54 protein-coding genes and 1 tRNA gene are annotated in these 56,489 nt (G+C 64.5%); 23 read left to right on the top strand and 32 right to left on the bottom strand.

What is annotated here, in order from left to right:
• Positions 1-122 precede the first annotated feature (122 nt).
• Positions 123-707 carry a TetR/AcrR family transcriptional regulator gene (locus tag AC25Z0_RS00275; RefSeq protein WP_488131885.1) on the top strand — a complete coding sequence of 195 codons (585 nt, stop codon included), beginning with the start codon at positions 123-125 and terminating at the stop codon, positions 705-707.
• Here the strand turns inward: AC25Z0_RS00275 and AC25Z0_RS00270 are convergent.
• Entirely contained in the window at positions 689-2,011 is a 1,323-nt protein-coding gene (locus AC25Z0_RS00270) for an aminotransferase class V-fold PLP-dependent enzyme (protein WP_488131884.1), read from the bottom strand. The genes AC25Z0_RS00275 and AC25Z0_RS00270 overlap by 19 nt on opposite strands.
• Before the next feature lie 216 nt (positions 2,012-2,227).
• Complete coding sequence (locus AC25Z0_RS00265) at positions 2,228-3,061, bottom strand: aldo/keto reductase (RefSeq protein WP_488120851.1); 834 nt, start codon at positions 3,059-3,061, stop codon at positions 2,228-2,230.
• Between the two features lie 546 nt (positions 3,062-3,607).
• Here AC25Z0_RS00265 and hrpA point away from each other — a divergent pair.
• Complete coding sequence (gene hrpA, locus AC25Z0_RS00260) at positions 3,608-7,498, top strand: ATP-dependent RNA helicase HrpA (protein ID WP_488131883.1); 3,891 nt, start codon at positions 3,608-3,610, stop codon at positions 7,496-7,498.
• Positions 7,499-8,151: 653 nt separating this feature from the next.
• Here hrpA and AC25Z0_RS00255 read toward each other — a convergent pair.
• From AC25Z0_RS00255 to AC25Z0_RS00245, 3 genes are read right to left on the bottom strand one after another with little or no spacing between them, the layout of a single operon-like run.
• Complete coding sequence (locus AC25Z0_RS00255; protein WP_488120849.1) at positions 8,152-8,952, bottom strand: amino acid ABC transporter ATP-binding protein; 801 nt, start codon at positions 8,950-8,952, stop codon at positions 8,152-8,154.
• Entirely contained in the window at positions 8,949-9,974 is a 1,026-nt protein-coding gene (locus AC25Z0_RS00250) for an amino acid ABC transporter permease (protein ID WP_488131882.1), read from the bottom strand. Before AC25Z0_RS00250 ends, AC25Z0_RS00255 begins: the two co-directional genes overlap by 4 nt.
• Positions 9,974-10,870 (bottom strand): ABC transporter substrate-binding protein, encoded by an 897-nt coding sequence (locus AC25Z0_RS00245; RefSeq protein WP_488120847.1) that lies wholly within the window; start codon positions 10,868-10,870, stop codon positions 9,974-9,976. The genes AC25Z0_RS00250 and AC25Z0_RS00245 overlap by 1 nt, the downstream gene beginning before the upstream one ends.
• 208 nt (positions 10,871-11,078) lie before the next feature.
• Between AC25Z0_RS00245 and AC25Z0_RS00240 the strand changes: the two genes are divergently transcribed.
• Positions 11,079-11,795 carry an alpha/beta fold hydrolase gene (locus AC25Z0_RS00240; protein ID WP_488131881.1) on the top strand — a complete coding sequence of 239 codons (717 nt, stop codon included), beginning with the start codon at positions 11,079-11,081 and terminating at the stop codon, positions 11,793-11,795.
• 34 nt (positions 11,796-11,829) lie between these two features.
• Here AC25Z0_RS00240 and AC25Z0_RS00235 read toward each other — a convergent pair whose 3' ends face one another.
• Positions 11,830-12,687, bottom strand: coding sequence for a sulfurtransferase (locus AC25Z0_RS00235; RefSeq protein ID WP_488131880.1), 858 nt, complete (start codon positions 12,685-12,687; stop codon positions 11,830-11,832).
• A gap of 108 nt (positions 12,688-12,795) precedes the next feature.
• On the opposite strand from AC25Z0_RS00235, the gene AC25Z0_RS00230 reads away from it, so the two are divergent.
• The gene (locus tag AC25Z0_RS00230) at positions 12,796-14,004 is read left to right on the top strand and encodes an MFS transporter (protein ID WP_488120844.1); all 1,209 of its coding nucleotides are present in this window, start codon (positions 12,796-12,798) and stop codon (positions 14,002-14,004) included.
• A gap of 37 nt (positions 14,005-14,041) precedes the next feature.
• Positions 14,042-14,866 (top strand): aldo/keto reductase, encoded by an 825-nt coding sequence (locus AC25Z0_RS00225; protein WP_488131879.1) that lies wholly within the window; start codon positions 14,042-14,044, stop codon positions 14,864-14,866.
• A gap of 76 nt (positions 14,867-14,942) precedes the next feature.
• On the opposite strand, the gene AC25Z0_RS00220 is transcribed toward AC25Z0_RS00225, so the two are convergent.
• The 3 genes from AC25Z0_RS00220 to AC25Z0_RS00210 form a co-directional block, all read right to left on the bottom strand.
• Positions 14,943-15,950 (bottom strand): aldo/keto reductase, encoded by a 1,008-nt coding sequence (locus AC25Z0_RS00220; protein WP_488131878.1) that lies wholly within the window; start codon positions 15,948-15,950, stop codon positions 14,943-14,945.
• 78 nt (positions 15,951-16,028) lie between these two features.
• Positions 16,029-16,916: an alpha/beta fold hydrolase gene (locus tag AC25Z0_RS00215; protein WP_488131877.1), complete on the bottom strand. Its 888-nt coding sequence runs from the start codon at positions 16,914-16,916 to the stop codon at positions 16,029-16,031.
• A gap of 3 nt (positions 16,917-16,919) precedes the next feature.
• A complete protein-coding gene (locus AC25Z0_RS00210) occupies positions 16,920-17,150 on the bottom strand; it encodes a hypothetical protein (protein WP_488131876.1) in 231 nt (76 codons plus the stop codon).
• Between the two features lie 126 nt (positions 17,151-17,276).
• Between AC25Z0_RS00210 and AC25Z0_RS00205 the strand changes: the two genes are divergently transcribed.
• Positions 17,277-18,167, top strand: coding sequence for a DUF4349 domain-containing protein (locus tag AC25Z0_RS00205; RefSeq protein ID WP_488120839.1), 891 nt, complete (start codon positions 17,277-17,279; stop codon positions 18,165-18,167).
• 21 nt (positions 18,168-18,188) lie between these two features.
• A complete protein-coding gene (locus AC25Z0_RS00200) occupies positions 18,189-19,367 on the top strand; it encodes an acyl-CoA dehydrogenase family protein (RefSeq protein ID WP_488133093.1) in 1,179 nt (392 codons plus the stop codon).
• A 14-nt stretch (positions 19,368-19,381) separates the two neighbouring features.
• Here AC25Z0_RS00200 and AC25Z0_RS00195 read toward each other — a convergent pair whose 3' ends face one another.
• Entirely contained in the window at positions 19,382-19,621 is a 240-nt protein-coding gene (locus AC25Z0_RS00195) for a hypothetical protein (RefSeq protein WP_488120838.1), read from the bottom strand.
• Between the two features lie 418 nt (positions 19,622-20,039).
• Between AC25Z0_RS00195 and AC25Z0_RS00190 the strand changes: the two genes are divergently transcribed.
• Together AC25Z0_RS00190 and AC25Z0_RS00185 are read left to right on the top strand one after the other, a co-directional pair.
• Positions 20,040-20,960: an alanyl-tRNA editing protein gene (locus AC25Z0_RS00190; RefSeq protein WP_488131875.1), complete on the top strand. Its 921-nt coding sequence runs from the start codon at positions 20,040-20,042 to the stop codon at positions 20,958-20,960.
• A gap of 109 nt (positions 20,961-21,069) precedes the next feature.
• Positions 21,070-21,561, top strand: coding sequence for a DUF1269 domain-containing protein (locus AC25Z0_RS00185; RefSeq protein ID WP_488120836.1), 492 nt, complete (start codon positions 21,070-21,072; stop codon positions 21,559-21,561).
• A gap of 57 nt (positions 21,562-21,618) precedes the next feature.
• Here the strand turns inward: AC25Z0_RS00185 and AC25Z0_RS00180 are convergent, their stop codons facing one another.
• From AC25Z0_RS00180 to AC25Z0_RS00170, 3 genes are all read right to left on the bottom strand, one after another.
• Entirely contained in the window at positions 21,619-23,244 is a 1,626-nt protein-coding gene (locus AC25Z0_RS00180; RefSeq protein WP_488131874.1) for a pyridoxal phosphate-dependent decarboxylase family protein, read from the bottom strand.
• Positions 23,237-24,625 carry an MFS transporter gene (locus tag AC25Z0_RS00175; protein ID WP_488131873.1) on the bottom strand — a complete coding sequence of 463 codons (1,389 nt, stop codon included), beginning with the start codon at positions 24,623-24,625 and terminating at the stop codon, positions 23,237-23,239. The genes AC25Z0_RS00180 and AC25Z0_RS00175 overlap by 8 nt, the downstream gene beginning before the upstream one ends.
• A gap of 86 nt (positions 24,626-24,711) precedes the next feature.
• The gene (locus AC25Z0_RS00170; protein WP_488120833.1) at positions 24,712-25,167 is read right to left on the bottom strand and encodes a MarR family winged helix-turn-helix transcriptional regulator; all 456 of its coding nucleotides are present in this window, start codon (positions 25,165-25,167) and stop codon (positions 24,712-24,714) included.
• 185 nt (positions 25,168-25,352) lie between these two features.
• On the opposite strand from AC25Z0_RS00170, the gene AC25Z0_RS00165 reads away from it, so the two are divergent.
• From AC25Z0_RS00165 to AC25Z0_RS00155, 3 genes are all read left to right on the top strand, one after another.
• Positions 25,353-26,564 carry an MFS transporter gene (locus AC25Z0_RS00165; RefSeq protein WP_488131872.1) on the top strand — a complete coding sequence of 404 codons (1,212 nt, stop codon included), beginning with the start codon at positions 25,353-25,355 and terminating at the stop codon, positions 26,562-26,564.
• Positions 26,565-26,762: 198 nt separating this feature from the next.
• Entirely contained in the window at positions 26,763-27,125 is a 363-nt protein-coding gene (locus AC25Z0_RS00160) for an aldo/keto reductase (RefSeq protein ID WP_488120905.1), read from the top strand.
• 219 nt (positions 27,126-27,344) lie between these two features.
• Positions 27,345-27,977, top strand: a complete 633-nt coding sequence (locus AC25Z0_RS00155) for an Lrp/AsnC family transcriptional regulator (RefSeq protein WP_488120831.1) — start codon at positions 27,345-27,347, stop codon at positions 27,975-27,977.
• Between the two features lie 33 nt (positions 27,978-28,010).
• Here AC25Z0_RS00155 and crcB read toward each other — a convergent pair whose 3' ends face one another.
• From crcB to AC25Z0_RS00105, 10 genes are all read right to left on the bottom strand, one after another.
• Positions 28,011-28,388: a fluoride efflux transporter CrcB gene (gene crcB / locus AC25Z0_RS00150; RefSeq protein ID WP_488120830.1), complete on the bottom strand. Its 378-nt coding sequence runs from the start codon at positions 28,386-28,388 to the stop codon at positions 28,011-28,013.
• Positions 28,385-28,867, bottom strand: coding sequence for a fluoride efflux transporter FluC (locus AC25Z0_RS00145; RefSeq protein WP_488131871.1), 483 nt, complete (start codon positions 28,865-28,867; stop codon positions 28,385-28,387). The genes crcB and AC25Z0_RS00145 overlap by 4 nt, the downstream gene beginning before the upstream one ends.
• Entirely contained in the window at positions 28,867-29,385 is a 519-nt protein-coding gene (locus tag AC25Z0_RS00140) for a universal stress protein (protein WP_488120828.1), read from the bottom strand. The genes AC25Z0_RS00145 and AC25Z0_RS00140 overlap by 1 nt, the downstream gene beginning before the upstream one ends.
• Before the next feature lie 72 nt (positions 29,386-29,457).
• Entirely contained in the window at positions 29,458-31,170 is a 1,713-nt protein-coding gene (locus AC25Z0_RS00135) for an MDR family MFS transporter (RefSeq protein WP_488131870.1), read from the bottom strand.
• A gap of 29 nt (positions 31,171-31,199) precedes the next feature.
• Positions 31,200-31,337, bottom strand: a complete 138-nt coding sequence (locus tag AC25Z0_RS00130) for a hypothetical protein (RefSeq protein WP_488131869.1) — start codon at positions 31,335-31,337, stop codon at positions 31,200-31,202.
• Between the two features lie 259 nt (positions 31,338-31,596).
• A complete protein-coding gene (locus AC25Z0_RS00125) occupies positions 31,597-32,265 on the bottom strand; it encodes a TetR family transcriptional regulator (protein ID WP_488131868.1) in 669 nt (222 codons plus the stop codon).
• A 147-nt stretch (positions 32,266-32,412) separates the two neighbouring features.
• The gene (locus AC25Z0_RS00120; protein ID WP_488120824.1) at positions 32,413-32,832 is read right to left on the bottom strand and encodes an organic hydroperoxide resistance protein; all 420 of its coding nucleotides are present in this window, start codon (positions 32,830-32,832) and stop codon (positions 32,413-32,415) included.
• Positions 32,829-33,308, bottom strand: coding sequence for a MarR family winged helix-turn-helix transcriptional regulator (locus tag AC25Z0_RS00115; protein WP_488131867.1), 480 nt, complete (start codon positions 33,306-33,308; stop codon positions 32,829-32,831). Before AC25Z0_RS00115 ends, AC25Z0_RS00120 begins: the two co-directional genes overlap by 4 nt.
• A 77-nt stretch (positions 33,309-33,385) precedes the next feature.
• Positions 33,386-34,423: a DUF2804 domain-containing protein gene (locus tag AC25Z0_RS00110; RefSeq protein ID WP_488131866.1), complete on the bottom strand. Its 1,038-nt coding sequence runs from the start codon at positions 34,421-34,423 to the stop codon at positions 33,386-33,388.
• Positions 34,420-35,673, bottom strand: a complete 1,254-nt coding sequence (locus tag AC25Z0_RS00105) for an MFS transporter (protein ID WP_488131865.1) — start codon at positions 35,671-35,673, stop codon at positions 34,420-34,422. The genes AC25Z0_RS00110 and AC25Z0_RS00105 overlap by 4 nt, the downstream gene beginning before the upstream one ends.
• Before the next feature lie 201 nt (positions 35,674-35,874).
• On the opposite strand from AC25Z0_RS00105, the gene AC25Z0_RS00100 reads away from it, so the two are divergent.
• Together AC25Z0_RS00100 and AC25Z0_RS00095 are read left to right on the top strand one after the other, a co-directional pair.
• Positions 35,875-36,831 carry an NAD(P)/FAD-dependent oxidoreductase gene (locus AC25Z0_RS00100; protein ID WP_488131864.1) on the top strand — a complete coding sequence of 319 codons (957 nt, stop codon included), beginning with the start codon at positions 35,875-35,877 and terminating at the stop codon, positions 36,829-36,831.
• Between the two features lie 10 nt (positions 36,832-36,841).
• The gene (locus AC25Z0_RS00095) at positions 36,842-39,391 is read left to right on the top strand and encodes an excinuclease ABC subunit UvrA (RefSeq protein WP_488131863.1); all 2,550 of its coding nucleotides are present in this window, start codon (positions 36,842-36,844) and stop codon (positions 39,389-39,391) included.
• Between the two features lie 137 nt (positions 39,392-39,528).
• On the opposite strand, the gene AC25Z0_RS00090 is transcribed toward AC25Z0_RS00095, so the two are convergent.
• The 4 genes from AC25Z0_RS00090 to galU all read right to left on the bottom strand — a co-directional run bounded on the left by AC25Z0_RS00090 (position 39,529) and on the right by galU (position 42,663).
• Positions 39,529-39,604, bottom strand: a tRNA-Ala gene (locus tag AC25Z0_RS00090).
• 258 nt (positions 39,605-39,862) lie between these two features.
• Positions 39,863-40,855, bottom strand: coding sequence for a hypothetical protein (locus AC25Z0_RS00085; protein ID WP_488131862.1), 993 nt, complete (start codon positions 40,853-40,855; stop codon positions 39,863-39,865).
• An 82-nt stretch (positions 40,856-40,937) separates the two neighbouring features.
• Positions 40,938-41,597 (bottom strand): GNAT family N-acetyltransferase, encoded by a 660-nt coding sequence (locus AC25Z0_RS00080; RefSeq protein WP_488120817.1) that lies wholly within the window; start codon positions 41,595-41,597, stop codon positions 40,938-40,940.
• A 142-nt stretch (positions 41,598-41,739) separates the two neighbouring features.
• Complete coding sequence (gene galU, locus AC25Z0_RS00075; RefSeq protein WP_488131861.1) at positions 41,740-42,663, bottom strand: UTP--glucose-1-phosphate uridylyltransferase GalU; 924 nt, start codon at positions 42,661-42,663, stop codon at positions 41,740-41,742.
• Positions 42,664-42,714: 51 nt separating this feature from the next.
• Here galU and AC25Z0_RS00070 point away from each other — a divergent pair, with 51 nt between their 5' ends.
• The 4 genes from AC25Z0_RS00070 to AC25Z0_RS00055 all read left to right on the top strand — a co-directional run bounded on the left by AC25Z0_RS00070 (position 42,715) and on the right by AC25Z0_RS00055 (position 44,912).
• Positions 42,715-43,293 (top strand): 5-formyltetrahydrofolate cyclo-ligase, encoded by a 579-nt coding sequence (locus AC25Z0_RS00070; RefSeq protein ID WP_488131860.1) that lies wholly within the window; start codon positions 42,715-42,717, stop codon positions 43,291-43,293.
• A 46-nt stretch (positions 43,294-43,339) separates the two neighbouring features.
• On the top strand, positions 43,340-43,705 hold the full coding sequence (locus tag AC25Z0_RS00065) for an FmdB family zinc ribbon protein (RefSeq protein WP_488131859.1): 366 nt from the start codon (positions 43,340-43,342) through the stop codon (positions 43,703-43,705).
• A gap of 118 nt (positions 43,706-43,823) precedes the next feature.
• Complete coding sequence (gene mscL, locus AC25Z0_RS00060) at positions 43,824-44,249, top strand: large conductance mechanosensitive channel protein MscL (RefSeq protein WP_488131858.1); 426 nt, start codon at positions 43,824-43,826, stop codon at positions 44,247-44,249.
• 15 nt (positions 44,250-44,264) lie between these two features.
• A complete protein-coding gene (locus tag AC25Z0_RS00055; protein ID WP_488131857.1) occupies positions 44,265-44,912 on the top strand; it encodes a phosphoribosyltransferase in 648 nt (215 codons plus the stop codon).
• Positions 44,913-44,948: 36 nt separating this feature from the next.
• Here the strand turns inward: AC25Z0_RS00055 and AC25Z0_RS00050 are convergent, their stop codons facing one another.
• The 3 genes from AC25Z0_RS00050 to AC25Z0_RS00040 all read right to left on the bottom strand — a co-directional run bounded on the left by AC25Z0_RS00050 (position 44,949) and on the right by AC25Z0_RS00040 (position 50,054).
• Positions 44,949-45,161 carry a hypothetical protein gene (locus tag AC25Z0_RS00050; protein WP_488120811.1) on the bottom strand — a complete coding sequence of 71 codons (213 nt, stop codon included), beginning with the start codon at positions 45,159-45,161 and terminating at the stop codon, positions 44,949-44,951.
• Positions 45,162-45,228: 67 nt separating this feature from the next.
• On the bottom strand, positions 45,229-48,969 hold the full coding sequence (locus tag AC25Z0_RS00045; protein ID WP_488131856.1) for a DUF4011 domain-containing protein: 3,741 nt from the start codon (positions 48,967-48,969) through the stop codon (positions 45,229-45,231).
• Positions 48,970-49,037: 68 nt separating this feature from the next.
• Positions 49,038-50,054 carry a magnesium and cobalt transport protein CorA gene (locus tag AC25Z0_RS00040; RefSeq protein WP_488120809.1) on the bottom strand — a complete coding sequence of 339 codons (1,017 nt, stop codon included), beginning with the start codon at positions 50,052-50,054 and terminating at the stop codon, positions 49,038-49,040.
• 88 nt (positions 50,055-50,142) lie between these two features.
• Here AC25Z0_RS00040 and AC25Z0_RS00035 point away from each other — a divergent pair, with 88 nt between their 5' ends.
• Positions 50,143-51,105, top strand: a complete 963-nt coding sequence (locus tag AC25Z0_RS00035; RefSeq protein WP_488120808.1) for an endonuclease/exonuclease/phosphatase family protein — start codon at positions 50,143-50,145, stop codon at positions 51,103-51,105.
• 56 nt (positions 51,106-51,161) lie between these two features.
• Positions 51,162-51,617, top strand: coding sequence for a GNAT family acetyltransferase (locus AC25Z0_RS00030; RefSeq protein WP_488131855.1), 456 nt, complete (start codon positions 51,162-51,164; stop codon positions 51,615-51,617).
• 13 nt (positions 51,618-51,630) lie between these two features.
• Here AC25Z0_RS00030 and AC25Z0_RS00025 read toward each other — a convergent pair whose 3' ends face one another.
• Positions 51,631-52,302, bottom strand: a complete 672-nt coding sequence (locus AC25Z0_RS00025; RefSeq protein WP_488131854.1) for an SIMPL domain-containing protein — start codon at positions 52,300-52,302, stop codon at positions 51,631-51,633.
• Between the two features lie 117 nt (positions 52,303-52,419).
• Between AC25Z0_RS00025 and AC25Z0_RS00020 the strand changes: the two genes are divergently transcribed.
• Positions 52,420-52,896 (top strand): PGPGW domain-containing protein, encoded by a 477-nt coding sequence (locus tag AC25Z0_RS00020; RefSeq protein WP_488120805.1) that lies wholly within the window; start codon positions 52,420-52,422, stop codon positions 52,894-52,896.
• A gap of 4 nt (positions 52,897-52,900) precedes the next feature.
• Here AC25Z0_RS00020 and AC25Z0_RS00015 read toward each other — a convergent pair whose 3' ends face one another.
• Complete coding sequence (locus tag AC25Z0_RS00015) at positions 52,901-53,314, bottom strand: PPOX class F420-dependent oxidoreductase (RefSeq protein ID WP_488120804.1); 414 nt, start codon at positions 53,312-53,314, stop codon at positions 52,901-52,903.
• Between the two features lie 105 nt (positions 53,315-53,419).
• Here AC25Z0_RS00015 and AC25Z0_RS00010 point away from each other — a divergent pair, with 105 nt between their 5' ends.
• Positions 53,420-54,550, top strand: coding sequence for a hypothetical protein (locus tag AC25Z0_RS00010; RefSeq protein WP_488120803.1), 1,131 nt, complete (start codon positions 53,420-53,422; stop codon positions 54,548-54,550).
• 42 nt (positions 54,551-54,592) lie between these two features.
• Positions 54,593-56,287, top strand: coding sequence for a cellulase family glycosylhydrolase (locus AC25Z0_RS00005; RefSeq protein ID WP_488131853.1), 1,695 nt, complete (start codon positions 54,593-54,595; stop codon positions 56,285-56,287).
• Positions 56,288-56,489 lie beyond the last annotated feature (202 nt).

Below are 56,489 nucleotides of genomic sequence, written 5' to 3'. Positions count from 1 at the left end.
ACGCACGAGGTCTCCTTCGATAAATGGAACGGCCGTTCCAACTGTGAACGCTATCGTTAACTGGCACGGTAATTCCACTTAGTACATTCGTTCACGTATTCCATCTAGCCCAGGAGGCACCCATGGCCGCGACGGGAGCAACCGAGCTGCGCGTAGACGCCCGCGACAATCGCGATCGCATCGTTGCTGTGGCCAGCGACGCGTTCGCCGAGCTCGGCACGGGTATCTCAATGACCGAAGTGGCTAAACGCGCGGGCGTCGGCGTTGCCACGCTCTTTCGACGATTCCCCACCAAGGAAGCCCTGATCGATGCCGTCTTCTCCAGCAGCGTTGCATGGTGGAAGGGGCGCCTGGTCGATGCCAGTGCCGAGCCGCATGCATGGCGCGCGCTCCGCACGATCGTCGAAGAGGCGGCCGGCGAACAGGCCCGCCACCCGGCGTGCGCTGACATGGTCGTCACATCGTTCCTGCACGGCGACGGCTATGTCGCTGAGCGGCGAAGCATCGAGGCAGGATTTACGGAGCTCATCCGCCGGGCGAAGGCCGACAACCACGTGGTTGCCGATCTGCACTGGCGTGATTTCACACTCCTCATGGAGGCCAATGCGGGTGTCGTCATGGCTGCAGAGGGCGATGCCGCAGTTGCCTCGCGCCGCCTGACGGACCGGCTGCTGGATGCGTTCGAACGTCAGGCGCCGCAGCCGTAGTAGCCGACGCCCGCTCCGAGCACCGGCGCCCACTCCGGCCTGGGCCGGTCGTCCCCGCTCACGCCCCACTGCCCATCGATGAGCTCGTAGGTGGAGACCGGGCCATGTGCGAGATAGTCGGCCACGGCGTCGACGAGGGCTGCGACATCCGCTGCCGACGAACCGACTCCGACACTTGCGCGCAACGCCGGTTCTGTGATGCCGAGTCTCGTGAGCAGCGGATGCGCGCAGAATTTTCCGTCGCGCACGCCGATTCCGCGTTCGGCCGAGAGATACGTGGCCAGCAACCGGGAGTCGACGCCAGCCACAGTGAAGCTGACTACCCCGACGGGGGCCGTCGAATCGGGGAAGATCTGCAGCACGCGCACCCCGGGCAGAGCGGACAGGCCGTCGACCAGCTGCGCGCGCAATGCGGCTTCGTGCTCATGCCAGCGGGCATCGTCGAGCTCGGCCAGGGCGCGCAGGGAGCGGGCGAGCGTTGCAACGCCGAGCACGTTGGGCGAGCCGGCTTCGTGCCTGGCCGGTCCGGTGCGCCAGGTGGTCTCGTCGAGGGAGACGCGGCTGACCGCGCCGCCGCCGAGCAGGTATGGCGCGCCGGCGTCGAGCCAGTCGCCGCGACCCACCAGCACCCCAGCTCCGAACGGGGCGTAGGTCTTGTGCCCCGAGAACGCCAGGTAGTCGATGCCGTCGTACGCCAGGTCCACCCTGCGATGCGGCACGAGTTGCGCGCCGTCGACGGCCAGACGAGTGCCGTGGCGGTGGGCGATGGTGGCGAGCGCCTTGAGTGGCAGAGTCTCCCCCGTCACATTGCTGGCGCCGGTGACCGTGAGCAGCGCTGCGGGCCGTTCGGCGAGCGCGGCGGCAACCTTCTCCAGCGTCTCGGCGATAGTCGCACCCGCGGTGATCACCCGGCCATCGGTCTGTGTCCACGGCAACAGGTTGGCGTGGTGCTCAATGTCGAGCAGCACGGTCTCCCCCGGCACGATACTTGCGAGCAGGTTGAGGGAGTCCGTCGTGTTGCGGGTGAAGATCACCTGGTCGTTCGGCCGCGCCCCCACGAAGTCGCCAACGACGATGCGGGCGTTCTCATAGGCAGAGGTGGAGACCTGCGACGCGTACCCCGCGCCGCGATGAACACTCGCGTAGAGCGGCAACACCTCTGTCAGGTGCTCGGCGACAACCTCGAGCGCCGGCGTCGAGGCGGCGTAGTCCAGATTGATATAGCGCGTGCTGCTTCCGTCGATGAGCGGCACCGTGAGGTCTCCGCCGACAACCGGAAGCAATGGACAGTCAGTGATGGACATGCACCGACGCTAAGCCTGGGCAGCGGATGCCGCTATCGACGGCGACACACGACGTAAGAGTCGTCGCGGAACGTAACATCCGCCCGCCGCAGTTGCGACGAGCGGATGATGAGCACCGTTGGTCGAGGAGGCCGGTCACGGCCGTCTCGAGACCTCCCAGCGCAGGTTGATTTCGAGACGCTCGCTGGCGCTCGCTCCTCAATCAACGGTGCCGGGCTAGTTGACCTCGTTGGGGTGTGCGCTCACGCGGCCCGCACGCTCGAGGGCCGTGATGGCCGACATCTCTGAACCGCTCAGCTCGAAGTCGAAGACGTCGAAGTTCTCGACCATGCGCTCGCGACGGTTCGACTTCGGGAAGACGATGTTGCCGCTCTGCAGGTGCCAGCGGATGACCACCTGCGCCGGCGACTTGCCGTGCGCCTCAGCCGCGATGGCGACGACGTGCTCGTCAAACAGCGGGTACTTGCCCTGGCCGAGCGGTCCCCACGCCTCGATCTGGATGCCGTGGCGACGCGCGAACGTGGTGGTTTCGCGCTGCTGGTGCGCGGGATGCAACTCGATCTGGTCGACGGCGGGGACGACATCCGTTTCGGCCAGCAGGCGCTGCAGGTGCGGCTCAAGGAAGTTCGAGACGCCGATGGAGCGGGCGCGGCCGCTTTCCTTGATCTGTTCGAGTGCCTTCCAGCTCTCGATGTACTTGTCCTGCGCCGGTGCCGGCCAGTGGATGAGGTACAGGTCGACGTACTCCAGCCCGAGCTTCTCGAGGCTTTCGTCGAAGGCGTCGAACACCGACTCCGTGCCCTGGCGGTCATTCCACAGCTTGGTGGTGATGAACAGGTCTGAGCGGTCAATGCCCGACCGCGCGATCGAGTCGCCGACGCCGACCTCGTTGCCGTAGACCGCCGCAGTATCAATGTGCCGGTAGCCCACCTCAAGAGCATCGGTCACGATGCGCATCGTCTCGGTTGGGTCGACCTTGAAGACACCGAAACCAAGCTGCGGGATCGTGTGACCGTCGTTGAGCGTGAGGGTGGGAACAGAATTCGTCATGCGTCCACCCTATTCATAGTCACGATTTGTAGTCACGATTCATCGTCACTCGGGGAAGAAGTTCTGCCACGGATCATCCTGATAGCCCTTCCCTCTGCGCCCGCGCTTGGACGGTTTCCCCTGGCCCTTGAGCGCGACGGAACCGGCTACATACGGTCGGTCGGGAACATTCCAGCCGATCCGTTCGTCCCACTGATGTGTGTTCACCGCTGGCAAGAATGTCAACGATGCGACGACGGACCGGCTCGGCCATCACCTCAAACGGATGCATGTGAAATGGCTGCATGTGGCCACGGTATCCGCCCTCGATCGCGACGAATGAGTTCTCCACAACCTGAACGAGAACCAGGGGCACCCCCGATTTAGTCTTCTGAACTTCCGGCTCATATGAGCCGGAAGTTCAGAACGCTAAATCGGAACCCCTCCTGCCAAGCTAAGCGGGCAAGGCAGGGCCGGGCGGGGCGCTGTGGGCGAGTCAGGCGGCGGCACACGGCGCGCCCCAGCCGACATCTGTCGCTCACCAACACCGAATACGATGGAAAGCTCATGGAACCCGCACTGCTTCCCACGATCACCTTCCCCCCTGAGCTGCCGGTCAGCCAGATGCGCGAGGACATTGCGCGCGCCATCAGCGACAACCAGGTGGTCATCGTCGCCGGGTCGACCGGCTCTGGCAAGACCACCCAGCTGCCGAAGATCTGCCTCGAGCTCGGCCGCGAAAGCATCGGCCATACCCAGCCTCGCCGTCTTGCTGCTCGCACCATCGCCGAGCGCATCGCAGACGAACTCGGCCAGGAGGTCGGCCAGCTCGTCGGCTACCAGGTGCGCTTCACCGACAAGGTCGGATCGAACACTCGCATCAAGCTGATGACCGACGGCATCCTGCTCAACGAGATGCACCGCGACAAGCTGCTGCGCAAGTACGACACCATCATCATCGACGAGGCGCACGAGCGCAGCCTCAACATCGACTTCCTGCTCGGCTACCTCAAGCAACTGCTGCCGCAGCGCCCCGACCTGAAGCTCATCATCACGTCGGCCACCATCGACCCGCAGAGCTTCGCCGCGCACTTCGCGTCCGCCGACGGCACACCCGCTCCCATCGTCGAGGTATCTGGCCGCACTTATCCGGTTGAGATCCGGTACCGCCCGCTCGTCGCAGAGGCCATGACCGAAGCGGATGACGACACCGACGTCCTCGACAAGGCCGCGGCCGCCGTCGACCGCGACTACATCGAGGGCATCAGCGCTGCCCTCGACGAGCTGGAGCGCGAGTCCAACGGCGACGTGCTCGTCTTCCTCTCCGGCGAGAACGAGATCCGTGACGCAGCGGATGCCTTGCAGGGCAAGTTCGCGTCGTCGAACCGCGCCAGCCCCACCGAGGTGCTGCCGCTCTACGGGCGACTGTCGTCCGCCGACCAGCACAAGGTGTTCCAGCCCTCGACGATCGCCGGCGTCCGCCGCCGCATCGTGCTCGCGACGAACGTTGCAGAAACCAGCCTCACCGTGCCCGGCATCCGGTACGTGATCGATGCCGGCACCGCGCGCATCAGCAGGTACAGCGTGCGTTCCAAGGTGCAGCGACTGCCCATTGAAGCCATTTCACAGGCATCCGCTAACCAACGCAGCGGCCGCAGTGGCCGAACGAGCGACGGTATCGCCATCCGTTTGTACTCCGAAGAGGATTTCACGCGGCGCCCTGAGTACACAGAGCCCGAGATCCTGCGCACCAACCTGGCTGCCGTCATCCTGCAGATGATCTCGCTGGGCCTCGGCGACATCGCCGCGTTCCCGTTCCTCACGCCGCCCGATTCGCGGGGTATCAAAGACGGCCTCGACCTTCTCTCAGAGCTCGGCGCGATCGAATCGAACGGCAGCCGCGCAGGCAGCAGCGGTGCGACCAAGAGCACAACCGGCGGCGCATCGGCCACCTCGAAGCTCAGCCGCGTCGGGCACCAGCTGGCCAAGCTGCCCATCGACCCACGCTTCGCGCGCATGGTCGTCGAGTCGAAGGCGCAGGGCACCAGCCGCGAGGTGATGGCGATCGTTGCAGGCCTCACCATTCAGGATCCGCGGGAACGCCCATTGGAACGACGCCAGCAGGCCGACGAGAAGCACGCCCGCTTCGTCGACCCGACGAGCGATTTCCTCACGCTGCTGAACCTCTGGAACTACCTCGAGAAGCAGCAGGCCGAGCTCGGCTCCAGCGCATTCAGGCGCCTGTGCAAGAACGAGTTCCTCAACTACCTGCGGGTACGCGAATGGCAGGACGTCTACCGCCAGCTCAAGCAGCTGGCCAAGCCGCTTGGCCTTCACATCGGCGATCCAGCGGTCAATCCAGACGGCATCCACCGCTCGCTGCTGTCCGGCCTGCTGTCGCACCTCGGGCTGAAAGACACCGCCAAGCGCGACTATGTCGGGGCGAGGCAGCAGCGTTTCGTGCTGTTCCCCGGGTCAGCTCTGGCCAAGAAGCAACCGCCGGCGGTGATGAGCGCAGAGCTCGTTGAGACCAGCAGGCTGTTCGCCCGCATGAACGCCGCCATCGACCTGGCCTGGGCCGAACCGCTGGCCGGCGACCTCTGCAAGCGCAGCTATTCTGAGCCGCACTGGGAGAAGAAGCAGGGCGCCGTCGTCGCCTACGAGCGGGTGACGCTCTACGGTGTTCCGATTGTGGCCAGGCGCCGCGTGCAGTTCGCCAGGGTCGACCAGCCGTATGCCCGCGAGCTGTTCATCCGGCACGCGCTCGTCGAGGGCGAGTGGGACATCGACCGCATCGACAAGCGCCTCACCGCATTCGATCGCGCCAACCAGAAGCTGCGCGACGACCTCGCAGAGCTCGAAGAACGCACCAGGCGTCGCGACATCCTCTTCGACGATGAGGCCGTCTTCGAGTTCTACCAGCGCCGTATTCCAGCGGATGTCTTCTCCACCCGCACCTTCGAAACCTGGTGGAAGAAGGCCAGGCTCGAGACGCCCGACCTGCTCACGATGACCGCGGAGACTCTCGTCGCCGAAGACACCCCGGAGATCGACGAGTCGCTGTTCCCGCCGATCTGGCAGCAGGGCGACCAGAAGTTCGCGCTCAGCTACCGCTTCGAGCCGGGTTCAGACGACGATGGCGTCACCGTCCAGGTGCCGCTGGCCCTGCTCGCCAGGCTCTCGCCGGCCGGTTTCGACTGGCAGGTGCCCGGTTTCCGCCTCGAGCTCGTGACCGCGCTGATCAAGTCGCTGCCGAAGGCCATCCGTCGCAACGTGGTTCCCGCAGCCGACTGGGCCGCCAGGCTGCTCACCGAATTGCCGGCCGCTGCGCCGTCTGACACCCCGACAGCGCAAGCGCCGGCGTTCACGCAGGTGCTGGCCTCCCTCATCCAGCGCCTCACGCACGTGCCGGTGAGCCCGTCTGACTTCGACCTCTCGCGGATTCCGCGCCACCTTCGCATGACGTTCAGTGTCGTCGACGACCGCGGGCGCGCGCTCGCCAGCGGCACCGACCTCGGCCAGCTGCAGCGCCAGCTCGGCAGCCGCGCCAGGGAGAGCGTCGCCGCGGCATCCGCTGCAACGCCAAATGCCATCGAGCGCAGCGGTCTCACGACCTGGGACTTCACAGAGCTCCCCCGCTTCATCGACACGAAGCAGGGCGAGAACACCATCCGGGCGTACCCGACGCTGATCGATGACGGCTCATCCGTCTCCATCAAGCTGATGAGCACCGAGGCAGAGCAGGCTCGCACCCTGCCGAGCGGTGTGCGCCGACTGTTGCTGCTGGCCACCCCGTCGCCGGTGAACTACGTGCAGCAGCACCTCACCGGTACAGAGAAGCTCAGCCTGTCGACCAGCCCGTACCGCTCGACCCAGGCGCTCTTCGACGACTGCCTCGCCGCCTGCATCGACGACGTGCTGTACCGCGTTCAGCCCGACGGCCTGGTCTTCATGAAGGTGCAGTTCGAGACGCTGCGCGACCGGGTCTCCGGCGTTGTCATGGACTCCATGTTCGAGACGGTCGGTCTCGTCGCCCGCATCCTCACGGCATCTCGGGCGGCCGACAAGGCGCTCAAGGCCTCGACGAGCATCACGCTCATCCCTGCCCTCAGCGATGCACGTGCCCAGCTCGCCGGACTCGTGTACCCGAACTTCGTGAGCGCGACAGGCCTCACCCAGCTGCGCCACCTGCCGCGCTACCTCGGCGGCATCAGCGCGCGCATCACCAAGCTGGTCGAGAACCCGTCACGCGACCGCGTCTGGATGAACGAGATCCAGGCAGCCATGGCCAAATATACGGATGCCGGCGGCACGATTCCGCTGGCCCCGCATGCCCCAGCCCAGCTGGTTCGGGCGCGCTGGATGATCGAGGAACTCCGCATCAGCCTGTTCGCGCAGGAACTGAAGGCGGCAGAGTCGGTCTCCCTGCAGCGGATCCAGAAGGTACTCGCCGGCTGACCTTCCTCCGCTGGTTGGGGAGCGTCTCCCCCGCCGGTTGAGGAGCGCCCGACGGAGGAGGCCGCGTCTCGAAACCGCTGCGCCCGCCGGGGGCCGGCCGCACCTCGAAACCAACACTGGTTTCGAGACAGGGGCTCGCAGGCTCGCACCTTCCTCAACCAACGGCGGAGGGCATCCGCTCGCCGAGAATCGCCGTTTCGCCCGAGAGTCGCCGTTATAGCGGCGATTCTCGGGCAAAACGGCGACCTTCGAGGGACAGACTGCTGGCGAGTGCCCCACATGCCGCAATCCGCAAAGCGGCCACCCGTCGGTCCCCCGGGGCGTCGCGAAAACAGGATGAATCGACCATTTGTCATCGAAAACCGGACAGATCGCGCTCTCTGCGGCAAACGTTCCGGTATTGGCGACGGCTGGACGGACGATTGGTCCGCTGTGGTCTCGCAGTGACGCTGCGCCGCCGGATGCTGCGCCGCCGGGCCGCCGTCGAGAATGACCTTCGGTCACGACTTCCACGCCCTGGCGCGCGGAATCCCCTCTGGCGCGTGAAATATCGCGCGCCAGAGGGGATTTCGCGCGCCCAGCTGACATCGGATGGCTGTTCGCCCCATTGACGCTCGCCGGAGCGCGACTAGCTACGGCACCTGCGCGACGGCCTACAGCACCTTCGACAGGAACGCCTGCGTGCGCTGGTGCTGCGGGTTCGCCAGCACCTCACGCGGGTCACCAGATTCGACGACAACGCCGCCGTCCATGAAGACCATCGAGTCGGCGACCTCGCGAGCAAAGCCCATCTCGTGGGTGACCACGATCATGGTCATGCCCGATGCAGCCAGGCCCTTCATGACATCGAGGACCTCACCGACGAGCTCTGGATCGAGCGCGCTGGTCGGCTCGTCGAAGAGCATGAGCTTCGGTTCCATGGCCAGTGCCCTGGCGATCGCGACCCGCTGCTGCTGGCCGCCTGACAGGTGCGCGGGGTAGTAGTCGGAGCGATCCGCAAGTCCAACGCGGGCGAGCAGCTCACGAGCGCGCTGCTCGACCTCTGACTTACGTTGCTTCTTCACCCGCATCGGGGCTTCCATCACGTTCTCAAGCGCGGTCATGTGCGGGAACAGGTTGAAGCGTTGGAAGACCATCCCGATCTCGCGGCGCTGCCGAGCCGCTTCCTTCGGGCGCAGCTCGTACAGCTTGCCGTTGGCCTCACGGAAGCCGACGAGTTCGCCGTCGACGCTCAGCCGGCCGGCGGTGAGCACCTCGAGGTGGTTGATGCACCGCAGGAACGTGGACTTGCCAGAACCCGACGGGCCGACCAGGCACATCACCTCACCCCGCTTGACCTCGAGGGAGATGCTCTTCAGCACCTGGTTGGAGCCGAAGCTCTTCGAAACGCCCTCTGCCAACACCATGGGCACATCGGTGCTGACGGGAGGAACCGGGATAAACGTCTCGGTCATCGCATGCCTCCGTGCCCAGGGTTGATCGGTGGGTTGTCATTGTCATTCGGAGGCAGCACGACCGTCGGCTGGTTGGCGGCGGTCACGGGCAGGGTGCCGGTGATCGTCGTCTGGTCGTCCTTCTTGTCTGGGCGCCGATCGCCGACGCCCCTGGCGAAGCGTCTCTCCAGGAAGTACTGGCCGACCATCAGGATCGAGGTGAAGAACAGATACCAAATGGATGCCACGATCAGCAGCGGGATGGGATTGAACGTCTCAACCGAGATGTCGCGGGACCGCGCGTACAGGTCGAAGCTGAACGGCACGGCAATGACGAGCGAGGTCGTCTTCAGCATCGAGATGACCTCGTTGCCCGTGGGCGGGATGATCACGCGCATCGACTGCGGCAGGATGACGCGCCACATGGTCTGGAACCAGCTCATCCCGAGCGCTGTCGATGCTTCCTCCTGGCCGCTGTCCACGGACAGCAAACCGGCCCGCACGATTTCAGCCATATAGGCCGCTTCGTTCAGCGACAATCCAATGACCGCGAGCATGAACGGCGTGACCGCCGCGTTGGTACCGATCGAGAACCACGGCTCCATGAACGGGATTCCGATGTCGATGGTGGAGTAGATGATGGAAACGAGACCCCAGAAGGTCAGCTGCACGTAGATCGGTGTGCCGCGGAAAACCCAGAGGTAGAACCAGGAGATGCTCTTCAAGACCGGATTCGGTGACAGCCGCATGACGGCCAGCGCAACTCCGAGCACGATGGCGATCACCATGGAATAGACCGTCAGCTGGAGGGTCACGAATGCGGCCTCGCTGATGCGACGGTCGAACAGGTACTTTCCCACCTCCGGCCAGTCGTACGCCGGACGGCCAGCCGCATCGATGATGAACAGCGCGAAGATCACGACCAGCACAACGGCGAACGTGTTGCGCCAGGGATGCTTCAGCCGGATCGCCTTGATCGGCGCGGACTCACCGCCACTCTCCGGCGGGGTTGCCGCCGGAGAGCCCTGCACGGTGTCGGTCATTAGCCGTTCGACGCAGCGTTGATGGTGATCTCGGTGATGCCGCCATCCGAAACGCCCCAGGCGTCGAGGATCTCGGCGTAGGAACCGTCGTCGACCATGGACTGCAGGGCAGCCTGCACGGCCTTGGTCATCTCGGAGCCCTTCTGGGTGGCGATACCGTACGGTGCCACGTCGAAGCTCTTGCCTGCGGCCTGGAGCTTGCCGTCGGTCTTGGAGATGGCATAGCCGGTGACGGGTGAGTCGGCGCTCAACGCGTCGGCCTTGCCGAGCACGACGGCGTTGGTGGCTTCTTCCTGTGCGTCATACTTCTGAACCTCGATGGCCGGCTTGCCCGCGGCCGCACAGGCCTCGTTCTTTGCCGGGAGTTCGTCGGTCTCCTCGACCGTTCCGGTCTGAACGGCGACCTTCAGCCCACAGGCGTTGTCGGGGTCGACCGTCTTCCCGGCCGGCGAAGCCCACAGGATGCCGGCGTTGTAGTAGTTGACGAAGTCGACCTGCTTCTCACGCTCGACGTTGTCGGTGAATGACGATTCGCCGATCTGGACCTTGCCGCCCGTGATGCTCGGGATGATGTTCTCGAACTTGGCGACCTGGTACTCAGGGGTCAGGCCAAGCTTGGCCGCGATTCCGTTGGAGATCTCAATTCCCCAGCCGATCGGCTGGCCGGACTCGTCCTTGTACTCGTTCGGCGGGTACGCCGCGTCTGTGCCGATCAGGAGCGTTCCGGTGCTCGCGATGTCTGCGGGAACAAGCGCTGCGGCGGCGTCATCTTTGGAGATAGCGCTCGTTGCGCTGCTCGATGTGCTCGTAGATGGTTCCGAGTTGTCTACACAACCGGTGAAGATAAGGGCAACGGCAGCTGCGGCCACTGCCGGGATTGCGAATTTTGCGCGCATTTCAACCTTCTTATTTCTCGGGCTATTCAAATCTGGTTGGTACGAATCCGGGCATGATACGAGCGTTCAACCACGGACATTCTTGAGCCTATAACAGGCCTCGCACGCTGATTCGGTGCGTAGATAACGTTTTGAATACCGCATTCCGACGGTCTCTCCGGCTGCGGCGCCACTTGTCCGACACCGGTCTTGCCCCTAGGGTCTCGGCATGGACATCATCTTGGTTCCCGGGTTCTGGTTGGATGCATCGTCGTGGTCGAACGTCACGCCTCCGCTGGAGTCCGCGGGGCACCGGATGCATCCGCTCACGTTGCCTGGACTGGAATCGGTGAATTCTCCGCGGGCCGGCATCGGACTGCGCACCCACATCGACGCGGTGGTTGCGGCTGTCGACGCCATCGAAGGGCCCGTCATTCTCGTGGGCCACTCCGGGGGCGGGGCGATCATCTATGGGGCGATCGACGAACGACCGGAGCGCGTGGCGCGCGCCATCTACGTTGACAGCGGACCGCTCGCAGCGGGCTCCGCCATCAACGACAGCCTGCCGTTTGAGGGCGATGACATTCCATTGCCGCCATGGGAGCTCTTCGAGGATGAAGACCTCGTTGATCTGGACGATGATCTGCGCGCACAGTTCCGCGCACGCGCCATCCCCGAACCTCGTGGCGTGGCCTATGACGAACAGCAATTGCACGACGAGCGTCGCTTCGACGTGCCGGCGACAGTCATCGCGTGCGAGATGCCGTCCTCCTTGTTCATCAAATGGGTCGAGGAGGGCCACCCCTATGTGGCAGAGCTCGGACGCCTGCGCGATGTCGAGTATGTCGACCTGCCGACGGGACACTGGCCACAGTTCACCAAGCCAGCAGAGCTCGGCGACGTCATCCTGGCTGCGGTCGACCGGTCCGCGCGAGTTCCGGCGTAACCTCCTCGGCCACGAAGGTTCAGGCCACCGAGTTTCAGGCCCGCTGGTCGCCGGTTTCCACCGGGCGGTCTGGCAGGTTTGACCATTGCGACCACGAGCCTGGGTAGAGCGCCGGCTCATACCCGGCGAGCGTCAGCGCCACGGCCTCGTGCGCCGCGGTGACACCGGAGCCGCAGTACACGCCGACCTGCGCAGCAGCAGCGCCAGCTTCCCCCGTTCCGACACCCAGCGCTTCAAACCGCGCCCGCAGCACCTCCGGTGGTAGGAATCGTCCGTCAGCATCCACGTTCTCGGTCGTCGGCGCACTGCGTGCCCCCGGAATATGGCCGGCCCTCGGGTCAATGGGTTCCGTCTCCCCGCGATACCGAGCGCCGGCTCTGGCATCGAGCAGCACGCCGGTCATCGCTACCTCGGCAGCGGCATCCGCAGTGAGAGTAGGCATCCGCCCAGAGTCAAGCGTGATCGAGCCGGCGGAAATCTGCTCATCGCCGTCTGCCAGCGGCAGTCCGGCCGCCACCCAGGCCGGCAGAGCGCCGTCGAGGAGACGAACATCGCTCACCCCGGCATCCTTCAACAACCACCACGCCCTGGCCGCTGCAAAGTTGCCCTGACCGTCGTAGACCACAACGGTGTCGCCATCGTTGACGCCCCACCGTCTGGCCGCGGCCTGCAACTGCTCTCGAGTCGGCACCGGATGCCTGCCCTCCGTCGGCTCCCCATGTCGCGCGAGTTCTGTGTCGAGGTCGGCATACGCAGCAGACGGAATATGCCCGCGCAGGTATTCGCCGAGGCCGGGCGGGCCGCCGAGCGACCACCGCACATCGATCACGCGGACGTTGTCACGTACGGCCAGTTCTTCGGAAAGCTGCTTCGCAGAAATCAGGATCGTCACGCAGTCAACGGTAGTGGTTTCGAGGTCGCCCAGGTCGATCTTTCAGGGGGCCGGCTGCAGCCGCCCTCGCGCCCGCAATCGCCCTGAGAGACGTAGACTTGATTAATTGTGAGCAGCTACATCAACCTTCTGAAGACCCCGGGCGTCGGCCGAATCATCGCAGCTCAGCTCACGGCGCGTTTCCCGTTCGGAATGCTCTCGATCGCATTCCTGATTCACATTGAACAGGTCTACAACTCATATGCAGCGGCGGGTATCGTGCTGGGCGCCATGAGCATCGGCCAGGCCATCGCCGGCCCGCTCACCAGCCGGCTCATGGGGCGGTGGGGCATGCGTCCTGTCATCCTCATCACGATCGCCATTTGCTCTGCGTCCATCATCCTCATGGCCGTCCTGTCGCTCCCGATGCCTGGACTCATCGTCGTCGGCTTCATTGCCGGCCTGTCGATGCCACCCATCCAGCCGGCCGTCCGCACCATCTACCCGAAAATGGTCAACTCCACCCAGCTCACGCCGTTGTTCTCCCTCGACGCATCAGCGCAGGAGATCATCTGGGTACTCGGCCCGGTCATCGCGACGTTTGTGGCGATCCAGGTCAGTTCGGTCGCCGGCATTCTGCTGGCCGCTGCGTTCCTTATCGGTGGTGGAATCTGGTTCGTCGCGTCCCCAGAAGTCGGTCGTGTTCGCATTCCGCGCAGCAAGCGACGACTCGGTGTCGTGCTCAAGCGCCCGGCCGTACTGCTCAGCACCATCGTCGGATTCATGCTCGTGGCATCAGCCGCGTCCGTCGAGGCCGGCGTTGTGGCGTCCTTCGGTCACGGCAGTACGGACTCAGGCTGGGTGCTCGCTATCTTCGCTCTCGGCTCCCTCATCGGTGGACTCGCACTCGGGCACATGCCCATCGGCCCGTGGGCGCTGGCCAGTCGCATGCTCGTTGTGACAATCGGCATGATCCTGGCCTGCTTCTCGCTCGATTTCTGGTGGCTTTCCGCCACGCTGTTCATCGCCGGAATCGGCATGGCGCCAGCCCTCGCCGTGTTGTTCGGCATCGTGTCTGCGAGCGTCAAATTCTCCGACACCGCGGAGGCATACGGCTGGGTCGGCACCGGACAGCTCATCGGCGCCGCCCTCGGATCCGCGATCGCCGGCGTCCTGATCGATACATACGGCGGCCAGGCGGCCCTCGTCGTCGCGGCAAGCTTCGCCGCCCTCGGCTGCATTATTCCGGCGCTCGGTCGCCGTTGGCACCCCGACCTCCGCGGCCGCGATGCCGGCCCGATCCCCGACACAGCCCCGGTACCCATCCAGGCGTCCTAGCACTTCACATCGCAACTCAACTAGTTAGGTGCACCCCATGACGGCATCCCCCCGCCTCCCCATGAACGACGGCCGCACCATTCCGCAGGTCGGTCTCGGCGTCTACAAGATCGCCGACAACCTCGCAGCGGATGCCGTCGAGACCGCCATTACCGCTGGGTACCGTCACATAGACACCGCGGCGCTCTACGAGAATGAGGTCGGGGTCGGCGCCGGTATCGCCAGGGTCGCCGTGCCACGGGACGACCTCTTCGTCACCACGAAGGTGTGGAACAGCGACCAGGGCTATGACAGCACCCTGCGCGCGTTCGACACGAGCCTGGCCAAACTGGGCCTCGACTACGTCGACCTGTACCTCATCCACTGGCCGGCGCCGAAGCAGGACCGCTACATCGACACCTACCGCGCGCTCGAGACGCTGCACGCCGAGGGCCGTGCGCGCTCCATCGGTGTCTCCAACTTCCACGACCACCACCTCGACCGGCTGCTCGCAGAGACGTCGATCACCCCGGTGATCAACCAGATCGAGCTGCACCCCTGGTTGCAGCAGAGTGCAATGCGCGCTTACGACGCTGCGCACGACATCCTCACTGAGGCCTGGTCACCGCTGGCCAGGGGCAGGGCTATCGGTAACAGCACCCTCGACGAGATCGGCGAACGCTACGGCAAGTCGGCGGCCCAGGTCGTCATCCGCTGGCACGTCGAACTCGGCAACGTCGTCATTCCGAAATCCGTCACGCCTGAGCGCATCGTGGCCAACCTCGACGTCTTCGATTTCACGCTCACTGCCGACGAGATGCAGGCGATCGCCGCACTCGACTCCGGTGAGCGCACGGGCAAGGACCCAGACGACCTCGATTAAGGCGACCTCGACTAGGGCGACCTGGACTAGGGCGACCTGGACTAGGGCGACCTGGACTGGGGCGACCCAGCACCAGCTACCAGCGCGGGTGAATCTGCGCGCGCAGCAGCCGGTCGTAGATGTCCCGCACACCGGCGTTGAATGCTTCACTCAACGGCGCCACCGAACCGGCAGCCGCATTGGCAGCCGCCTGCTCCACCGAGCGGGCGCCGGGAATCACCGAGCTCACGCCGTCCAGCTGCGATACCCACGCCAGCGCAGCCTGTGCGGGCGTCAGCTCAGGGTCTTCGCGGGCGACGAGCGCGGCGAACTCGGCGGCGGCTGTCAGGCCGGTCTCGTAGTCGACGCCTGAGAATGTCTCCCCCACGTCGAAGTGGCTGCCGTCGCGGTTGAAGTTGCGGTGGTCATTCTCGGCGAATGTGGTCTGCCTGGTGTATTTGCCGGTGAGCAGGCCGCTGGCCAACGGTACCCGCGCGATGATGCCGACACCGGCAGCGTTCGCCGCCGGCAGCACGGCGTCGAGCGGTTTCAGCCTGAACGCGTTCAGGATGATCTGCACCGTGGCCGTGCCGGGACGCGCAATCGCCGCGAGCGCCTGGTCGCAGGTCTCAACGCTCAACCCGTAGTTGGCGATGACGCCCTCATCGACCAGGGTGTCGAGCGCGTCGTACACCTCGCCGGACTCCACGACAGCGGTCGGCGGGCAGTGCAGCTGCACCAGGTCGAGCGTCTGGGTGTTCAGGTTGCGGCGGGAGCTGTCCGTCCACTCCCGGAAGTTCTCCAGCACGTAGTTCTCCGGGATCTGGTCGACCCTGCGGCCCATCTTTGTCGCCACGGTGATCTCCCCACCGGCAGCCGCCTCAGACGGGTGATCGTGCAGGAAGTGCCCAATGATCTGCTCGCTGCGCCCGTCGCCGTAGACGTCGGCGGTGTCGAAGAAGGTGACGCCGGATTCAGCGGATGCCGCAAGCACGGCAACAGCGTCGCTCTCTGACACGTCGCCCCAGTCGGCACCCAACTGCCAGGTGCCGAGTCCGATCACGGATACAGTTCGGCCAGTTCGTCCCAGGATCTGTGTGCGCATGGGGCCAGCCTAGCCAGTCGACGACGCTGGTCGGGCGAGGCTGGTTGGATCAGTTGGTTGGATGAGCCGGCCTGACAGCTACTCCGACGAGCCAGCGGCGACGCGCGTGTCGTCGGAGCGACCGGTACGGCCGACGCCAGTGTTCACCATGTCGGCGTTCACCACCCCGGCGATCACCCGAGCCAGCCGCCTCCGAATAATGTGGTCGTTCGCCTCGACTCGATGCATGGTGACGTGTCGCATCCGTTCAATCACCGACATGCTGCCAGGCGGGATGAACGCGTCCAGCGCGCCGTAGATGACATCGACGGGCACGCGGAGGCTGGCGACGTCACTCACCAGCGTTTGCGACTGGATGCAGTTCTTCAGCGACTTGATGAACGGATTCCAGTTTTTCTCGGTGATCTCGAAGATGCCCTTGGGCAAGAGTCGCGCGACGATGGCGGCATTGGCCAGTGTGAATTCTTTGTTGGCGGCCAGGAAGTCATAGGCGCGCAGGTAGGCGCTGACCCTGGCGCGGATCCGTGGATCGCCGATCTCGGTGGGTGCCAGATAGACGGGCGGGCCCGCAAGCACCACATGTCGCACAGTGTTCCGCTGGCCGGGCAGCGGCCGATACGACGCCGCAAACCGGCTCACGATCAGGCTGCCCAGCGAGTGGCCGATGAGGGTGAACGGCTCCTTGAGCCGCAGTGAACGGATGGTCGCCGCGAGCGCGTCGACGTGATCCTCCAGCGTGTACTCGCAGTCAGCTGGTGCCGGAGATTCGCCGAAACCCAGGATGTCGACGGCGATCACCCTGTGGTTCGACACCAGCAACGGGATGAGGGCATGGAACGTCACCGACGATGACGCCACACCGTGCACCAGGATGACGACGGGACCCTGCCCCTCATCCGTTGCAATGTGCAGGAGTGGTGGGCGTGTTCGGTCAAAGAGTGCAGTGAACTCCGCCCACCAGCTCATACGTTAATTGTCTCCGCGCAGCTTCTCTTTGGCGTCATTCCTGGCCTGGGTGCTGTCGCGCTCGGCTTCAGCCTTCTTCACGTTGGCGTCGGCCTTGGCCTCGTCGATCTTGTCGCCGACCCTGTCCTTGGTGTCCTCAACCGTGCGGCTGATCTTCTTGCCTGCCGCGTCGAGAGTTTCTTTTGCGTCGTCTGCGAATCCCATGGTTTCTCCCTTGTGAATACGAACGGTCATACACGGGCGCATTGTGTGCGCCTCCCTTTCGACGATACGGGGGTCGGCATACCCGAGACGGGATTGTGACCCGACTCTCAGAGTTCATCCAGATAACGATGGCCGCGCTCCCCCTACATTTGAGCCATGAGACGAAGAGTCGCCGCCGTTGTCGCCACCGCCGCCGTTGTTGCCGTCACCCTGCTGTTCGCCGGGTGCACCGCGACGGATGGCTCGCAGAGCTCTGATTCCAGCGGCAGTTCCAGCGCCGATTCGTCCGTCCGCCAGATGCCGGCAACCGGCGGAATCGTCGCCGGCGACGAATTGACCGCGATCGACCCCAGCACCGGCGAGGTGAGCAGCGGCAACAGGGACGTCATCACCAACGGCTCCGCGTCTCTGACCGTCGCCGATCCCATTGCCGCGGCCCAGAGCGCAGTGACCATCACCGAACAGGCCGGCGGCCGGATCGACAGCCGCACCGAGAACCCAGAGACCGAGACGCAGCCGGCCAGCGCCAACCTGCTGCTGCGCATCCCGAGCGCCGACCTTGACCGCACACTGGCCGACCTCAAGGCGCTCGGCACCGTCAACTACGTGTCGTTGAACGCGTCGGATGTGACGGAACAGAGCCAGGATCTTGAGGCGAGGATCACCGCACTGCAGACATCCGTCGATCGGTTGCTCGCACTCATGGAGAAGGCGACGACCACCGCAGACCTCATCACGATCGAAACCGCGTTGAGCGACCGCCAGGCCCAGCTGGAAAGCCTGCAGTCCCAGCGCACGGCCCTCACCGACCAAATCGACTACGCCACCCTCAGCCTCGACCTCTACGCAGAAGGAGTGATCGCTGCGGGCGCCCCCGACACCTTCTGGAGTGGCATCGCAGCTGGCTGGGCGGCTCTCCTCAGCACCGTCTCCGGTGCTGCCGTTGTGGTCGGCGTGCTGCTGCCGTGGATCGTCGCAGCGGCCATCCTCGGCGCCATCGTGCTGATCATCGTGAAGATGTCGACGCGCAAGCAGCCCGCTGCCTAGTCTTAGGGGGTGAATGACTCCATGAGCATCCCCGCCCCCGCAGCGCCCCTCCTCACCGACGCGCTGCTCGGCCGCATCAGGGGTCGCGCCGCCCGCTACGACGAAGACAATTCGTTCTTCACCGAGGATCTCGATGAGTTGACGGCCGCCGGCTACCTGCGTGCCCTCGTCCCCCACGAGTACGGCGGACTCGGTCTCACTCTGCAGCAGGTCAGCCGGGAGCAGATCCGGCTCGCCGCCGCGGCACCGGCCACCGCACTTGCCGTGAACATGCACCTCGTCTGGACGGGAGTCGCCACCGCGCTGCGTGACAGGGGCGACAGTGCATTGTCATTCCTGTTGCACGAGGCAGGACGCGGCGAGATCTTCGGCTTCGGCGTCAGCGAGCCCGGCAACGATTTGGTGCTGTTTGGGTCGAAAACGGATGCCGTCCCTGAGCCCGACGGCGGATACCGCTACACGGGCACCAAGATCTTCACGTCCCTCTCCCCCGCCTGGACCAGGCTCGGCACCATGGGACTCGACACCACATCAGCGGATGCCCCGCAGATTGTCTGGGGATTCATTGACCGCACCGATCCGGGCGTCACCCAGAAAGACGACTGGAACACGCTCGGCATGCGCGCCAGCCAGAGCCAGAGCCAGAGCACAGTCCTCGACGGCGCGTACGCCAGGCCAGACCGCGTGTTCCGCAAACTCGCGCCAGGCCCGAATGCCGATCCGCTCATCTTCGCGATCTTCGCCAACTTCGAGATCCTACTGGCATCGGTCTACACCGGCATTGGGCAACGCGCACTTGAACTGGCCGTCGAGGCGGCGAACCGGCGCACCTCCCTGAAGAACGAGGGTCGCACGCTGGCGCAGGATCCCGACATCCGCTGGCGGATAGCGGATGCCGCCATGGCCATGGACGCCATCTACCCGCAGATCGATGCGCTCGCCCACGACGTTGATGCCATGGCCGACCGTGGGGCGCAGTGGTTTCCACAGCTGGCCGGGCTCAAGCATCGCGCCACGGAGAACGCCAGGCATGTCGTCGACCAGGCACTTCGGGTGAGCGGCGGATCGTCGTACTTCGCGGGCAGCGAGCTCGGACGGCTCTACCGTGACGTGCTCGCCGGCATCTTCCACCCCTCGGATGCGGAGTCCGCGCATGCCACGGTCGCCGCCGCGTGGCTGGGACCGCTGGACACTCCGTAAATAAGCGACGCTGGTCAGTTGGCGACGTTCGGCTCGCCCTCGCTGTCGTCTTCTTCCACGAAACGGTACGGGATGGGCTCTGCGGTCTCGCGCCCCTTACGGTAGGTGCGCGTAATGGTGTCGTCGCCCTCCACCGTTGTCCTCACGACGGTTTCCTGCTCCTTGCCGTCCACATACTCCAGGTCGATCTCTTCCCCTGCAGCGATGGAATTCGGTCCGAACAAGACTGCCCGATAGGTGGATTGACTGGTCATTATTTCCAACCTTCCCTGACTCGTGGCTCTCCGTCATTGGAGGGGCTCACCCAAACCAGCCTACGAGGGGAGCGCTGCAAGGGACAGGGCACGAGGCAGAATGATGATCTTTACGGGGAAGCCAAGTATGGTCAGGGATAGAGGGCCGCTGCAGCCCTGAAGGAAGGAGCACTTATGTCTGATAAATCACCACGTAAAGATGCATCGAAGAAGACTGCCGATCGTTCACTGAAGGAAAAGCGAGCCGATAAAAAGGCCAAGTCGAACGAGACGTCCGAAAAGGCACGAAAGAGCTAATTCTTCTTTCCTCATTCCTGACAGAGGTGGTGCGCAGCGTTCCGCTGTGTCACCACCTCTGTGTTGGTTAAGCTCTCGTGTTGGATAAACCAGCATTCGTCTCCGCAAGCAGAAGGACCCCATGACCCTCCCCATTCTCGACACCCGCGTCACCTATCCCGCCGGCGAGCTCACCTCGACGAGCCAGGTGCTGCATCTCGAAGAGATGGCCGATGGCCGGCTGGCTGTGCTGCTCGATTCGACCAGCTGCCACCCCGTGGATGCCGGCTGGCCAGACCAGGGGCCCGACAACGCCGTGCTGCGGCGCGGCACCGAAGAGATCCGCATCAGTGACTGCATCGTCGGTGCCACCGACGGGCACGCACTGCATGTCGGCCGCGACATCCCGGTTGCCAAGGGCACCGAGGGATGGGCCTTCGTGGTCGTGCACATCGTGGAACAGGAAGCGGCAGCGGCGCTGGCCACACCGCTGGCTGAAGGCGACACCGTCGATGTCGTCGTTGACGCCGAGCACCGTCGCCTCATCTCCGCCGGCCACACCGGATGCCACGCGGCATCCCTCGCTCTCAATCTCGCCGTCGCCGACCGCTGGAAGAAGGACGTGCGCCTCGACTCCCTCGGCACACCGGACTTCGATGGGATCGCGATCGACGTGTCGCAGATCAGGGAGAACGGTTCGCTCGACACCTATCGGCTCGGCAAGTCACTGCGCAAGAAGGGCTTCGTCACCGAGGGGCTCACCGCAGGGCCATCCGCTGAACTGGCCGCCATCGAAAGCGCCGTGAACGCCACGCTGGCCGGCTGGGTCGCTGCCGATGCCGCTGTGCACATCGACAGCGATGGGCCTCTGCTCACCGATCGCCGCTACTGGGTGTGCGAGCTTCCAGAGTGCACCGTTCGGATTCCCTGTGGCGGCACGCACCTGCGCAGCCTCGGAGACCTCTGCACGGCATCCGTTTCTCTCAGCATTGTCGACCTCGATGGCACCCTCGTGCTCACGATGGACACCACGGTCACCGCGGGCGCGACAGTCACAGCCTGACAGCGGCGCTGCCACGGCATCCGGTGTCGGCTCTTGTCTCTCTGCGCGCTCTGGGGTGAGAGTGGGAGCACGCCTCGGCACCGGCCGTGGCAGACGGATAGGAGACCCCATGGCCGACTTGATAGTTATCGCATTCGACACCGAATCACAGGCCGAGGGAGCCTATAAGCAGGTCCAGTCTCTGCAGGACGACCTGGTCGTTGAGCTGGCCGGACTCGCCCTGGTCACCGTCGACAACGACGGCAAGACACACGTCCACACGCCGGACAGCGCCAGCAACGTCGGCCTCGGTGTCGCCGGCGGCGCGCTCTTCGGCACCGTGATCGGACTGCTGTTCCTGGTGCCGATTGTCGGGCTGGTCACCGGCGGAATCCTGGGCGCCCTGGTGGCCGGGCTCGACAAGACAAGCCTGGACAGCGAATTTCGCCAGCGCGTGAAGGACGCCGTCTCAGCCGGAAAGTCGGCCGTCGTGATCTACGCGACGAAGCTCACCGAGGACAAGTTCACTGCCGCGCTCGCGCCATACGGCGGCAAGGTGGTCAAGACCTCGCTGTCGGAGGAAGACGAGAAGGCGTTCGCCTCCGACCTCGAGGCGAAGTAGCCGCGAGGATTTCGAGACACTCGCTGGCGCTCGCTCCTCAATCAACGGACACTCACCTCACAGTCGGGGCTCAACCAACCGGGCCAGCAGCTCGATGAGCAGCCGCTCGGTCAGCGGAGCGGGGAGTGCCTCCATCGCGGCGAGCAACGGCGCCATCTGATCGGGCAACGCGCTCGCGCCGGCGTCACCATCACCGCCGCTGCCATCGCCGATTCCGAGGCTGGCCAGCAGCCCGGCGGCCTGGTCAGAGGTGAGCGTCATCGTGCCGCTCAGTGCCTCCGCGGGCAATTCCGGCAGCGCGGTGAGCACATGCACTGGATCAACGGCTGGCACGCCGCGCACGTCGTCGGCGGCCTGCACCATCGCGGCGATCAGCTCACCCTCCACAGACTCGGTGACAGGGGTGAGCGTCAGGTGGGTGGTCGGCGGCAGCTGCACGCCGTTCGGCTGGAGCAGGCCGGGCTGTTGTTGCACGAGCCAGCCCAGCTGCCGCATCCGATCGGCAAGGTGGTGCGGGTCGACGCGTCTGGCGGGGGGCACGGCATCGTCCGCTGCCACGGCGAACAACGGCCCGGTCGGCGACCCGACCACGCGCAGCCCGTCGATGGCCTCTGCGGCCGTGATCAAGGCATCCGTTGCCCGTTTGCACGACTGGCTGAGCTCGGCGAAACCGTCGGTGCCGAGCCGTTCGATGATCGCCCACCCAGCGGCGAGGGCGCCGGCCGATTTCGACCCGAGCATGGTGGGGTTCACGACGGGGTACCCAGGCCAGCGCTTCGTGGCGAAGTACTGGTGACGCTGCCTGTCCCGCCCGCGGTGCAGCAGCACCGATACACCCTTGGGCGCGTAGCCGAACTTGTGCAGGTCGGCCGAGATGCTGGTGACGCCGGGCACCGCGAAGTCCCACGCCGGCAGGTCACTCCCCCACCACGGCAGCACCCAGCCGCCGATGCACGCATCGACGTGGCACGAAAGGCCGGCAACGGATGCTGCTGCAGCGACTGTCTGGATCGGGTCAAGCGTTGCGTACGGATACGACGGGGCTGAGACGACGACGATGGCGACATCAGCCCCGAAGCGGAGGATCAGCTCGTTGGCATCAACCTGCCCGTCGGTGTCGACGGGGACCAGATCGAGCTCAAGGCCGAAGTAGTGGGCGGCCTTGTGGAAGGCGGCATGCACGGTCACGGGCGCGAGCAGGCGGGGAACACCGGTGCCACCGTTGGCGCGCCACCCATCGCGGGCTGTCTTGACCGCGAGGAGGCAGCTTTCGGTGCCTCCGGACGTGACGGTGCCGACGACCATGGTGTCGGCAGCTGCTGATGGTGCGGCGGGCTGCTCGCCTTGCTCGCCGGGCTCGCCTGGCGCGCCTGGCTCGCCTGGCGCGCCTGGCTCGCCGTGCAGCATCCGGGCAGCGAAGCCAACGATGTCGCGTTCCATGGCGGCGACAGAGGGGAACGTTGTCGGGTCGAGTCCGTTGACCGGCTGCATGATCCGGATCGCCTGTGCGGCCAGTTCGTCGAGTTCGGCCAGGCCGGAGTCGTAGACGTAGGAGAGCACGTGGCCGCCGTGAGTGGGGGCATCCGCTTGTCTCAGCTCCGTGAGGCGGGCGAGGATCTGCTCGGATGTGTCGGTCAACGCTGACCTCTCCGTCGATGCCGCAGTGTCGGTCGAATCAGCCACGAAGTGCCTCCTGGGTTGCGATGGTCAGGTCGATGTCGTTCTTGCGCAGGCGATAGCGAGACAGCGTGACGAGGCTGAGCACCATGACGGCCGCAGGCACGATGCTGAAGCTGATCACGATGCCGGCTACGGCGGTCGCGCTCTGCTCGACGCTTTCACCTGCGACACGCTCCGTGTAGCCGGTGAGCGCGAGCACCACGGTCAGTGCTGTGGCGCCGAACGCCATGCCGGCTGTCTCCCCCGCCGTCCAGATGCCGCCGAAGATTCCGGCGTTTCCGGCGCCGTTCGTTGTCGCGTCGTAGGAGATCACGTCGGGCAACATCGCCATGGGCAGCGACTGCATGCCAGCGTATGCAGCACCGGCGAGGGCAACGGGCGCGTAGATCCAGGTGCCTGGGGCCCAGAGCTGGCCGACGAGCGCGAGCGCCGCGATGCCGTAAAGAACGCTGGCGATCGTGAATGCGCGCTCCTTGCCGATGCGCCTGGCCACCACACCCCAGACCGGTGCGCACACCAGAGCAGGGGCGATGAGCGCAACGAAGAGGAAGGTGACGGCATCCTCTGAGCGCAGCACCCAGGTGGCAACGTACTGGGCGCCGGCGAGCATGATGCCGGTGGCCAATCCCTGCAGGATGAACGTAGCGAGCAAGGCCCTGAATGGCTGGCTGCGCTTCAGCGCGCGCAGGCCGTTGAGGTAGCCAGCGCTCCAACGGCTATGCCGCGCGCGGACAGAGCCCTCCCCTGGGCTCACCACGACATGACGAGGGGCAACGGATGCCGAGATCAGCATTCCAGCGCCGATCACGACACCGGCAACGATGGCCATCATCAGGTACCCGACGCGCACGTCGCTGCTGAGGCTTCGCAGCAGCGGACCGCCTGCCCCGAACAACAGGATCGCCAGCGCGAGCATCACGACGCGCCACGTCAGCAGGCGGGTGCGATCGTCGTAGTCGCCGGTGAGTTCGGCGGGGAGAGCGATGTACGGCACCTGGAACAGGCTGAACGCTGTGGCGCAGATGAGAAACGCGAGGCACACCCAGAGCGCGGCGACGGGCCGATCAATTCCGGCGGGCACGGCGAACGTCAGGATGAAGAACAGCGGGAGCAACGAGCCGCCGAGCACCATGAACCGGCGCCTCGATCCAGTCACAACCAGACTTCGGTCGCTGCGTGCACCGATGATCGGGTCGATGACGATATCCCAGATCTTGGCCAGGGTGACGACCAGGCCGGCGGCGAGCGCGGTGATCCCGAGGGTGTCGGTCAGGTAGTAGACCAGCACCAACCCTGGCAGAGTGGCAAAACCGCCGGTGCCGAGCGAGCCGACCGCGTATGCGGCAATGGTCTTCCGACCCAGTGAGTGCGCCTGTGCATCCATGCAGCGAGCATAGGGGCATCCGTGCCTCGGATCGCGGCAGACGCGTGCGCGGATTGCCAATTGTGCACGTCAGGGACCGGCAGACTTCAGCTCGCTGGCACGCCAGCCAACTCCGGCAGCGACTCGACCAGCGGCGCCAGCTCTGGGATCTCACGCGCGTTCCGCAGCGCACGTTCCAGCGTCTCATCGTGAATCGGCCTGGCCGTCTCAAGCAGCTCGCTGCCCGCGGCCGTAAGCTCCGTGTAAATTCCGCGGCGGTCATCGGCACACAGGATGCGGGTCAGCAGTCCCCGGTCTTCCAGCCGCGTGACCAAGCGAGTCGTCGCACTCGCACTCAGGGCGCTCGCGTGTGCCAATTGCTGCATCCGCATGTGCCAGCCGTCCTGACGGCTGAGCGCATCGAGCACCGTGTATTCGACGACGGAGAGCGAAACGGCCCCCTGCAGCGCTCGCTCAAGTTCGGTCTCGATGAGTCCGTGCAGGGCGGCAAGCGTGCGCCATCCCCTCGTGCGGATCTCGACTGCGTCGTCGGCGATACCCATGTTCATGCTCCTGTCGTGCAGTGATACCGGCGCGGGGTTTGGGCGCGGAGTGTTCCGCGCGCAAAGTAGTTGCTTGCGCGGGTTACTTGCGTGTGCAATGATTTATACCGCGCCTGCAACTACAAGCGTAAGCACAAACTTCGTTTCTGCCTAGCCTCGCACCTGCATATCTCTGGAGAATTCGTATGCCACTCGGCCTCATCGCCCTCGCCGTCGGAGGGTTCGGCATCGGACTCACCGAGTTCGTCATCATGGGCCTCCTCCCCGACATCGCCGCCGACTTCAACGTCACAGAGGCAGCCGCGGGCTGGCTGATCACGGGATACGCGCTGAGCGTCGCCGTCGGAGCACTCCTCATCACCGCGGCCGTCACGCGCCTCCCCCGCAAGCCAGTGCTCCTTGCCCTGATGGTGCTGTTCATCCTCGGCAACCTGATCTCAGCCACCGCCGCCGACTACCCGGCCATGATGATCGGTCGCATCGTCGCCGCTCTCTGCCACGGCGCCTTCTTCGGTATCGGCTCCGTCGTCGCGGCCAGCCTCGTCGCCCCTGAGAAGAAGGCCGGCGCCATCGCCATCATGTTCACGGGCCTCACCGCCGCCAACGTGCTCGGCGTACCGTTCGGCACCTTCCTCGGCCAGAGCTTCGGCTGGCGTTCAACGTTCGTCGCGATCACCATTATCGGCATCATCGCACTCATCGGCCTCGTCGCCTTCATCCCCCGCGCACCACGAATCGAAGCGGATGCCGCCAGCGGCCTTCGCGCAGAATTGCGCGCGTTCCGCTCCGGCCAGGTCTGGCTGTCCCTGCTCCTCACCATCTTCGGATTCGGTGGCATCTTCGGCGCCTTCACCTACATCGCGTACACGCTCACCGAGGTGAGTGGATTCGCCAGCACGACGGTGCCGTGGTTGCTCGTACTCTTCGGCGTCGGACTCTTCCTCGGTAATGTCCTCGGCGGCAAGGCCGCAGACCGCGGCGTTGATCGCGCCCTGATTGTCATCCTGTCTGGCCTCACTGTCGTCCTCGTGCTTTTCGCGCTCACGGCGCAGAGCCAGATCATGACCATTGCGTCGCTTGTGCTGATGGGCGGCTTCGGATTCGCCACGGTTCCTGGCCTGCAGCTGCGCGTCATGAAGTACGGCGGAAGCGCGCCGACGCTGGTTTCGAGCGCCAACATCGGCGCATTCAATCTCGGCAACGCGCTCGGCGCAGCCGTGGGTGGCATCACCATCACCGCCGGTCTCGGCTACACGTCACCGATCTGGGCCGGCGCGCTGATCACGTTCATCGCCCTGTCACTCATGATTGGTGCGGCGGTTGCCGCCAGGCGCAGCGGGCCGCGAGCAGGAACGCCGGCAGCGGCTGAGCCGGCAGAGGCACTGCTTGACGCGTGACTCGAAGAGGCCGTTCACGGCCGTTTCGAAAACCCCGTGAGCCGGTCTTCGGTCGCAACCACGGTCCACAGTTTGGCTCGCTGGAATTCGAGACATTCGCTGGCGCTCGCTCCTCAATCAGCGAAGACCGAGGAGACCGGTGGGATGCGTTGCGCGCATTGAACGCAGCGGCGCGACGAGCTCGCCGCCACCGCAACGATCGTGCCGGCCGTCAACCAGATCGAACTGCACCCAGCCCTACAGCAGCACGACACCGTGACCTACAACCGCGCTCACGGCATCGCAACCGAGGCGTGGAGCCCGCTCGCCCAGGGGGCGTTGCTGAGCGACGAAAGCATCACGGAGATCGCGGCGCGCCTCGGCCGCACGCCAGCCCAGGTCATCCTGCGCTGGCACCTGCAGCAGGGACGCATCATCATCCCGAAGTCGGTGACGCCTGCTCGGATCCGTGAGAACCTCAACATTCTCGATTTCGAGCTGACGGATGCCGACCTCGTTGCGATCGACGCCCTCGAGCGTGATGGCCGTACCGGACCGCACCCCGCGGAGTTCAACGGCTAGGAACCGGCAGCGGCAGCGCACACCGGGATGGCAGTTTCCCTGCGCCCCCGGTGTGCGTTGCGGCGTGCAGGAGACACGACGCGTTCTCGCATCTGAAATGGATTGTTAGCGCGAACTTACGGGCATTTGCGATCAACTGTGCACGCAGGCGCGTCAACACAAGGACAAAATCATGACGCTTGCGGGCAAAGCCGAATATTATCTCTAATTAGCCGATCAATGGATGATTCGATGGACAAGGGGGAGCCAACGATGGACCTTGATGAGACTCATATACGAATGCTCGAGATGTTACGAGACAACGGACGAATCTCAGTGGCGACCCTGGCGGAGGAACTGGGAATCTCTCGCTCGAATGCGTACACGCGCTATGAAGCGCTGGTTCGCTCAGGGGTGATTCGTGGCGTGCATGCCGACATCGACCCTGCAGCGGTGGGGCTGAGCGTGGCGGCCATGGTGTTCGTCACGGTGCGCCAGAGCCAATGGGCAGACTTTCGCAGCCGGTTGTCCGGCCTCGCCGAGCTGGAGTACTTCATCGTCATGACCGGCGAGCATGACGCCATGCTGGTGGTCAGGGCAGCCGGTGTCTCTGCCATTCACAACCTGGTGGCCACGCGCCTCGCGCAGTGGCCGTCAATCAAGGCCACCGTCACCGTGTTCATCATGGATGAGGAACGTTCACACGTTTCATTGCGGATGCCGGTCGACTCCAGCGACACGCTGCGCCAGTCTGGGGAACGCTTTGGAATGACCCGGTTCGTCCGCACGAGCGAAGACCGCGCCAGCGGTGCTCACGGCTCCCACAGCTCCCTCGCTGCGCAGGCTAAGCGCGCACCTCGCGGCACACGCTGACTGCCCGGCGGCATCCGCTCGCCCGTACCTGAACTAGACCAGCTTGCCGAGCCAGAGGCCAAGCATCGCTGCGGCCACACAGCCGATCAGCATTCCGATGCCGCTTCCGAGCGCCGCGCCATACCGGCGCTGCTTGACCAGCTGTACCGTCTCGTAGCTGGCGGTGCTGAATGTGGTGTAGCCCCCTAGGAACCCGGTGCCGATCACGATGTTCAGGTCGGTCGGCAACACGCGCACGAGCGTGAGACCCGTGATGAACCCGAGAACGAACGAGCCGGTGATGTTGATGATCGTTGTCGCCCACGGGTATGCGGTCTTCAGGTTGGCGCGGATGAGACCGTCGACGATGAGGCGCACACTGGCGCCAACGCCACCGGCGACCGCCAACAGGATGAAGATGAGCGGGGTCATTGGTGTGCTCCCTGCGCTGCGTCAGCATCCTGGCTGGCCGGAGCCGGGTGGGTGGCCTTGTAGTGCTCGTTGGCCCTCGAGGCGATGGCAATTCCAAGCAGGGTGGCAAGGGCGCCAACGATCACGGTGCCCAGGGAATAGAGCAGCGCCCAGCCCCAGTCGCCGTTCGAATTCAGCACCGCTGTATCGGTGGCCAGGGAACTGTACGTCGTGAACCCGCCGCAGAATCCGGTGCCGAGAAGCAGCTTCAACCTGCCCACTGTCTTGTCCCCCTTCGGGAGACGGGTGAGCCCTTCGTAGAGGTATCCGAGCAAGAAGGCGCCGATCGCGTTGATGATGGCGATGGCTATCGGCACACCATTGACGGACGGGATCCACAGCGATAAGGCCTCACGACAGGCGGCCCCTACGGCACCTCCGGCCGCGACAAGGCCGATCGACGCCCACCGGAGGTAACTGGGCCGGGCTCCGGATGCCATTACGCTGCCTCCCACGGCAGTTTCTGCTCGGCTCCTGGGGCACGAGCGGGAACGACTACAACGGGCCGCAACTGGCGATGGGCCAGTTGAATACCAATCGACCTGTTGAAGAACTCCTGAATGCCACCACCGACGGATCGCTCATGGGTCCCCACCACGATCATGGCCGCGTTCACGGTGTCAGCGAGATGGCCGAGCGCCACGGGGATGTCCCCCACCAGCACCCGCGAACTCCAATCAACATGGGTGTCGATGAGGATCGAATCGAGGGTCTCCGCGAGTTCGCGGTCGAATTCCTCTTCACGCGTGTCGGCAAAATCTGGGTCGATGGGCATTGAAGACACCGAACCGTCCGCACCCTCCGAGACCACGAAGCGTCCAGGATTCACATGCGCACAAATCAGGGTGGTGTCGAACTCTGCGGCGAATCGGGCCGCCTGCACGACCACTCTGGCCGGTTGGCCCGGTGCAACGCCCACCACGACGGGCGGCTTCTTGTTTCCCGCATGCTCAGCCATGTTGTGACTCTATTCCGCCTCCCCCGCAGCAGCAAGGCCGCCTGCGTGGCCATCGGCGACGCTACCCGAGAACTAGACCCGTTCTGCGTCGGAGTCGTCGGACACTGCCGTGCCGGATGTCGCATCCGCTGCACCAGCGGTTGCCACGTCCGTTGCGGGTACGCCATCGGACTGTGCAGAACCGGACTGTGCAGAGGCGAGCGCTTCAGCCTCAGCACCACCGATGGCCTCGCCCCTGGCCACCATTCCTGCGGTGTCAGAGAGCGGGATCTCCTTGAGGAACAGTGCCAGCACGAACGACAGCGCGATGAACGGGATCAGGTACCAGAAGACGGGGGCGAGCGAGTCGGCGTATGCCGTCACCACGCCTTCGCGAACAGCATCAGGCAGCTGGCTCAGTGTTTGCGGGTCAAGCGTGGCCGTCGCACTGCCGGCATCCGTTGTGGATGCCCCTGCGTCGGTGAAGACGGCGGTCAGCTTGTCGGAGAGCGAGTTGGTGAAGATCGCTCCGAAGATGGCAACGCCGAGAGCGGCTCCCACCTCACGGAAGTAGTTGTTCGTACTCGTTGCCGTTCCGAGCTCCTCAGCCGGCACAGCGTTCTGCACGACAAGCACGATGACCTGCATGATGAGGCCAAGTCCAGCACCGAAGAAGAACAGGTAGACGCAGATCAGCCAGATGGGCGTCGTTGCGCTGAGCGTTGTCATCGCCAGCATGGCCGCGGCCGTCAGGAGCGTACCGAAGATCGGGTACATCTTGTACTTGCCGCTCTTACTGATGGCGATACCCGACCAGATGGAGGTTCCCATCAGACCGGCCATCATCGGCAGCATCAGCAGACCGGATGCCGCGGCCGACGTGCCAGACGACATCTGTAGGAAGGTCGGAACGAACGCAATCGCTGAGAACATACCGAGGCCGAGGGTGAGGCCGATGGCCGTGGCGTTGACGAAGATCGGGTTGCGGAAGAGTGACAGCGGAATGATGGGATCTTCTGCGCGGGTCTCTGCCCAGATGAAGGCCGCGATCGCAGCAACCATGGCAGCGCCGAGCGCCCAGGTCTCCAGAGCGCCCCAGCCGTGGTCCTTGCTGCCACCGAAGTCGGTGAAGAAGATGAGGAACGTCGTCGCGGCCGAGAGCAGCACAACGCCGAGGATGTCGATCTTGCGCGTGGCCTTCTTGTTCGGCAGCGTGAGGGCGAACCAGGCGATGGTGAACGCGGCAATACCGATCGGGATATTGATGTAGAACGCCCACTCCCACGTGAGGTGGTCGACGAAGAAGCCCCCGAGCAACGGTCCGGCCACAGCGGACAGGCCGAAGATTGCGCCCAGCGGGCCCATGTACTTGCCGCGATCCTTGGCAGGAACGATGTCGGCAATGATGGCCTGCGAGAGGATCATCAGTCCACCGCCACCGAGACCCTGAATGGCCCGGAAGATGACGAAGCTCCAGAAGTCGGTTGCGAATGCACAGCCAACCGACGCGAGCGTGAAGAGCGCGATGGCGAACAGGAACAGGCGGCGGCGGCCGAGGACGTCACCGAATTTTCCGTAGATTGGCATCACGATGGTGGTGGCAAGCAGGTAGGCGGTGGTGATCCACGCCTGGTGCTCGACGCCACCCAGCTGGCCGACGATGGTCGGCATAGCCGTGGACACAATGGTCTGGTCAAGGCTCGAGAGCAGCATCCCCGCAATGAGCGCGGAGAAGATGATCCAGATGCGCTTCTGCGTGAGGAGCAACGGTTGCCCCGCTGTGAGCGAAGATGATGGAGAGGCCATCGCTAGGAATCCTTAGGTTTTGTGGGTGGTTAGGCAGTGGTGGCGCTGGTCGACTCGAAGAGCAGCGAAGCAATGAGTTTCGGTTCCGGGTCGAGAGCGGATGCGAGCGCCGTGGCCTCGATCTCGGCTGGCAGAATGCCGCGCTCGCAAATTGCACTTTCTGACACGGAGTGCAATGTTACACAATGGTTGACATAGTGCAACTTTCGCCGCGCTCCTGAAGTGGGCAGAACCAGACCGCGCTGGCAGTCCCCCGACCACCAGCGCAGCGGCCTGGTTACCGGCACACCCTCCTGTGCCGGTCTAGCGGCGTGGCTGCGTCCAGCAAACCGAGAATCCCCCGATTCACGTTCGCCGAGAAGCCGAACCGCCGCTTAGTACGATCGTACAGTAAAGTGCCCGACGGTAAAACTCGTCGTCTACCCTTTAGCGCTGGGTATCGAGGCGCGGAAAATACTGCGCAGGGCGAGGGCCGATATTCGCGCTCAACCGCCGCTGGACATCCGCTACGCCAACGACGGTGAGTGACCGGAGCAACATCTCGTCGATCCGTTCCAGCAGGTCAGCGCACTCGGTCAGCCGACCGGAGATTTCCTGCACCCCGTTGAAGTATGCAACCAGGTGGTACGCCTCGCGCTTCGAATCGAGGTCGGCGCGCACGTCGCCCATGGCGATGGCGTCGTCAAGCATCGCCGAGATTTGGGCAATCCAGCTGACGTATGGAGTTGGCAGCTGGACGTTGATCTGGTCGTGCTCGCGCACCAGCCGCACAGCTGCACGCACCCGAACATCGTCGCGATAGGCGCTGGCATCCTCGCGGATGGAGGCGATGATCGCATCAATCCCCCGAAGGGGCGTGGCCCCCGACTCGTCGGTGACGGGCTCGTGTGCGAAGACCCCCCGGATCAGTGCACCTGCAATGTCGGACTTTGCGCGGAAATGATACTGAACCAGTCCTTTTCCCACATCCGCTTTGTCGGCGATCGTGCCGATCGAGGCACCGACATAGCCATGCTCCGCAAACTCAACGGCAGCGGCCGCCAGGATACGCTCGCGCGTGTCTGCGGCCCGAGTGGCCTGATCAATCATCGCCATGCTTCCCTCTATCCGAAACTTAATTTTCGCATAGTGTGCCACCCATATGGGTGACGCTTGAGGCATAACATGCTCGTTGTGCTGGCGTGCGACCGGCCTGAGTACTTACGCGATCGGCCTGTGTACTTACGCGACTGGCCTGTGTACTTAGTCGTCGGAGACGACGATGTCCACGACGATGTTTCCGCGGGTCGCGTTGGAATACGGGCACACCTCATGTGCACGGCTGGCCAGCGACTGCGCGATGTCGGCCGGCACGTCGGGGAGGACGACCTCAAGAGTCACGGCCAGACCGAAGCCACCTTCGATAGCACCGATGTGCACCTGGGCGCCGACACTGGAGCCCTCAACGCTGACCTTGTGCTCACGGGCTGCCATCTGCAGGGCGCTGTGGAAGCAGGCCGCGTAGCCGGCGGCGAAGAGCTGCTCTGGGTTGGCGCCATTGCCGGTTCCACCCATGGCCGCTGGAATGGCAAGCGCGAGGTCAATGCGGTTGTCCGTCGTTGCGACGTGGCCGTTTCGGCCGCCTCCGGTAGCGAGGGCTTCTGCGGTGTAGAGCGTGTTCATAGGGATTCCTTTGTGTCTGGTGTGTCTGATGCTCGTTCTGAAGGAGCGTTGTTGATGGTGCAGATCTTGTTGAGGATGCGCCGAAGCTCTGCGGCTTCGGTCGGCTCCAGCCCGAGCTGGGTGCCGAGCTCCAGGGGAACGCGCAGGGCACGCGCCCTGAGGTCGCGACCGTCACTCGTCAGCGTGACCATGACCATCCGCTCATCGGTCGCACTGCGCTGGCGCGTTACCCGTCCGGCTGCCTCGAGTCTCTTGAGCAAGGGCGACAGCGTTCCGCTGTCGAGCCCGAGGCGAGAACCGAGCCAGGAGATGGTCACGTCGTCCTGCTCCCAGAGCGCGAGCATCACGAGGTACTGCGGGTAGGTGAGACCCAGCGGGTCCAGCACCTCGCGGTACGCCGACGTCACGACCTTGTCCCCCGAATACAGCGCAAAACACAGCTGATCGTCGAGGGCGAGCGGGTTCTCAACTGACATGCAATAAAGCTAACAGGCAATTAGATTGTGCACAACTCAATTGCGAACAGGTGAATGGATGCCGTGCCACGACCGCATCACCAGCGGTTGTACACGTCCTCCGCCCAGCCGACGATCTCCTCGACGAGTACCTGTTTTCCAGCGTCGTCGATGAGCCAGCCAGAGTAGTGCCCGAAGCACTGGTGGGTCTTCGACCCGATGACCACGAAATTCATGCTCGCGAAGCGGTCGTAGAACGGGGTGAAGGTGAGCTCGACCCGAGCGGAGGTGATGCGCCATGGCGCCAGCCAGTCGGTGGAATTGAACTCCCACGTCAACAGCTCTGCGACCTTGTGCACCCGGCCGTCCACGGTGAATGCATTTTGCGACGGGCCATGCGGCCGAGTGCCGCCACCACCCAGCTGCAACCCGATCCGCTTTCCGGCTGTCATGCCGGCGCCCGCTCCCCAGTTCCAGTGCGTGCCGTATGGCGAGCGTGCACGGGCATGGTCGAGCACCGCCCAGGATGCTCCCTCCGGCACGGCGATCTCCTCGCCATCAACCCAGAGGGAGCCGTACGTCGGTCGATCGACGTCCTTCACGGTGTACTGGGCGAGCCGCGCGCTGAACGGCGAACTGGTGGCCGGCGCTTCATGCCCGTCGGGGATCGTCGCGATCACGTCGAGCCGCACCCTGGCAGACTCTGCGCGCAACCGCGTGCCGCCGTCGACCTCGTCAATGTCGATGGACAGCCCCTTTCCCCTGGCGCGGGAAGACCCGGCGCCGAGGGTGCCAGGCAGGCTCACGTTTCGACTGAACGGACCGATGACAGCGCTGTCGATCGGAACCAGCGTCTCGCGGTCGAGCACCCACAGCTGATGCAAGGACGCGAAGTCGAGTCCGGCGATGGTCACCGCGATGATGTGGGTCGGCGTGGTGATGCCCCAGTACTCCCAGCGCTTGTTACGGCCCCAGCCATAGAGGCCACGCCCGAGGGAGTCGGTGTCGTGCAGCTGATGGCGGGTCCAGCCGACGGCCGCCGGGTTCTGCCGACCGTTGGGGAGCAGGAAGGTGACGGGCGCCGTGATCTCACGCTCGTCGGACGCGTTCGCCACCCGAGCGGTGCCGCTGGTCATCGGACGCTCTTGATCGGGAGGATGGCGACCGCCCCGAGAATGGCGAACACGATGCCGGCCACGAAGATCGACGCGTACCCTCCACTGATGCTGATGAGCAGCCAGGCAACGAGCGGGGTGAGGGCCTGCGGCAGCGTGGTCGCGACATTCAGGATGCCAAGGTCTTTCGCGGCGTCCTCCGTTTCGTCTGGGAGCACCTCTGTCATCAGCGCGAGGTCGACGCTGAGGTACACGCCGTAGCCGATGCCGAAGACGAAGGCGAGGGCGAACATGCCGGCGACGGTGGGCGTGGCGAGCGGAATGACGAGTGCCGCGCCCATGATGAGCGACGACGCGATGACGAACACCTTGCGGCGGCCAGTGCGATCGGAGATGCGTCCCGAAATGTACGTGCTGAGCAGGGCAGCCACGAGTTGGGTGACCGTGAGGAGGCCGGCAAGGCCTGCCGCCTCCACGAGCGGCAACCCGATGTAGTCGGTCAGCACGTACAGCAGGTAGGTCTGCACACCCTGGTAGGCGAGGATCATGAGGAAGCGGGCGCTGAATGCCCACGCGAAATCGGGGTGCTTGCGGGGGTTCACCCAGAAGCCTCCGAGGAAGCTTTTCCAGGAGAACGGTGGCACAACGAGGCCGACGGAAGACGTGTCCCTATTAAAGAGGACATACGCGACAGCAACCAGGAAGATTCCGGCGGCAAATGCGGCGTACCCGACGCCAATGTTCTCGACGAAAATCCCTGCTCCGACAACGCCGATCCCCATGCCGGCGATCGTTCCCATCGCGATGACGGCCGAGGCCACCCCGCGACGTTCCCGCGGAAAATGATCGGCGACCACAGCGGGCACCGCCGTGCCCAGCGCGTTGAGCGCAAGCATGAGCAGCACCCAGACCACCGTGATCCACAGCAGCGTGTTCATGGCCACCAGCAGCATCATGAAGAGCGCCGCACCACCGGCCCCGGCCAGGATCCACGGCGCACGCCGCCCCAACCGGCTGCGGGTGCGGTCTGACCACGCGCCGACCAGCGGGTGGATGATCACCGCAGCAATAGCGGATGCCGTCATCACGAGAGCAAGATTGCCCACCTTGTCGGCTTCGTCGACCAGGGCAACCTGGTTCGGCACGAAGATCGTCATGAATGACGCGTAGCAGGCGAGCAGCATCGCGTTGATCGAGAACAGCGAAACCAGTAGTTTCCGCTGCGGGGCGCGGGTCACGGCACTCGGGGCCGTTGGCAGTGTTTGAGTCACTAGGGTCCTCCTCATTGAGGTAGGCCAACCCTATTGGATGGCGACCGCCAGAGCGCGGAAGTGAGAGCGGGAAAAAGCTCCGTCGGGTCCAGCGCGCGAGGCGCGAACCGCGGGTATCCTCACGGGCATCACCCCATCCGCTTGCACGCGAGCGGATTCGGGGCATCCGAGTATGCACAGCATCCTTCGTGAGGGCACGTGATGGCATCCGACTTGTTCGACGTTGCGGTGGTGGGCGGCGGTCCAGCGGGGCTGAGCGCTGCGCTCTCACTGACGCGGGCCCGCCGCCGCGTGGTCGTGTTTGACGCAGGCGACCCGAGAAACGGCGTGGCACAGCATATGCATGGCGTCCTCGGTCATGACGGGCTGCCGCCGGCTCGCCTGCTCGAGCTCGGTCGGAGCGAGGTCAGAGGATACGGCGGCGTCGTCGTCGATGGGCGCGTCACGGCGGCTCGTGCCGACGATAGCGGTATCGAGGTCGCTGGTCCGTCAGGAGTTGTCACAGCACGGCGACTGATCGTGGCCACGGGGCTCCGTGACGGGCTGCCCGACATTGCCGGCCTGCGCGAGCAGTGGGGTCGTGGCGTCGTGGTGTGCCCGTACTGCGATGGGTGGGAACATCGCCACCACATCATCGGCGTCATTGCCGCAGGACCGCACGGGCTCGAGCAGGCTCAGCAACTGCGCCAATGGTCCGACCAGGTCGTTTACTTTCCGAATGATCTCGACGAGCTCTCACCAGACGCGCGCCGGTCACTTGAACGGCGCGGTATTCAGATCGAGCACGGTCGGGTGCACGCCGTGCGGTCGAGCGCTGGCATCCTCACAGCGATTGAGCTGCCCGACAGATCCGTACCGGTGGACACGATCTTCACCCAGACCACGCTCCACCCCCGCGACACGTTGCTGCGTGACTTAGGCGCGCGAACGCTGGAGGATGATGCTGGCGACTCGTGGGTGAGAGTCGACGCCGATGGCCGCACCAGCGTCACGCATGTGTGGGCCGTTGGCAACGTGATCGATCGTCGCTCCAATGTGTCCGTGTCTCTCGGCGCTGGCTCGCTTATCGCCGGTGCCGTCAACGCCGATCTGACCGCTGATGACATCCGCTCTGGGGAGAACACCTACTACTCGAGAACCCACAGGAATCGCGAATAGAGGAGCCCTCATGTCCGCACCTTCCACACCTCTGCAACCGGCCACACCCTCAGCTATCGCCGTGCGCGGGGCGCGCGTCCACAACCTGAAGAACATCGACGTTGACGTGCCCCTGAACGAGCTCGTGGCGATCGCAGGGGTGTCAGGGTCGGGGAAATCCTCCCTCGCGCTCGGCGTGTTGTACGCGGAAGGGTCACGCCGGTACATGGAGGCTCTCTCCACGTATACGAGGCGTCGCCTCACTCAGGCGAGCCGTGCCGCAGTCGATTCCGTGGAGCATGTGCCTGCCGCACTCGCGCTCAGGCAGCGGCCAGGGATCTCAGGGGTGCGATCCACGTTCGGCACCTCGACCGAGCTGCTGAACAGTCTGCGGCTCATCTATTCCAGGCTTGGACACCACGAATGCCCGAACGGGCACCGGATGGAACCGACGATGGACGTCGCACTGGATCTCCCGCTGACGTGCCCGGTGTGTGGGGCGGTGTTCGGACCGCCAAGCGCGGAATCGTTCGCGTTCAACAGCGAGGGTGCCTGCCCCCGCTGTCAGGGGACCGGGGTTGTCAGGGAGGTCAACCCCGACTCGCTCGTCCCTGACGAGACGATCAGCATCGACCAGGGCGCCGTCGCGCCGTGGGGGATGTTCGGACTCGCCGCGAACCCGCAGGTCGCAGCCGCCATGGGGGTGCGCACCGACGTGCCTTTCGCCGAGCTGACCGACCACGAACGCGACATCGTCTTCCACGGCCCCTCCGAACAGCATCAGATCCTCTACCCGGCGAAGAATGGCAAATTGTTCGAGCTCAAAATGACCTACCGAAACGCCACTCAGGCCGTCGAGGAGGCCCTCAAGAAAGCCGACACCGAGAAAGGCCTGAACCGGATCGAACGCTTCCTCAGCATCCAGACCTGCCCCGTCTGCCACGGCAGCCGCCTCTCCGCCCGTGCCCGCTCCACCCAGGTGGAAGGCATCGACCTGGCCGAAGCCACCGGCAAGACCCTCGAGGAGATCACCGCATGGGTGCAGACCATCCCGGCCACAATGCCAGCCGCGATGGTGACGATGGCCGAGAATATCGTGGCGCACATGGTCGAGACCGCCCAGATGCTCGTGAAACTCGGGCTCGGCTACCTTGCCCTTGACCGGGCATCCTCCACCCTCTCGACCGGGGAGCGCCAGCGGGTGCAGCTCTCCCGTGCGGTGCGCAACCGCACCACCGGCGTCCTCTACGTCCTCGACGAACCCTCCATCGGACTACACCCCTCCAATATCGACGGCCTGCTGGGAGTGGTGCGCAATCTGCTGATCGACGGGAACTCCGTCGTCATCGTCGACCACGACGTACAGGTCTTGAGGGAATCGGACTGGCTGATCGAGATCGGCCCTGGCTCCGGAACCGAAGGCGGCCAGATCATCGCCTCCAGCACGCTGCCCGACCTCATGCACAACCCCGATTCGAAGATCGCCGGGTTCATCGACCGCAGCCAGAACACCATCGTTCGTCACCCAGCATCCGCGGCGGACATGTTTACCGACGGTCGCATCCACCTGTCCACCTCGCCCCTGCACACCGTCCACGCTCTCGATCTGGACATCCCCAAGGGCCGACTGATCGCCGTCACGGGAGTCTCCGGATCCGGAAAAACAACACTGGTGCTCGAGAGCCTCGTGCCCGCCCTCCAGGCCAGCGCGAAAGGCGAACGGCTCCCCGCCCACGTCACACAGCTGGATACGGGCGGGTTGCAACGGGTCAGCGTCGTGGACGCGTCCCCCATCGGGATCAACGTACGCTCCACCGTCGCGACCTACAGCGGCGTCCTTGACGACCTGCGACGCGTGTACGCCGCCACCCCAGACGCGAAACGCCTCGGCCTCAGAGCCGCAGACTTCTCCTACAACACCGGCAGCCTCCGATGCCCACAATGCGACGGCACCGGACAGATCTCCCTTGACGTGCAATTCCTCCCAGACGTCGACATCGTCTGCCCCGAATGCGAGGGAACTCGCTACTCCCCCGCCGCCGACCAGGTGCGCCGCCACCCGCGCCACGCCGCCGCTGACCACGACGCCGACGATCGGGGCCTCTCACTCCCCGAGCTTCTCGCGATGACCATCGAACAAGCGCTCAGCCACGTCATAGACCTGAAGAAGGTCCACGCGCGGTTGCAATTGCTGTCCGACCTTGGCCTGTCCTACCTCACCCTTGCCGAGGCCACCCCAGCGCTCTCCGGTGGTGAGGCGCAACGGTTGAAGCTCTCCACCGACCTCGACAGGGATCAGCACGAAACGCTGTTCGTCTTCGACGAACCCTCCATCGGACTCCACCCCCTCGACGTGCAAGTCCTGTTGCACGTGCTGCAACGTCTGCTCGACAACGGAGCAACGGTCATCGTCATCGAGCATGACCTCGACGTAATCGCCAACGCCGACTACCTCATCGACCTCGGCCCAGGCGGCGGCACCGCCGGCGGGACAATCGTCGGCACGGGCACTGTTGCACAGATCATCGCGGACCCGTCCAGCATCACCGGTCGCTACCTGCCTACGTCGCCGGAGAAGTGAGCGCGTTGGTGGAGCTGTGAGCGCGGTGGTGGAGCTAAGGGGACCCCGTCGTTCGGGCTCCGCCCTCACTCCTCCTCGAATCACTGAGTTCATTAAAAACAGTAAGGACCGGCCCTTCGGGCCGGTCCTTACTGTTTTGGTGGAGCTAAGGGGATTCGAACCCCTGACCTTCTCATTGCGAACGAGACGCGCTACCAACTGCGCCATAGCCCCAAACTGCACTTGAAGATTATCACGGCCGGACGACTGTTCTTCGCCATTCAGCCGCCCGCGCCTGCGAAAACAGCAGAATGCGTCAGCTTGATGTCAGCTCGGCGTTAGCTCTCGACCGGCAACGCCCCACCACACCGCTGACAGACGCCCAACGAGACATCGTCAACGTAGAAACCACAGTCTGGACAGACGTTCGCCAGCCAGCACGCTGGGTCCCCGCCTGTCTCAGACTCGGCGGGTGTGCGATCTTTGTCCGGGCTATCCGGCACGGCGACGGCGGAGTACCGCGTCGAGGTCGGTCATGCCTGGAGTTGTCTCGCCGATGATGCCCATCGACGCAAAGCGACTGTTCGACGCTGTCTCTGGCTCTCGAACCTGCGACGCCATAGCGGATGCCGCCGGGCGCGCAACGGGGCGCGTGATCGGCGTAGCTTCCTGCGAGGTCTTCGCGGCAACGATCTGCGCGGCCCGCAGGGCGATCTCGGCCTCTGCGGCCGCCGCCTTCAACTGCGCGGCAGCATCGACGGATGCCATCGCCGTCTGCGCGATCGACCCACGAGAGAGGTACAGGGGGCGAGGGAGCGACCGCGGGGTCCACGTTGCGGGCGCAGCTTCGACCTCTGGCTCGAGGTGCACAGGTTCGAAGTCCGGCATCTGCATTCCGCGCCTGCGCTGGACGGGGGCAGCGGTGGCCACCGTGTTCGCCGCGCGAATAGAGCGTCCAGCCTTGGCGAGCCGCGACAACAGACCCAGCGACGCGCCTGCCGTGAGGCCACCGGCGATCAGCAGCACCCACGTTCCAGCGAGGGCAGGTCCGATGCCGGCTGCGACCGTCAGCACCCCGGCCAGCAGCACGAGGGAGGTCAGCGACCGCGCGCGTCGGAGGCGGTGCAACGTTGAGGGAGAGGCAGAGACGGCTGGCTGGAGCGACGCAGTCGCAGCGAGTACCGCCGCGCGCCTGGCCGCTCGTGCGGCATCCGCTGCGTATTTGGCGTCTGCCCTGGCATCACTTTCAGCCTGGGCAAGAAGTTTCTGTTGCGCTGACACGGTTCGAGCCGATGCTTCCACACGCACCTGCGCTGGGACCTCGGCTGTTTCAGCCAAAATGCGCATGGTCTGCTGCAATCGCACGGCGTTGCGTTCGGTGGCCAAATACTGCCGACGCCTCGCCCACGTCGGCATGAGGTACGCAACCCAGAGCACAGCAGCAATCGCCACCATGACTCCCCCACCCAGTGCCTCACCGCTCATGCTCCCTACGGTATGAGTCGCCGGGTACTATGCGCCACATTCCCGAGGGTGTGTCTGGAGGAAATGTGCAGACTGTCAGGACTTATTTCTTCGGCACGTACAACGGATGCGCTGCAGCGGCCAGGTCGGCAGGGGTGATGGCGGCCGCGTCCGGCGGCACAGTTCCGTCGTGCCAGCGCGAGAGCACGCCAGATTTCACCTCTTCGGCCACGAGGGCGAAGCAGAAGTGGTCGCGCCATTCGCCATTGATGTGGATGTAGCGACGGCGGAGGCCCTCGTAGCGGAAACCGAGCTTCTCGACGATGCGAAGCGACGGGGCGTTCTCTGGCCGGATGCAGATCTCCATCCGATGCAGGCCCAACTGGAAGAAGCAGTAGTCGGTGGCCAGCGCGACGACGGTGGGGGTGATGCCCTTCCCGGCGAAGCGTTCACTCACCCAGTAGCCGATGGTCGCCGATGACAGCGATCCCCAGGTGATTGATGACACGTTGAGCTGGCCGGCGAGTTCGCCCCTCGACTCAATGATGAACGGCAGGCCGTTGCCAGCGCGCGAGTGCGACAGCAGGCCACGGATACTGGCACGTGTGTCGAACGACATCGGGGCGTAGGGGCTGGTTGCTTCCCACTTTCGCAACCAGCCCCGGTTCTCCATGAGTTCTTGCTCAAGGAGTTTCGCGTCCTTAATCTTCACGGCACGCAGGGTGATATCCCCCTCGTGCAGCGTAGGAATCGCGAATGGCACGCTTTACCCGTCTTGTTGGGGGCATCCGTCCCTTGGTGGGGACATCTGCCCGGTTCTGATGTGGGCGACCGCCCGTTTTGTGTGTGCGCGGTCGCCCGGTGGTGGCCGATGTGCCGATATCGACAAATCTAGCCGAGCATCCTTAGTCGAGCAGGCTTGATTCCACAGGGCCATCCTCGAGCCCGGCTGCGAACTCGCGCAGCCACGGGCGCAGGTCTGGACCGAGGTCCGCACGGTCAACCGCAAGCTGCACGATGGCCTTGATGTAGTCGAGACGGTCTCCGGTGTCGTAGCGACGGCCGCGGAAGATCACGCCGTACACGCCACCGGTCTGCTCGGGGCTGACGGCCATCGCCTGGAGGGCGTCCGTCAGCTGGATTTCGTTTCCCTTGCCAGGCGCGGTGTTCTCGAGGATCTCGAAGACCTCCGGACGCAGCACGTACCGACCGATGATCGCGAGGTTCGACGGAGCGTCTTCAACCGCGGGCTTCTCAACCAGGCCGGTCACGCGAACGACGTCGGGGTCGTCAGTGGCCTCAACGGCAGCTGCACCGTAAAGCGAGATCTGGGAGGGGTCAACCTCCATCAGCGCGATGATGGTTGCGCTTCGCTTCTCCTGCTCATCGAGCATGCGCCCGAGGAGGGGATCACGCGGATCAATGATGTCGTCACCAAGCAGTACCGCGAACGGCTCATCGCCGACGTGCATCTTGGCGCGCAGGATCGCGTGTCCAAGACCACGGGGATCGCCCTGTCGCACGTAGTGCATGTCAGCCAGGTCGGTTGACGCGTTCACCTTTGCGAGGCGGCTTGAATCACCCTTCGCTTCGAGCAACGCTTCAAGCTCCGGCAGACGGTCGAAGTGATTCTCCAGGGAGTTCTTGTTACGCCCCGTGATCATCAACACGTCGTGCAGGCCTGCGACAACTGCTTCCTCGACTACGTACTGAATCGCGGGCTTGTCAACAACGGGCAACATTTCTTTCGGCATGGCCTTTGTGGCGGGCAGGAATCGTGTTCCTAGTCCCGCGGCGGGAATGACTGCTTTTGTAATCCGATTTACCATGCAGCACAGGCTATCGGCTTCCATTCGGATTCCACATCTAGAATGAAACACATGGTCTCTGACATCGGTCACCGAAAAAGGGCGCTTCGCGCGGAATTACGGGAGCGCCGCCAGAACCTCACCTCGGTTCAGAAAGATGCCGCTACCGCAGGGTTTACCGAGAATTTACAAAGTCTTGTTATTGACCTGTCAGCCCGTTCGATCTCGTGCTACCTGTCGGCTCGCAATGAACCGAACACGCGCCCGTTCCTGAACTGGGCAGAGGCAGAAGGCATCAGAGTCCTCTTCCCAATCACTCGCGACGATGGTCTGCTCGACTGGACAGTTGGCGAAGAGCAGGAAGAAATCGAGGGTATCGCCGGCACGCCGGAAGCCGTCGGTGAACTGCTCGGACCGATCGCGATCAACGACGTCGACCTCATCATCGTGCCGGCCGCGGCCGTCGATGCCGCAGGTATGCGCATGGGCTGGGGCCGCGGCTACTACGACAAGACCCTGGGCTCCATGGAACGCTGCCCCCCGGTCTATGCGGTCGTGTACGACAACGAAGTCCTCGATGAGGTTCCTCGAGAAGTTCACGATCAGCCCGTCAACGGGGCGATCACCCCTACGAGAATCATCTCGTTCTAATTCTTCGACGTGCATACGCACGTCGCCACCCACGGCCGGAGATTCAGTGCCCACCTATTCATACCGTTGCACCGAGTGCGACACCGCGTTCGATATCCACCAGGCATTCACTGACGACTCGCTCACCCAGTGCCCCACCTGCGCCGGCAAGCTGCGCAAGGTGTTCTCGTCCATCGGCGTGACCTTCAATGGCTCTGGTTTTTACCGCAACGACTCGCGCGACACCAAGTCGTCGAGTTCAGCGCCCGTCGCAGCCAAGGGCAGCAGTGCGCCCGCCGCCACCCCCGCCAAGGAGAGCAAGCCGACGGTCAGCGCCGGTAGCTCCACGTCCAGCGCAAGCTCCACGTCCAGCTCCAGCTCTTCCAGCTCCAGCTCTTCGGGCTCCAGCTCACGGGCGGCAGCCGCATCCTGAGGTCATCCGCCGCATCGCCGGGTGCGGAGCAGAGTCGGTTCGTCATAGGCTGGATTCACCACTGCGAATGCCAGCACCCGCTGTCATGAGCTCGCCGGCGACCAAAGGAGACACTTCCGTGATTCGGGGTTTCAAAGACTTCATCATGCGTGGCAATGTGATTGAGCTTGCTGTCGCAGTCGTCATTGGCGCTGCATTCACCGCGGTTGTGAACGCCATTGTGACGGGATTCTTCAACCCGCTGATCGCATCGTTCTTCGACGCTGACAGCCTCGCGAACTCCATGGTCGTGCCGCTAGGCAAGGCCGAGATCTCGTTCGGACTCGTTCTGTCGGCCATCATCAACTTCCTTCTCGTTGCGGCAGTCGTGTACTTCGCGTTTGTGATGCCGCTCAACAAGCTGAAGGAAGCACAGGAGCGCCGCCGTAAGGCTGGCATCCCTGCTGAAGCCAAGGCCGCGCCCACCACAGAGCTCGACCTCCTCACCGAGATCCGCGACCTGCTCAAGGCAAACAACACCAGCGAGACCAAAATCACCCTGTAGAAACGCGTCAGCCTCATGAGGGCATTTTCGAATAGAACGGATGCCGGGCAACGGTTGGCCCCGTTGCTCGAATACCTGCGCGACCTGGACCCCGTCGTGATGGCCATTCCCCGCGGCGGGGTCCCTGTCGCCTACGAGGTTGCTCGGTTCCTGGATGCGCCGCTCGACCTCGTGATCGTGCGGAAGCTTGGGTATCCCCCGCAACCTGAAGTCGCCGTCGGCGCAATCGGCGAGGGCGGCGTTCGCGTCATGAACTCCGGGTTCGGCACGGGCTGGATCACCCATCACCAGCTGCAGGGCGTCGAGTCACGCGAACGCGCAGAACTCGATGCCCGCGTCAAGCGGTGGCGCATGCAAGACCGTGTCAATCCGTCCGGCCGCACGGTGATCGTGGTGGACGATGGCGTTGCAACAGGATCGACGGCCGAGGCAGCATGCCGGGTCATGCATGAACTCGGGGCCGAGCGCGTCGTCCTGGCGGTGCCCGTCTGCCCCCAGAGCGCACTCGACCGGATTCCCTCTGCTGACGACCTCGTCAGCCTGCATACTCCTGCGTCGTTCTTTGCCGTCGGCGAGTACTACTACGACTTTCGGCAGACGGAGGATGACGAGGTGACAGCCATCCTGGAGCTGGCGCGGCATCCGCATGACCCCGCTGGTTGAGGAAGGCCGGTCACGGCCGCCTCGAAACCTCGCGAGCTACCAGTGCGGTGGACGATCCTGACGCAGTCGGTCGTCGTTCTCCCCGCGTGACGCACCGCCGACAGAGCCGACGGATGCGACACCGCCCTCTTCCCGAGGAACGGGAACGTCAGGACTCGGGTCTGTACCCGGTGCAGGGGTGAGTTTCGCGCGCCGTGAACGTCCTGGCTGCCGGACGACTTCCTGGCGCGGTGTTGCACTCTCACTCATGGAACAAGGCTACGCGCCCTTGACCTGCGTTTCGAACCCAAGGGTTTCACACGCAGGGCTTTCGAACTCAGGGGCCTTCAAACGCAGTGGCTGCAGGCTTGACGCCGGCCAGCGCTGCCACGCGAGCGGCGACGGCATCCGGGTTGCTGAAGAGTTCGAAGCTGTGCACGCGCAGGTAGTGCCAGCCGAGCCGGCGCAGCACCTCTGGGCGCAGCCGCAGCGATTCGCGGAGGCTTGCGCGACCGACGACGACATCCGTTTCAACGACGACGGCGCGACCGGCGTATGAGGCAGCGAGTGCAAGCTTGCCGCGGTGACCGAGCGAGACCGTGAGCCCCATGCGCTGCAGGCGGGTGGCCAGGTCGACCAGCATGGCCTCGCTGGCGTCGGGAACAGACACTTCGGTGCCGCGCGCTTCCGTCTGCGTGAGCAGCTGGGACAAGGCGAGGATGCCGTGGCGCTGGCGGTCGTCGTCGATGTCGGCAGGGCGGAAGCACGACACGATATCCATTGCGCGGCGTGCCCGGGTCATCCCGATGGCCAGCAGGCGGTCGCCGCCCGGCTCACCGAGGGAACCGAAGTTCGACAGCAGGCGTCCGTGCGGGGTGCGACCGTAGCCGATGGAGAAGATGACGCGGTCGCGGCTCTGGGCAACGGCCTGCTCAAGCGTGAGCACGGTGAAGGGTTCTGCCCTGTCCTTCAGTATGAAGTCGGAGAGATCGGTGCGCTTGGCGAAGGCGGCGAGCACGGCCTGGTTCACGCGAACAGCGTGCCTGGTGCTCGCGGTGATGACCATGAGTGACTCGCGAGGACGCTTGACCGCGTGGTCGATGACGAGGTCGACAACCTTCGCGACCTCGGCGTCGACGCTCTCGACCGCGCCGGTGTCGGCATCCGGCATGCCGTGCCCACCCTCGACGTAATTGAGCGTGAGGCTGCCGTGCCCGAGGAAGCTTCCGGCCCATGGCAGTGAATCGATGCGGCCGCCGTAGAAGCGGTGGTTCACGATCTCAGTCAGGTCTTCGCCGCCAGCGCGGTAGCTGCGGGTGAGGGTGAGCGTCGGCAGTAGTTCGCCGAGCCTGGCGAGCGCAGAGTCGGCGTGCAGCGCATCGACGCTGGACTCAGCCGTCTGGGTGTCATCCGCATTCTCGCTGATGCTGGTCTGGAACACCGACGGGGTCTGCGTAACAGGGTCCCCAAGCGCAACGACCTGCTTGGCGCGACGGATCGCGCCGACGTTCTCGGCGAGGGTTGTCGCCCCAGCGTCGACAAGCAGCACTGTGTCAAAGACGATCTTGTCGGTCAGCGTCGCCACCTCGTACGGCGAGACCAGCCAGACGGGAGCGAGCACCCGGCCGAGGTGCGGTGCAACCTCGTGCAGTTTGGTCGGGCTCAACCGATCGGAGCGAAGGAGCCTGCGCAGCTGCTCTGCTTCCTCTGGCCAGTCGACGATGCCGATCTTCCAGGTTTCGGCGAGCAACCAGGCCAGCAGCGAACCGGCAGAGGAGGCGTGTGCCTCGTCGACCAGCTTGAAGTCGGCTTCCAGGCGATCGAGCACCTGGGTGTTGGCGTTGAGGAGTGCCTTGTCAGAACTGAGCATGGTCTCGAGCACCGACTGCCACCAGGCGAGTTCGAGCTCGGCGGAGACATCCTGCTCTGAGACGTGGCGCTCAGACAGGTCAGTCATGAGTGGGTCGAGGTTGTGCTCACGCAGCGTGGCCAGCAGCGCGGTGCGCTCGTGCAGGTTCGCGAGTACTTCGCTCTCTGCAGCGAGCCCCGAGATCATGTGGATGAGTTCCTTGACCGGACGGTTAGCGAGCTGTCGCGTCGTGCCGGCGGTGCCGAGTGGCACGTCAAGGGTGCCCAGGTCGGCGGCGACCCGCTGGTAGGCGACGTGCACATCCGCGATGCCGACAGGCACCTCTGGAATAGCGCCGGCGACCACGTAGCGCTGCCACAGGGTGCGCTGCTGCTGGATACGCCGCAGGCTCTCGTTCATATCGCTGACGTGCACACCAGGGCGCAGGTACTCGTCGGCCAGCTTCCGCAGTCGGCGACGGCTCGTCGCCGTCATCTCCGACGACTCCCTGCGCGACGATGTTGCCGCGATCAGCTCGGTGAGCGACCGGTCGTACACGGCAGGCTGGAACCGGTCGAGGGTCTCGCGGATGTCGAGCAGCAGCCTCAGGTAGATGCCGAGCTCCGTGATGGTTTCGAACGGGCGCAGCTTGGTCTGGCCGACCAGCCCGAATGCGCGCTCCAGCAAACGGGGCAGCTCGATCTGGTTGACGCGCTTGGCAAGCTGGTGAGCGGATGCCGCTTCAGCCGTCGACGTGAATGACGCCCCGTACCAGGGAGAGTCGGCGGGTCCGTAGCGGAACTCGCCGAGGGCCGCGGCCTTGATCAACGTCTGCGCTGCGGCGGTGCGGTCATTCGCGAGGCGCTCAAGCGCGGCGCGGTCGAGCCTGGCCGTGGTTGCCGGCGGGTTCGGCAGCTGCGCGAGGCGCGTGAGTTCGCCGAGCGCATCGAGCACCGACACACCGAGAGCAGGATCGCGGCGAGTGAGCGCGTAGCGGTAGTCGAGCAGCACCTTGCGCAAGCGAACGAGAGCGTCGTCGACATCGCTGACCTTGGGCTGGGTGGCCTTCTCGTTGCGGGTGATCGACTGGATGAGGTCGCGGCGGAGCGTTCGCGGGGTGACCGCAACGCCGGGGAGTCCGATCTGGGTCAGCCGGTGGGCGATGCCGTCGAGGCTGGAGCGCCGGGCGCTCACCACGAGCACGCGCTTGTGCTGCGACATGAGCGAACCGATCGCGTTGACGACCGTCTGGGTGCCACCGGTGCCCGGCAGCGTCTTCACGACGAGCGAGTTACCTGCGGCGATCTGCGCGACAACGTTCTCCTGCTCGGCGTCGGCGTCGAGGAGGAGAGTGTCGGTGGCCGGCGGCCTGGCGTCCTGGCCGATCGGCACCACAGGGTTGTATGCGGCTTCGATCGCGCGCTTCGCTGCCGGGTTCCCTGCGATGGCGTCGAGAAGTGGGTGGTCGAAGTTCCTGGCGTCTTCGGCAAGCACGCGTCCGACATCCGCAAAGGACGACACGACGAGGCGCGGCACCACGTTGAACCACGGCAGGTGCGAGGTGAGCCCGCGGAGGCGGTCGATGACGGGCTGCGGCTTGAACGCGCCGTTGGTGATGGCGAGCGCGACGAATGCGTCGGCATCCAGGGTGATCTTGAACTGGTCGTGCAGGGCGTGCGCCAGCTCAGGGTTCAGGAACGGCTGGCCCTTGAGCTTCAGCTCGAAGTCACGACCATAGCGACGGATGGCGACGGGCCGCAGCAGCACTGGGGCGGTGAACTCTTCGTCGCCGTGGCGCCACTCTGCCAGTCCGATGGCCAGGTGCACGGACTCGATGCCGCGCATGGATCGCAGCTCGATGCCCTTCTGGGTGATCTCACCTGCGGCGAGGCGCGCGTTGCGCAGTGCCAGCTCATCGCGGATCAGATTGGAGAGCAACGTCGACTTGCCCGTGATGAACTGTGGCAGCCCACCGGGGTGGCTGGCGCTCAGTTCGATGCGGGTGCGTGGATTGTCACTGAAGTGCAGCAGCGGTGATTCACCGCCGACCCTGGCGAGGTCGTCCCGCCAGCGTTGCCACGAAGGCTCGGCAATGTTTCCGGCGACCAGCGTCGGATCTCCCAGACTGACGGCGTGCGGAGACGTCATGTTCTGTGCGCCGGGCGCTGACGCGTCCGCGTACTCCGACTGCACGTCGTCGTCACTTAGTTTTTTATCGAGGCGCCACACACCGCAACCCTAAGTCGGAGACACGCCTTTTTGGCTTAGGCTGCCCCGAGTTTCGCGGCTTCGGAGGCCTAAAGCCAGTTTCTTTTCTTGAAAACCCGGTAAAGCGCGAAACCCATGGCGAGCATGAGGGCGATGGCGAACGGATAGCCGTACTCCCAGTCGAGTTCTGGCATGTTTCTGAAGTTCATGCCGTAGATCGTTCCGACCAGGGTCGGCGCGAAGAGGATGGCCGCCCAGCTGGAGATCTTCTTGACCTCTTCACTCTGGGCAAGGCTCGTCTCCGTCAACCTGCGCATCTCGTCGTTCTGTCGCTGGGCGACCACCGTGCTGTTCGCGGTGAGTGCGTTCTGCAGCACCTGGCGCTGGCCGTCGCCCTGTTCCGTCACTCGAATGGTGTGGTCGAGAACATCGAGGAGAAGGCGCCGCAGGTCAACGGCGACGTTGTACTTCTCGAACCCCTTCACCAGCGATTCCAGGATCGGGGCCAGGGGTTTCGTCGCCCGCTGAAACTCGATGACTTCGCGGGAGAGCGCATAAATACGCCGCGACACCTCTGGGTTGCCGTCGAAGAGCTGGTCTTCGATCTCGTCGATGTCGTTCTCGAGACCGGCCACAACGGGGCCGTATTCATCAACGACCTGGTCCAGAATCGCGTACAACACGGCCTCAGGGCCGAGCGCGAGCAGCTCTGGTTCTGCTTCCAGCCGCTTCCTGACCGTTGCAAGGTCCGGCGATTCTGCGTGTCGGATGGTCACGACGAAATCGGGCCCGACGAAGATGTGGAGTTCCCCGAACTCGACGCGCTCGTCCACGTCGATGTACCGGGCAGGGCGGAGCACGAGAAACAGGATGTCGTCATATTTCTCCAGCTTCGCCCGCTGATGACCGCGCAACGCGTCATCGACGGCGAGGTAGTGCAGCCCGAACTCAGTGGCCACTGAGCGCACTTCGGCTTCGGTCGGGCGGTACAGGCCGATCCACGCGACGCCTTTGTGCGCCTTCATGCTGTCGAAGCTGTCGTCAAGCGTCGCCGGAGTGTCCACTCGTCGGCCATCCACGTAGATGGCGTTGTCGATCAGTGCCACTGGTCCTCCTCGGTCGCGTCAAGTGTGTCATTGAAAGTGCATGCCATGCCTTCGGGACTTGCACAGGCCAGGCCAGCAAGATGAAAGCATGTACAGAGCAGCACCCGGAAGCGAAAAGGCTCCGTCGCCCCGGCGCGCGAGCAGGCGATGGTTGGCCAGGAGCGTCGCTGTCGCTGCCGTTGTGCTTGCCATCACCATAGCTTTCGGCGCGTTCATTCCCGGCTCAATCGGCACCGGATTCGCCACCGTATTGCCGTGGCTTGGGTTGCTCGTGCCTGTGCTGTTCTTCGCCGCGCTGCTGAGCCGCAGGCGTCGTGCGTGGATGGTCGTTGCCGTGCCGCTGATGGTGTGGGCCGTGGCGTTCGTGCCCAGCCTGGTTCCGCTCGGTTGGCTGGCGCCCGCTGCAGCGTCCGAGAACACCCTGACTGTCGCGAGCCAGAACGTTCAGGCTGGATCAGGCACTGCGGCCACGTCGGCCACGACGTTGGTCGAACAGGGTGCCGACATCATCGCCCTTGAAGAGCTCGACGCCGACGCGCGGGATGCGGCTGCCGCTGCGCTCGCGGACAGCCATCCATACAGCTATACCGTTGGCACAGTTGGCCTGTGGAGCACCTTCCCCATCGTCAACGAGCAGCCTCTCACCTTGGGGCTTGGTTGGAAGCGCGCGCTTGCCGCCGACATCGACACTCCGCAGGGACTCGTGAGTGTCTACGTCATCCACGCTGCATCATTCAGGCCTGGCGAGCACACCGATCGAGACACCATGCTGCGGGAGCTCGCCGCCATGGTGCCGAATGACGAGAACGATCGCCTGGTTGTGCTCGGCGACTTCAATGCCACCTCCTCAGATCGGGCTCTCGCGCCGCTCAGGGCCGTACTGGACGAGCCGAACCAGTCGAATGCATCGCTCGGCTTCTCCTGGCCGGCGTCGTTCCCGCTCGGCCGGATCGACCACATCTTCCAGCGCGGCCTAGAAGCCACGTCGCTGCGTACGGTCGAGTCTGGCTCGAGCGATCACCTTGCTGTTCTGGCCACCTTCAACCTGTAGCGGGCCGCTCCCTCGTCGCGTTCTCCGCACCCCGGCACAACTGCAAAGATATGCGGATGCTGATTCGCACCTTCCACCCCGCCGACACCGACGCCGTCATCGAGTTGTGGGAGGCCAGCGGGCTCACCCGCCCGTGGAATGACCCGCGAGCAGACATTGCGCGCAAGCTGACCGTGCAGCCAGAGCTGTTCCTCGTTGGCGTGAACAACGATGAAGACCACACCGACGATGAAGACTACGCAGGCGGCGAACAAGTGATCGCCAGCGTGATGGCGGGATACGACGGGCACCGCGGCTGGGTGAACTACCTCGCGGTCTCCCCGTCAGAGCAGGGAAAGGGCCACGGCCGCGCGCTCATGGCAGAGGTCGAGCGGCTCCTGGAGGCGAACGGCTGCCCCAAGCTCAACCTGCAGGTGCGGGCAGACAATGCGCAGGCATCCGCTTTCTATGAGGCGCTGGGTTATACAACGGATGCCGTGCTCTCGTTCGGCAAGCGCCTCATCACCGACTGACCACGGTTCTGCCTCAGGTTGCGATGAAGCGTGCGTCGACGACGGCGCTGACCTCGATATCCTCTGGTTTCAGCACCAGCTCTGTGTCGCCTGCGCCGCCCACCGCTCGCATCATCATGGCGTCCTGAATGTACGGTGCCGCCCCAGACCCCTGGTCTCCGAGCATGCCGGGATCGGCGAGCGCGATGGCCTTGACCTGGCCGAGTCCGATGCTCTGCGCGTACACACTGGCCTTGTCGACGGCGTCTTTCACCGCACGGGAACGCACTTCGGCTGTGACGGTCGTCATGCGGGCCTGGGTCAGTGACCACTCAATGTGCCCCACCGTCACAGAGTCACTCGCGGCCATCGCCTCGATCCACCGGGTGAGGGCGGAGAAGTCGCTGAAACGCACGCTGAAGTTGATCGCCGCGTGGATGACGGGGGCGAGTTGCTTGCCCTCGTTGTTCCACGGTTTGGTGCTCCACACCGCGAGGGTGTCAGATGACCACCAGGTGACGGGTCCGTTCTGGGCGTTGTGCAGCGCAGTGATGCTTGAGCGCACGATGTCAGCTGCGCGTGTTGTTCCGTCGAACACAGATTGGCGGTCTGCACCGTCGAGTCCGACGCGCAACTGCACGGTGGCGCGTTCCGGCTGGTGCCAGGTCGAGAATCGTCCCTGCACAGTGATCACGGTTTCCTGCATGGCTCTCCCATCGCGCGCGTTGCGACTGTCGACAGTCCGGCGGTCGTGTCGACAGTCTGGCATGACGAGGCGTCAGATAGTCAGGCGCCGCCCAGTCATGGTGGCTACCATGACCGCATGCAGCCAGACGAGCGTTTGATCATCCAGATGGAGAGCGGCACAGAAGCCAGTTCAGGTTCTGACGCTGGTGCCACGTCAGAATCCACCCGCGCTCATCCGGCGGCGCGGGCGTTCAGCAGCGTACGTGGCAGCATCGGGCGTCACCCAACGGCGAACAGGGTCTACCGCACAACGGTGGGCGTTGCCGGCACAGGGACGGTTCTGCTGGGAGTCGCACTGATTCCGCTGCCCGGCCCTGGATCCCTGATCGCCCTGGGCGGGTTGGCTTTGCTTGGCACCGAGTTCACGGGTCCCAAGAAGGTGAGCACGACCATGAACAAGGCGGCCAAGGCTGCACTCAAGCGCACCAAGGATCGTCGCGCTGCGAAAGCGGCAACGGCTGCACAGGCAAACATGGCCGCTCGGGTCGCCGATGCAGAGGCCGCAGCGGCTGCCTCACATTCTGCAGCAGTCCCCGCTCAGCCCACGGGCTGACGTTTCAGACTGCCGGCGGCACCGTGATGCGGACGACAACGCTCGTCTTCTCTGCGCCGCGCAGCTTTCCTGCTGCACGAATCGCCTTGTAGCGCAGGCCGTACTTCGCGTTCAGCGCGGTCTCGATGACCGCGCGAGTCGCCGGGTCGGTGAGGATCTCTGCCGTCGCCGGCGTCACCGCTGCATCATCGGCGACGCGCCCACGCATGTCGCACGGGGTGAGCTCGACCCTGGAGCCGTTGCGGATCCGCTTGACCTTGCCTGACGCACCATCCGTCGTGACGAGCAGGTGACCATCGCCACCATCGACGATCCACACCGGCGTGGACACGGCGTCGCCGCTCTTCCGAAACGTCGTCAACAGCACATACGGTTCGACCGCGATTTCGGCGGGGGTCAGGGTGTTGCGTTCGAGCACGGTGGTCTCTTCTCTATCTGCGGGAACTGCACGATCCTAACCGTTTCGGCCTGTGAGACGGCACGCACTCGGCTGACACGGAAGTCCGACGAGTACGGTCTTTGAATGGAAGCTACACAAAACACCATGGTCGTCGGCCTGATCGCGGATCCGGGAATGCCGTTGAAACTGGCTGAGACGCTCCAGAAGACGCTCCCCGCATCCCTCACCGCGTCCGTGGATTCTGAGGTCGACTGGCGCGTGCAGGTGGTGGAATTCTCATTGCCGCTCAACGAGTCGGGTGTTGTCGACCTGAACGACGATGCGACGCTCTTGCGCGAACAGTGGAACTGGAACTATGTGGTGTATCTCACTGACCTTCCCAAGTACGTTGAAAATGAGCCGCTGATTTCCAGTGCGAATGTGGCTTTCAAGTCGGGGATGATCGCGCTGCCCTCATTGGGCGTGGTGCGCAGGCTGCGGCTGACTCGCGCTCTCCTGGAAGTCCTGTCGGCCCTTCACGGCGCAGCAGCGACGAAGGACCTGCGCCGCGGCAAGGATTCCCTGACCAGACGTGCGCTCTACCGTGACACCGAACCGGACAATCCCGATGGGCAGGACACGTACGAAACGGTGAAGGGTCCGCTTGGACGCCTGCTTCTGCAAGCCGGGATGGTGCACAGCAATAGGCCATGGCGACTGATCCCCCAACTCTCATCAGCCATGGCGGCGGCGATCGCAACAGGGGCGTTCGGCATTTTCTACACAAGCATCTGGAGCCTGGCCGATTTCGCGAGCACCTGGAGACTCCTCGGCGTCAGCATCTTGTCGATTGCGGTCTTGAGCACCTGGCTGATGGTGTCCAACAACCTCTGGGAGCGCCCCAGCGGAGGACTCAGGCGAGAGCGGCAAATCACCTACAACCTCGCGACGGTAACCACCCTCGTGAGCGCAGTGGCAACCATGTATATCGGCCTGTTCGTCGTCATCCTCGCCGGTTCCCTCATGATCATCAACAGCGGTTTCATGGCCGAACAGCTCGGCCACGAGGTCGCATTCGGAGACTACGTCAACCTGTCGTGGCTCTCCGCGTCACTGGGAACGCTGGCCGGCGCCCTGGGCTCCAGCCTGGAGAACAAGGAATCCGTACGCAAGGCAACGTTCAGCAGCCGGGAATATGAACGCCGGCAGATGACGATTCGTCAGAAGATTGAGGCCATGGAGCCCTCCGAAAACCTCTCCGACGCCGCGAAATAACATCTGGGAGTGCCGCGCCCGGCGTACTGCTACTGTGGGCGCGTGCAGAGACCAGTGTTCCCTGAAAACTCCCCGCGACGCCGCGTCCGTCGCTCCCTCGCTGCGTTCACGGCAGCACTGATCGCCGTGGCCGGCCTGTCGGGCGCAGCCGTCAGTTTGGCGTCAGCGAGTTCGACAGCGGATGCGGCAGCGCCGGCATCCGCTGCCACCTGGCTGCACACCGACGGGGCGCAGATCAAAGACGAGTCGAACAGCGTCTTCACGATCAAGGCGGTCTCGTGGTTCGGGCTGGAAACCAACAACTGTGCTCCGCATGGTCTCTGGGGATCGCTCACCATCAATAAGGCGCTCGCGCAGATCGCGTCGATGGGCTTCAACACCGTTCGACTGCCGTACTCGAACGAATGCCTCGCCCAGGCCAAGCCCACCGACATCAACTACTGGGCGAACAAGGACCTGGAGGGCAAGAGCCCGCTGCAGGTCATGGATGCCGTCGTCGCCGGTGCACAGGCAAACGGACTCCGCGTCATCCTCGACCGACACCGTCCGGATTCCGGCGCGCAGTCAGAGCTTTGGTACACCAGCACGTATCCCGAAACCAAGTGGATCTCCGACTGGACGATGCTGGCGGAGCGCTACAAAGCCGACCCGACGGTCATTGGAGCCGACCTGCACAATGAGCCGCACGGCGCGGCAACATGGGGCGGCCCGGCAGCAACCAACTGGCAGGCCGCTGCAACGAGGGCCGGCAACGCCATCCAGACCGTCAACCCGAAACTCCTCATCGTCGTTGAGGGCATCGAAGCACAGTCAGGCGATGACTGGACATGGTGGGGTGGCGGCCTGAAGGATGCCGGCGCGGCGCTGGTGAAGCTGAACACGCCGAACCAGGTGGTGTACTCGCCACACGACTATCCAGCATCCGTTTACAACCAGAAGTGGTTCAGCGACGCCAGCTACCCGGCAAATCTCACCGCGTTGTGGGATAAGAACTGGGGCTACCTCGTGAAGAACAATGTGGCTCCCGTGTTGCTGGGTGAGTTCGGCACGAAGCTGGCCACCGAGTCAGACCAGAAGTGGCTCTCCACGCTGGTGAGTTACCTGAAGACGAATGGCATCTCGTGGGCGTACTGGTCGTACAACCCGAACTCGGTCGACACCGGGGGCATCCTCAAGGCCGATTGGGTCACGCCGGAACAGGCCAAGCTCGATGCACTCGCGCCGCTTCTGGGTGCTGGCTCGCAGCCGGGCACTCCGGCTCCGACACCGACGCCGACGGCCACACCGACTCCGACTCCGACGCCGACGCCGACCGCAACACCGACGCCGACGGCCACGCCGACTCCGACTCCGACTGCGACTGCAACACCAACGCCGACCGCCACGCCGACATCGAGCCCCACTCCCACGCCCACGCCGACGTCGACACCGGGCGCGAGCGGCACGACCGCCGCCCTCGCAATAGCCAGCTCGTGGAACGGGGGCTACGTCGGAAACGTGGTTATCACGTCATCCGTTGCAATCAAGGGGTGGACCGTCAGCTGGACAGACGCGAATGCCACGAAGATCACCAACTCGTGGGGGATGAAGTGCTCACTCGCCTCGAAGACCATCACCTGCACCGGAGCCGACTACGGCACGGCGCTCGCCGCCGGCCAGACCAGAACCCTCGGGCTCCAGGTCGACGCAAAGAAGCCACCTGCTGCGGAGGCGCTCACCGTCACGGTCTCGAAGTAGCGTTCGGCCCGGTCGTTCGCACGACTGGGCCGGTCATTCACCGGGCGGGAAGTCCGTTGATACGGCAAGGTCTGCTTGCTCCGTGAAAGTCGCGCTCACATGGGTGCGTCTCTTTAAGATCAGCCCGCTAGGTTAGGTTCAGCCAGTTCGCCGGTGGTCGCGTTGATCGCGTCTATCGGCGAGTTGGTCTGCCATCCGGGTC

It is taken from the genome of Leifsonia sp. Y862, from assembly GCF_057669585.1.
The sequence above is the reverse complement of the archived record's forward strand: the minus strand, read 5'-3'. Positions and strand labels throughout refer to the sequence as shown.

What these genes read in the sequence shown, in the direction of transcription:
- AC25Z0_RS00245 (WP_488120847.1), bottom strand. Translation starts at nt 10,870, where the DNA reads ATGCGCGCAAAATTCGCAATCCCGGCAGTGGCCGCAGCTGCCGTTGCC.
- AC25Z0_RS00220 (WP_488131878.1), bottom strand. Translation starts at nt 15,950, where the DNA reads ATGCGCACACAGATCCTGGGACGAACTGGCCGAACTGTATCCGTGATC.
- AC25Z0_RS00215 (WP_488131877.1), bottom strand. Translation starts at nt 16,916, where the DNA reads ATGAGCTGGTGGGCGGAGTTCACTGCACTCTTTGACCGAACACGCCCA.
- galU (WP_488131861.1), bottom strand. Translation starts at nt 42,663, where the DNA reads ATGGTAAATCGGATTACAAAAGCAGTCATTCCCGCCGCGGGACTAGGA.
- AC25Z0_RS00100 (WP_488131864.1), top strand. Translation starts at nt 35,875, where the DNA reads ATGGCATCCGACTTGTTCGACGTTGCGGTGGTGGGCGGCGGTCCAGCG.
- AC25Z0_RS00200 (WP_488133093.1), top strand. Translation starts at nt 18,189, where the DNA reads ATGAGCATCCCCGCCCCCGCAGCGCCCCTCCTCACCGACGCGCTGCTC.
- AC25Z0_RS00275 (WP_488131885.1), top strand. Translation starts at nt 123, where the DNA reads ATGGCCGCGACGGGAGCAACCGAGCTGCGCGTAGACGCCCGCGACAAT.
- AC25Z0_RS00050 (WP_488120811.1), bottom strand. Translation starts at nt 45,161, where the DNA reads ATGAGTGAGAGTGCAACACCGCGCCAGGAAGTCGTCCGGCAGCCAGGA.
- AC25Z0_RS00115 (WP_488131867.1), bottom strand. Translation starts at nt 33,308, where the DNA reads ATGTCAGTTGAGAACCCGCTCGCCCTCGACGATCAGCTGTGTTTTGCG.
- AC25Z0_RS00155 (WP_488120831.1), top strand. Translation starts at nt 27,345, where the DNA reads ATGGATGATTCGATGGACAAGGGGGAGCCAACGATGGACCTTGATGAG.
- AC25Z0_RS00195 (WP_488120838.1), bottom strand. Translation starts at nt 19,621, where the DNA reads ATGACCAGTCAATCCACCTATCGGGCAGTCTTGTTCGGACCGAATTCC.
- AC25Z0_RS00185 (WP_488120836.1), top strand. Translation starts at nt 21,070, where the DNA reads ATGGCCGACTTGATAGTTATCGCATTCGACACCGAATCACAGGCCGAG.
- AC25Z0_RS00020 (WP_488120805.1), top strand. Translation starts at nt 52,420, where the DNA reads ATGCAGCCAGACGAGCGTTTGATCATCCAGATGGAGAGCGGCACAGAA.
- AC25Z0_RS00270 (WP_488131884.1), bottom strand. Translation starts at nt 2,011, where the DNA reads ATGTCCATCACTGACTGTCCATTGCTTCCGGTTGTCGGCGGAGACCTC.
- AC25Z0_RS00210 (WP_488131876.1), bottom strand. Translation starts at nt 17,150, where the DNA reads ATGACCGTTCGTATTCACAAGGGAGAAACCATGGGATTCGCAGACGAC.
- AC25Z0_RS00140 (WP_488120828.1), bottom strand. Translation starts at nt 29,385, where the DNA reads ATGGCTGAGCATGCGGGAAACAAGAAGCCGCCCGTCGTGGTGGGCGTT.
- AC25Z0_RS00070 (WP_488131860.1), top strand. Translation starts at nt 42,715, where the DNA reads ATGGTCTCTGACATCGGTCACCGAAAAAGGGCGCTTCGCGCGGAATTA.
- AC25Z0_RS00095 (WP_488131863.1), top strand. Translation starts at nt 36,842, where the DNA reads ATGTCCGCACCTTCCACACCTCTGCAACCGGCCACACCCTCAGCTATC.
- AC25Z0_RS00190 (WP_488131875.1), top strand. Translation starts at nt 20,040, where the DNA reads ATGACCCTCCCCATTCTCGACACCCGCGTCACCTATCCCGCCGGCGAG.
- AC25Z0_RS00265 (WP_488120851.1), bottom strand. Translation starts at nt 3,061, where the DNA reads ATGACGAATTCTGTTCCCACCCTCACGCTCAACGACGGTCACACGATC.
- AC25Z0_RS00170 (WP_488120833.1), bottom strand. Translation starts at nt 25,167, where the DNA reads ATGGGTATCGCCGACGACGCAGTCGAGATCCGCACGAGGGGATGGCGC.
- AC25Z0_RS00120 (WP_488120824.1), bottom strand. Translation starts at nt 32,832, where the DNA reads ATGAACACGCTCTACACCGCAGAAGCCCTCGCTACCGGAGGCGGCCGA.
- AC25Z0_RS00255 (WP_488120849.1), bottom strand. Translation starts at nt 8,952, where the DNA reads ATGACCGAGACGTTTATCCCGGTTCCTCCCGTCAGCACCGATGTGCCC.
- crcB (WP_488120830.1), bottom strand. Translation starts at nt 28,388, where the DNA reads ATGACCCCGCTCATCTTCATCCTGTTGGCGGTCGCCGGTGGCGTTGGC.
- AC25Z0_RS00030 (WP_488131855.1), top strand. Translation starts at nt 51,162, where the DNA reads ATGCTGATTCGCACCTTCCACCCCGCCGACACCGACGCCGTCATCGAG.
- AC25Z0_RS00055 (WP_488131857.1), top strand. Translation starts at nt 44,265, where the DNA reads ATGAGGGCATTTTCGAATAGAACGGATGCCGGGCAACGGTTGGCCCCG.
- AC25Z0_RS00110 (WP_488131866.1), bottom strand. Translation starts at nt 34,423, where the DNA reads ATGACCAGCGGCACCGCTCGGGTGGCGAACGCGTCCGACGAGCGTGAG.
- AC25Z0_RS00205 (WP_488120839.1), top strand. Translation starts at nt 17,277, where the DNA reads ATGAGACGAAGAGTCGCCGCCGTTGTCGCCACCGCCGCCGTTGTTGCC.
- AC25Z0_RS00025 (WP_488131854.1), bottom strand. Translation starts at nt 52,302, where the DNA reads ATGCAGGAAACCGTGATCACTGTGCAGGGACGATTCTCGACCTGGCAC.
- AC25Z0_RS00125 (WP_488131868.1), bottom strand. Translation starts at nt 32,265, where the DNA reads ATGGCGATGATTGATCAGGCCACTCGGGCCGCAGACACGCGCGAGCGT.
- AC25Z0_RS00250 (WP_488131882.1), bottom strand. Translation starts at nt 9,974, where the DNA reads ATGACCGACACCGTGCAGGGCTCTCCGGCGGCAACCCCGCCGGAGAGT.
- AC25Z0_RS00145 (WP_488131871.1), bottom strand. Translation starts at nt 28,867, where the DNA reads ATGGCATCCGGAGCCCGGCCCAGTTACCTCCGGTGGGCGTCGATCGGC.
- AC25Z0_RS00135 (WP_488131870.1), bottom strand. Translation starts at nt 31,170, where the DNA reads ATGGCCTCTCCATCATCTTCGCTCACAGCGGGGCAACCGTTGCTCCTC.
- AC25Z0_RS00165 (WP_488131872.1), top strand. Translation starts at nt 25,353, where the DNA reads ATGCCACTCGGCCTCATCGCCCTCGCCGTCGGAGGGTTCGGCATCGGA.
- AC25Z0_RS00085 (WP_488131862.1), bottom strand. Translation starts at nt 40,855, where the DNA reads ATGAGCGGTGAGGCACTGGGTGGGGGAGTCATGGTGGCGATTGCTGCT.
- AC25Z0_RS00240 (WP_488131881.1), top strand. Translation starts at nt 11,079, where the DNA reads ATGGACATCATCTTGGTTCCCGGGTTCTGGTTGGATGCATCGTCGTGG.
- AC25Z0_RS00035 (WP_488120808.1), top strand. Translation starts at nt 50,143, where the DNA reads ATGTACAGAGCAGCACCCGGAAGCGAAAAGGCTCCGTCGCCCCGGCGC.
- hrpA (WP_488131883.1), top strand. Translation starts at nt 3,608, where the DNA reads ATGGAACCCGCACTGCTTCCCACGATCACCTTCCCCCCTGAGCTGCCG.
- AC25Z0_RS00175 (WP_488131873.1), bottom strand. Translation starts at nt 24,625, where the DNA reads ATGGATGCACAGGCGCACTCACTGGGTCGGAAGACCATTGCCGCATAC.
- AC25Z0_RS00010 (WP_488120803.1), top strand. Translation starts at nt 53,420, where the DNA reads ATGGAAGCTACACAAAACACCATGGTCGTCGGCCTGATCGCGGATCCG.
- AC25Z0_RS00225 (WP_488131879.1), top strand. Translation starts at nt 14,042, where the DNA reads ATGACGGCATCCCCCCGCCTCCCCATGAACGACGGCCGCACCATTCCG.